The following is a 57,671-nucleotide window of genomic DNA, read 5'->3' as shown; positions in this document are numbered from 1 at the left end:
ACGGTGCCGGGGCGGTCTGATTCCGGGGCGGCGCGGGAACCGGCATGCTCAACGCGCCGTGCGCGGCAGACGGTGCAGGCATATTCAACGTGCCCTGCGCGGCGGACGATGCAGGCATGCTGAATGTGCCATGCGCGGCGGATGGTGCGGGCATGTTCAAGGTGCCGTGCGCGGCAGACGGGGCGGGCATGTTCAATGTGCCCTGCGCGGCGGATGGTGCGGGCATGTTCAACGCGCCGTGCGCGGCCGACGGTGCGGGCATGCTCAATGCGCCGTGCGCCGGGGGCTGGGCGGGATGACCGTTTCCGGCACCCGGCACGGTGGTCGAAACCGAGGAGCCATGGGCAACCGCGGAGGTCGCCACCGGAAGCGCCTGCGTGGCCGCTGCGACAGCCGAACCGTGACCGCCGGCCGAGCCCGGTGCGCCGGGGAATCCGTGCCCGCCGGCCGAAGCCGGTGAGCCGGTGGCAGCGGTCGGGGCAGGGAAGCCATTGGTGCCGGCCGAGCCGGGGAACCCGTGAGCGCCGGTCGAGGCCGGAAAGCCGGACGCTGACGCCTGGGAGCCGGTCGCTCCGGCCGGGGCGGGGAAGCCGTTGGCATAGGCGGGGGTGCTGGTGTCGTGCATCGCGGCCGACGGCGCAGGACTGGACGCTGCCGCCGGGCCGGGGAATCCGTGGCTGCCGGCCGAGCCCGGGGAGCCGGTAGCAGCGGTCGGCGTCGAAAGTCCGTGACCGCCAGCCGAGGCCGGGGCGGGGAAGCCGTTGGCGGCGGCCGGGGCGGGAGAGCCGTTGGCGGCGGCCGGGGCGGGAGAGCCGTTGGCAGCGGCCGGAGCAGGGAAGCCGCCAGCCGAGGCCGGGGCAGGGAAGCCGTTGGCGGCGGCAGGGGCGGGGAAGCCGTTGGCGGCGGCCGGGGTGGTGGGGACGTGCGCGCCGGCCGGGGTGGGAGACCCCGGCGTGCTGGCCGGAGCCGGGAAACCCGGCGCGGAAGCAGCGGCGCCCGGGGCGACCGGCTGGGTCGGGGCGCCCGATCGCAGGGTCGCGGCGGCGAGCGAGGTGTCGATCCTGGCGGTCGGGGTCGCGTTCCATGACGGCTGCGCGGGCGGCGACACCGGCTCCGAGTGCGGCGCGGCGCGGCGTGGCGTGTATCCACCCGCCTGCGCCCCGTTGAGCGGCTCGCTGACCGGCCCGGACGGCCCGACCGGGGTCACGGTGGGCGAAACAGCGCCACGGCTGCCCAGATCGTCCCTGAGGGCCGCTGATCCGGCGGCCTCCTCGGCAGCCCGTCGCCGGGCCGCCGCGGCCGCGGCGCTGATCTCGTCGTGGGCGGGCGGCGAGGCCGGCGGGTGGGGGTCGACGTTGGTGCCGGGGCCGGCGGGGGACGTGAGCGGCCCGCCGGGGACGCCGTCGGGTGCGGTGTCGGTGATCCGCGGGATGTACGCGGTCTGGGCGTCGCCGTCGGGCGCGCGGTGCCGGCCCGAGCCGGACGGGTTCGCGGGGTACTCCGGGGGAACCATCACCGGGCAGCCTGCGCCGATCGGAGGTCGGTCGATCCGTCGTACGCCTGCACTGTCACGTTCTTCTCCACCTTTTCCGTGTAACCGAGCCCGAAGTCGGTGACGGCCTCCCGGAACTGCCTGACTCCCTCTGACGAGTCCAACGCGCGATCAAGCGCTGTGGGTTCGCCGATCGCGGTGATCTTGAAAGGCGGTGAGAAGAACTGGCCGTGAAGGAGCAGCGTGTTGCCGACACAGCGTACCGCGCTCGTGGAGATCACACGGATATCCATGATTGTCATGGCTTCCGCGCCACCTGCCCACAACGCGTTCACCACGGCCTGCACGTCACCCTGGTGGACGACGAGATCGTCGTTGTCCGGGGCGTTGTCGCCGAAGTCGCTGCCGCGGCGGGGGGAGTCGTTGAGGGTCACCGTCATGCCGGGGCCCTGCAGATCGGAGAATCCGGCCGACTGGCGTAACACGTTGGCCTGGTCCTGGGCGGGTGGATCGAGCGCGGCCAGCCGGCTGGTCTGCTGGTCGACCTGGGCACGCAGGTCGGCGGCCTTCTTCTCGTTGGTGGCCAGCCGGTCCCGCTTCTCGGCGATCAGTTGAGTCAAACGCGGCCGGCGGTCGTCGCGCAGTGCCGTACCGTCAGCGGTGGTCGCCGACGTCGTGAAGAGCAGACCCGCCGCCAGCGCGATCAGCGGCACCCCCGCGGACCAGATCGATCTGCGGCGGTCACGCCGTGGCCGGAGGCCGCGTGCGACGCGCCGGAGCACGAGCCGCCAGGAGGCCCCACCGGCGTCGTTCTGAACGCCGCCAACCCCTCGAAAAGCCACCCAGCCCCCTCAAGAACAGACGCTCGGGGTATTTTCTCGCCCCGGCGGGTGCCTGTCTGCGTACCGCCTTGACTACGCTAGCGGTCGAACAGTATTCGCCACGGGCAGCATTCGGGAGTTCCGGAGCCGCTCAGCGGTGGGTTGTTCACCACTTGTTGCCCTCAGGAGATCGCCGTGCCCAAGTCAGTGGTTCGCAAGAAGAAGGTCTACACCCCGCCGTCGGACATCAACCCGGCGGTGAAGGGTGCGTCCAACAAGCCGAGTCCGGTCTGGGTGCCCGTCAGCGCGGTGGCCCTGATCGTCGTCGGCATCGCCTGGCTCGTCGTCTACTACCTGTCGTCACAGCAGTGGCCGGTCGCGAGCTGGGAGTACTGGAATCTGGCGGTCGGCTTCGGCTGCATGGTGGCGTCGCTGGGCCTGCTCTCTCGCTGGCGTTGAAACGCTGTTTCCCTTTCCGCCGCAGATACGTGAAAATCTCCGAAAGTTAGCGCACCCCTGCTCGTCCTGGGGTGCGCTTTCGGCGTGGGGCGCTTCCTCTTGACCGGTTGTCGCGCACCCTCTATTACTCGTGGGTAACATGGGCTGGCGCACCGCCGACCGAGGAGGCACCACATGGGCATCGCGCAGATAGTCGCCACCGTCTTGGCCGGGGCAATCACGGCGGTGGCCGTCTACCTGGCGGTCCGCGCCGTCATGACCATCACCGCGGTGATCCGGCAGGGTCAGCCCGATCCGGCCCGGTTCGCCGAGCCGGCGACGCGGACGAAAACCATGCTGGCGGAGACCGTCGGTCACACCAGGATGCTGAAGTGGTCCGCGATCGGTGCGGCGCACTGGTTCGTGATGTTCTCGTTCATCATCCTGTCGCTGCTGGTGCTGGAGGCCTACTTCGAGGTCGTGGCTCCGGCGATGGGCCTGCCGGTCATCGGCCACTGGACGATCTTCGGGCTGGTCACCGAGTGGTTCGGGATCCTGGGCACGATCGGCATCCTCTACCTGATCTTCGTGCGGCAGCGGAACAAGCCGGGCGTGGTCAAGAGGAGCCGGTTCCTGGGCTCGACCATGTGGCAGGCGTATTTCGTCGAGGCCGTCATCGTCGGGGTGCTGATCTTCGGCTTCCTGATCCGGGGCTTCAAGGTCGCCACCGACCACTTCGAGTACCCGCTGTGGGCCACCCCGGTGAGCCACGCGGTCGGCTCGATCCTCCCCGCCTGGGAGGACGGCGCCACCTGGATGGCGCTCATCAAGATCTGCATCTCGATGACCTGGCTGATCACCATCTCGCTGAACCCGACGATGGGTGTGGCCTGGCACCGATTCCTGGCGTTCTTCAACATCTACTTCAAGCGCAGCCCGGAGAAGCCGGCCGGCTCGGGTCTCGGCGCGCTGAAGCCGATGATGAGCGACGGCAAGCCCCTCGACTTCGAGGAGGCCGACCCGGAGAAGGACCTCTTCGGTGTCAACCAGATCGAGCAGTTCACCTGGAAGGGCCTGCTCGACTTCTCCACCTGCACCGAGTGCGGCCGCTGCCAGTCGCAGTGCCCGGCGTGGAACACTGCCAAGCCGCTGTCACCCAAACTCCTCGTGCTGTCGTTGCGCGATCACGCGTACGCCAAAGCCCCTTATCTCCTCGCCGGAGGCGGGAAAGATCTGATGGGCGAGGAGAAGGCCACCGAGGCCCAGCTCGCGCACATGGACGTCCTCGCCCTCGCCGAGGGCAACCGCCCGCTGATCGGCACCGCCGAGGACCAGGGCGTCATCGACCCGGACGTGCTCTGGTCCTGCACCACCTGCGGCGCGTGCGTCGAGCAGTGCCCGGTCGACATCGAGCACATCGACCACATCGTCGACATGCGCCGTTACCAGGTGCTGATCGAGTCGAGCTTCCCCTCCGAGGCCGGCGTGATGCTGCGCAACCTGGAGAACAAGGGCAACCCGTGGGGCGCCCCGCAGAACACCCGCGAGGACTGGACCAAGGGTCTCGACTTCGAGGTGCCGCGAGTCGGCGAGGTCGAGGACTTCGAATATCTGTTCTGGGTCGGGTGTGCCGGCGCGTTCGAGGACCGGGCGAAGAAGACCACCCGCGCGGTGGCCACACTGCTGCACGAGGCCGGCGTCAACTACGCGATCCTCGGCGAGGGCGAGACCTGCTCCGGCGACCCGGCCCGGCGGATCGGCAACGAGTTCATCTTCCAGATGCTCGCTCAGCAGAACGTCGAGACGCTGCAGGAGGCCAACGTCAAGAAGATCGTGGCCACCTGCCCGCACTGCTTCAACACCCTGGGCAACGAGTACGAGCAGCTCGGCCTCAAGGTCGAGGTGGTGCACCACACCCAGCTCCTGGCCCACCTGGTCAAGCAGGGCAAACTCACCCCGGTCCAGCCGATCGACGGTGACGTGACCTACCACGACCCCTGCTACCTGGGCCGGCACAACCGGGTCTTCGACGCGCCCCGGGAGGTGCTCGGTGAGGCCGCCAACCTGATCGAGATGCCGCGTAACCAGGAGCGTTCCTTCTGCTGCGGCGCCGGCGGCGCCCGCATGTGGATGGAGGAGCGGATCGGCAAGCGGATCAACGTGGAGCGGACCGAGGAGGCCCTGGCCACCGGCGCCAAGACGATCGCGGTCGGCTGCCCGTTCTGCTACACCATGATCGGCGACGGGGTCACCGGCAAGGGCAAGCAGGAAGAGGTCGAAGTGGTCGACGTGGCCACCGTCCTGCTCCGCTCGCTGAAACAGGAAGCCTGATCGTTCTCTCGTCCGTGGCCGGCAGCTCAGCTGCCGGCCACACCTGTTTACGCCGGACCGGTGACAGCACGGTTGGTGGCGAATGGCCCCGGTCCGGCACAATGAGGTCCGAGGTGAAGCGATCATGGACGGCCTGCTCCTGACCGCGGTGCTCCCGTTGGTGGCCTTTGCGCTGCTCACGGCGGGCAACGCGTTTTTCGTGGCGGCCGAGTTCGGGTTGGTGACCGTCGATCGTGCGGAGATCGACACCCGGGCCACCGCGGGCGATCGAGCGGCCGGCCGGGTCCGGACCGCCCTGCACGAGCTGTCCTTCCAGCTCTCCGGCGCACAGCTCGGCATCACGCTCACCGCGCTGCTCACCGGATACCTGGCCGAGCCGGCCCTCTCCGAGCTCTTCATCCCGCTGATCGAGCCGGTCGCCGGCGCCTCCACCGACACCGTCACACACGTGATCGCCCTGGTGGTGGCCACCCTGGTCTCGATGCTCTTCGGTGAGCTGGTGCCGAAGAACGCGGCACTCGCCCGGCCGATGGGCATCGCGCTGCGCACGGCGGCACCCCTGCGTACCTTCTCGATCGTCTTCAAATGGCTGATCGCCGCGCTCAACGGCACGGCGAACTGGCTGGTCCGGCGCCTCGGCATCGAGCCTCAGGAGGAGCTGGCCAGCGCCCGCTCCCCGGAGGAGCTCGGCCTGCTCGCCGCGATCAGCGCCTCGGCCGGCGCGCTGCCCGCCGAGACCGCCACCCTGCTGCGCCGGACCATCCGGTTCGGGGAGAAACGGGCGGCCAAGGCGATGACCCCGCGGGTCGACGTCGTCGGGCTCAAGACCACCGCGACCGTCGCGGACCTCATCACGGTGGCGCGTGAGACCGGTCACACCCGATTTCCGGTGTACGAGGTGACGCTCGACGTGGTCACCGGAGTGGTCGGCGTGAACGACGCTCTCGGCGTGCCACCCGAGCGACGGGCCGCGACCCGTGTCTCCACCCTCGCCCGGGAGCCGGTCTACGTGCCGGAGAGCCTCAACCTGGACAAGGTGCTCGAGGTGCTGCGGACGGCCGGCGCCGACCTGGCCATCGTGGTCGACGAGTACGGCGGCACCGACGGCGTCGTCACGATCGAGGACCTGGTCGAGGAGCTGGTGGGCGAGATCGCCGACGAGCACGACGCCGACCTCGACGAGACCGGCACACAGGAGCTGACCGCCCCCGGCGGGGAGAAGACGTTCCTGGTGGACGGGCTGCTCCGGGAGGACGAGGTGCACGAGCAGACCGGCTTCCGGCTGCCCGAGGGGCCCTACGAGACGCTGGCCGGCTTCCTGCTGGCCCGCCTCGGGCACATCCCGGTCGCCGGCGAGTCGCTGGAGGAGCACGGGTGGGAGTTCACCGTGATGGAGGTCGACCGGCACCGCATCGAGCAGGTGCGCGTGGTCGCCCCGCCGGAGCCGTCCGATGACTGAGCTGCTCTTCGTCGCGGTTCTGCTGATCGGAAACGGTCTCTTCGTAGGTGGCGAGTTCGCACTGATCGCGTCTCGGCGTACCGCGCTGGAGCCGTTGGCGGAGACCTCGCAGGCGGCCCGCTGGGCGCTGTCGGCGATGAGCCAGATCCCGCTGATGATCGCCGGCGCCCAGCTCGGCATCACCATCTGCACGCTGGTCCTCGGCGCGATCGCCGAGCCGACCGTCGCGCACCTGCTGGAGACGCCGTTCCATGCGATCGGCCTGCCGGACAACGCGGTGCACCCGATCGCCTTCGTGCTGGCGCTGATGATCGTGACGTTCCTGCACACGGTCGTCGGCGAGATGGTGCCGAAGAACATCACGCTGGCCGGTCCGGAGCGGTCCGCGCTCATCCTCGGCCCGTTCATGCTGGCCTTCTGCATCGCCACCAAACCGCTGCTCAACGCGATGCGCTGGGCCTCCCGCAACATCCTCAAGCTGTGGAAGATCGAGACCACCGACGCGGTCAAGACGGTCTTCACCGCCGAGGAGCTGGCCGGCATGGTCACCCAGGCCCGCAGCGAGGGGCTGCTCGGCTCCGAGCAGTACGCCCGGATCCACGCCGCGCTCGGCCTCAGCAACCGCACCGCCGCCGACACCCTGCTGCCCTGGTCACGGGTCACCACCGTGGCCGCCGACGTGTCGCCCGCGACGCTCGAAGCGGTCGCCACCCGCAGCGGCCGGTCCCGGTTTCCGGTGGTCCAGCGCGACACCCGGCGGGTGCTGGGATTCGTGCACGTCAAAGACATCCTGGGGTACGGCGGAGCCCAGCGCCGCCTCCCGGTGCCCGCCGAAGTGATCCGCCCGCTGGCGGTGGTGCCGCCGGACCGCAGCCTCGCCGATCTGCTGCTCACCATGCGCCGCGACCGCCTGCACATCGTGCTGGTCAGCGACGGGCGCCGGCCGCTCGGTGTGATCACTCTCGACGACGTGCTGCACGCGGTGATCGGCGAACCGTCCGGAGCAGCGCATTCGGCGTCACGGATGCGGTGATCTGCGTTACCCCGTTTCGGAGTCGGTAGTTCGGTCTACCGCTTTCGAGTGCTTTTCGGCGGTTTCGGTGCGCCCGTTCGCGACTTAGGCATCATTCCGGACAATTGGCGCATGCTTCACTTCCGGCGGCGCGTCGTACCGATCGGTGTCCTGTCTGCGGCTCTCGTCCTGGCCGGGGTGTCACTCATCCTCCAGCGCACCCCGTCCGTCGCCGGGCCGCCCGTCAGCTCCGTACCCAACACAGTCCCGGCCACCTCCGGTGCGCCACTCCCCACCGGGCCCACGCCCATGGCGTCCCGGGCGGTGCCCGGATTCCTCGACAACGTCAGCGCCTTCTCCGCCCCTGTCACACCCGGCCAGATCCGGATAGCCGCAGCGCCGTTCGAAGTCCGGTACGACTTCGACGGCGGTGTCGGCCGGCCCATCTCCGACCTCACCGGCAGGCACGAACTGCGGCCCCTCGGACAGAACGGGGGCGCGCTCCGGCTCGTACCCCAAGGATCCGGTCTTGCCGTCGCCTACCCGGACCGGTGCACCCTCCCCCGGGAACGGGACTGCCCCCGGGCCATCCTCGAAGGCTTGCGCGACGACAGCCTCAACCCCGGCCGCCGGGCGCTGCGTTACGGCGCATCCATCCGGATGACCCACGCCGACCTCGCCGACGGGGCCAACGTGCTCCAGAAGGGGTACTCGGTCGGTGGGACGAGCCAGTACAAACTCCAGGTCGACCATCGGCAGGGCCATCCCAGTTGTGTGGTCGCCGGCCCCCGCACCGGCATCTACCGGGCCGAACCCTGGCTCAACGTCGCCGACGGCAACTGGCACGACCTGGAGTGCCGCCGAACCCCCGAACGCCTGATCACCGTCGTCGACGGCGTCCCCCGGGCCTGGGTGCCGATCCCGTCCCAGCTCTCCATCGCCAACGCCGAGCCCCTTCGCATCGGCGGCAAGGGGCCGGCCCCGGGCAACGACCAGTTCGCGGGCGCAATAGACGACGTCTTCATCGCCATCGGCAGCTGAAGCCCCACCCGAGGCCCGCCCCTCCAGCCCACCGTCCCGTCCTGTTCCGATGTGCTGGAGGCCGCTCGGGGCCGGCTGAGGTTTCTTGTTCCGGGGTTCGTGATGCCGCTAACCGGACTGCCGGAGCGTGCGCTCGCCGCCCTGCGGGCGACCGGCGTGCTCGCCATCGTCGATGCGCTCGTGCGAGGAGGCGAGCGGTCTCGGTGACGTGGCCGCATTTGGCGAGCACCGTGACGCGGTGTCCGAGGGCTCGGCCCTCGGGCAGATATGCGAAGAGGCCCGGTTCGCGCTTTCCGCGAACACGGGCCTCCGCCTCTGAGCGGGTGACGGGAATCGAACCCGCACTGTCAGCTTGGGAAGCTGATGTTCTGCCATTGAACTACACCCGCAAGCTGCCCCACTGTACCTGATTATCCGAGTCGGCGGCGGCGCGGCCCCACGATTGGCGGGGGTGATCCGCGAGGCGATGACACGGCGGCGGCCGGCGTGGGCGGCCCGCGCGCGGGCGAGCGGTCGGGCTGGGCTGGGGCGACGGGCGGCATGCCTCCGGTGATGGGGTCGTCGCCGGTGTCGGCACGCGGTCGTGGGAAGGGTGCGTGGTCAGCTGGCGACGGCCAGCAGGTTGGGCTTCGGGTGGGGGGCGCGCCAGGTCTGGGCGTAAGCCGGCAGGAATGGGGTGGCGGCCAGCGGGAGGGCGCCGGCTGGGCCGTGGCGGCGGAGCATGGCCTTGTCGATCGTCAGCTCGAACAAGCGCCAGTCGACGTCGGGCGAAGCGTGCAACGTGCCGGCCAGGTGGGCGATGATCCGCGGGTCTCGGACCGGGACGGCTCTGCCGGTCAGGGTGGCCTCGTCGTCGTTGTCCTCCGGTGGGTAGGCGTGGAGGGCGTAACGTCCATCGCGTTCGAGGTCGCGGCGCTTCGGGGAGTCGACGATGAAGCAGTAGAGGCCGTCGACGGTGAAGACCGGGGAGACCGGGTGGACCCGTGGGCCGCCGTCGGGGCGGATGGTCGCCAGGTAGCCCATGCCGGGACCGTACTGCTGCAGGAGCGCACGGATGCCGTCGGCGAGCGCCGGCTCGGCGGCGGCGAAATCGGACCAGGAAGCCATGACCGCATCCTATCGAACATATGTTCGACCCGGCCACCGAACACGCCGATGGGTGGCTGATCCGGGTGACTTCAGGCTGGTCGGTATGGTGTGGCGATGCTGCTCTCCGACCGTGACCTCGTCTCCGAAATCAAGGCGGGTGGGCTCTCGCTCGAGCCGTTCGAGCCGTCGCTCATGCAGCCGTCCAGCGTCGACGTGCGGCTGGACCGGTTCTTCCGGGTGTTCAACAACCACCTCTACACCCACATCGACCCGGCCGAGCAGCAGGATGAGCTGACCGCCCCGGTGGAGGTGGAGGATGGTCAGCCGTTCGTGTTGCATCCGGGCGAGTTCGTGCTGGCGTCCACGCTCGAGGTGATCACCATCGGGCAGGACCTGGCGGCTCGGCTGGAGGGGAAGAGCAGTCTGGGGCGGCTCGGTCTGCTGACCCATTCGACGGCCGGGTTCATCGACCCCGGGTTCTCCGGGCACGTGACGCTGGAGCTCTCCAACGTGGCCAACCTGCCGATCAAGCTCTGGCCGGGGATGAAGATCGGACAGCTGTGCATCTTCCGGCTGTCCAGCCCGGCTGAGCACCCGTACGGTTCGGCCGTCTACGGGTCCCGTTATCAGGGGCAGCGCGGTCCGACGGCCAGCCGCTCGGCGCAGAATTTCCGGACGTGGCCGACCCATTGAGGCTGACCGGCGAGACGCGGACCCGCCCCGGTCGTCGGTGAGCACGTAGCCGTACCCCCGAAGGTTTTCAAGCCAGCCGCCGGACCGGCAACCCGCGCGCCGAAGCCGTGCCGAGGACCTGCTCGATCTGTGCCGGGCTCAGCCCGGCCGTCGGGACCGGCAGGAACCGTGCGCCGCGCAGCCGGAAGAGCAACTGCCCGGAGAGATGTTCGACGGATCGGACGGCCCGCCAGGCGTACGCGTGCCGCGCCTCCGCGTCGGAGCTGGCGACGCCGCCCTCGCTGATCTCGTAGGTGGTGAGCCGCCCGGCCCGCAGGCCGCGCGCGGTGTGGTTGAGCAGGATCACCGGCACGAGCACGGCGAGCGCCGCCCCGCCGGCCAGCAGGCCCGCGCTGAGATCGCCGGTGACTCCCAGCAGAAGTGCCGCGACCAGCAGGAACGCCCACCCGGTGAAGCGGGCGGCGAGCACCGGGCGACGGAGGCCGTGCCGGGTGGCGGCGGCGATCAGCGCCGGATCGGCAACCGCGGTGATCTGGATCTGCACTCCAGAAAAGTACCTTTTGCCCGGCGCGGATCGACACCGTCCAGGTGGCCGACGGGGGTTCTACGATTGGCGGCGTGTATCTCATGATTTCGACGTACCTGAAGCCGCTCGACGAGGTCGACGCGGCGCGTGCCGACCACCTGGCCTTCGTCGACGAGCTGGAGAAGACGGGCTACGCGGTCACCGCCGGCCGGATGGACCCGCCGACCGGCGGCATCATCCTGCTGGACGTGGACACCGAGGCCGAGGCGCACGAGGTGATGGCCACGGACCCGTATGTGGTTCGTGGCCTGGCCTCCTACGCGGCGACCGGCTGGCATCCGACCCGGGGCGTGCTCGCCGGTTACCAGCGCGCCCGATAGTCCAATTTGTTTACGGGTCGAGGTCCATTCCGGTCAGCAGACCTCTGATCGCCAACTCGGCGGAGACCTCGGGCGGGCACTCGTCGACGATCACCGCCGCGCCCAGGTATCGGGAGCCGAGCAGTTCGCGCAGGCCGCGAGCCTGAGCCCCGGTGGCCGCCCAGTCGTCGACGACGAGGACACGGTCGCCGGGGCCGATCAGTCTCTCCCGGACGCCGAGCCGCTGGACGTCGCCGCGATGGTCGGTGGGCACGTCGGCCCAGATCATCGGCTCGGCGATGGCGCGGCGTGCCCCGGCCCGGTACGCCTCGACGAACCCCACCCCCAGCGCGCGTGCCACCAGCGGCCCGACCATGAATCCGGTCACCTCCGGCGAGACCACGACGGTCGGCCGGTCGGCGCGGAACAGGTCGCCGAGGGCCGGCCCGAGTCCGTCCAGGATGCGCGGGTCACGCCACCATCCGGAGCGGTCGCTGACCATGTAGTCGTGGCCGGGGCCGAGGTCGGTCCAGCGGAAGGCGGATCGGAGAAGATCACGGAGATCGTCGGTCACGCAGACATCCTGTCACCGGCCGCCGTTCTCGTTGGACCGACCGAATGACCGCGGTACCTACGGTGGGTCAGAACCGACTCAGCCTACGGGTCAAGTTGATGCCCGACGACAGGTCGATCGGGCATGCTGTTCGGCGGAACCATGCCTACTTTCATGGCGGGACGACACCCGCTGAGCCCAGGGAACCGCGCCGGGATCGGTGCGGCCCTCGTGCTGCTCGCGATCGTGTCCGCCGTGGAGCTGGCCGAGGGCCCCTATCCGCGGCTCGTGGGGCTGCTCGCCGCCGTGCCGTTCGTGGCCGCGATCTTCGCCGTCTGGCAGTTGGTGCTGGGCGCCGGAGTGGTCGCCACCGCGGTCGGGGCGCTTTTCGTCGCGCTGACGCCCTCCGCGGCTGCCGCCGGGCTGCCGCCGGACCATGCGGCCATACAAAATCTGGAGCTGGCCGGGCTGGTCAATCTGATGGGCGTCGTGCTGGCCACCGGCGTGGCGGCCGGTGGGGCCACCATCCGGCAGCGGCAGGCCGACAAGATCGCGGAGCTGTTGCGGCTGGCGGCGGTGGCCCAGCAGGCGGTGCTCCGGCCGATCGGGCCGCAGGTGGGCGCGCTGGCCGTGGCCGGCCGGTACATCTCGGCGACCGCCGCGGCGGACATCGGAGGGGACCTCTGCGAGGCCCTCAACACGCCTTACGGCGTCCGGATCATCATCGGGGACGTACGCGGAAAGGGCCTCGACGCGGTACGCCTGGCGAGCATCGTGCTCGGGTCGTACCGGCATGTGGCGTACGAGCGTGCCGATCTGAAGTCGATGGTGCAGGACCTGGACCGGGCGGTGGCCCGCAGTGTCGGCGACGAGGACTTCGTGACCGCGGCCCTGGTCGAGGAGCGGGGCGGCACGCTGACGATCGTCAACTGTGGACATCCGGCGCCGCTGCTGCTCCGGCGCGGCCAGGTCATTCCCTTGGAGCCGCCCGCGCCGGCGCCGCCGCTCGGCTTCATGCCCGAGGTGAAGGCGCGGGTGGAGCGGCTGGAACCGGGTGACCGGTTGCTGCTGTTCACCGACGGTCTGGGTGAGGCCCGCCGGGATGGTGAGTTCTTCCCGACCGCCGACCGTGCGTGGCGCCTGCTGGGCCACGGCACGGTCGGGGACGGTCTGGCGTCGCTGGAGACGGCCCTGGTCGACTGGGTCCACGGGCGTCTCGAGGACGACATCGCACTGGTTCTGCTGGAGTACGCCGGTCCGGACGGCGACGCTGCCGTCTCGGTGCCCAGCTGGGAGGTCGGAGCCGCGGGCAGCTGACCTCAGGCCGCGCTGTCCTCGGGCTCGACCGGGGCGGCCGGTGAGGTCGGCGCGGGTGCCGGTGGTGCCTGCTCGGGCTGGCGATGCCGCCCGACGTAGTTGCGCGGCTGGTTGGCCTGACGCGGCTCCGGGATCAGGTTCTTGAGCGTGGCGAACATGGCGTCCCCCCTGTTCGTAGCTGTCTATCCCTTAGAACGAGCCTTACCGGGCTTCGATACGTGATCAGCGCGTCGAAGTAGGCAAATGGCCGAACGGCTGTATCGACGGCCACCCGATCGGGGACCTCCGCCCCACGAAACGACGGACATGCGCCCCTTCCCGCTGGGTTCGCCCAGAAATCCTGGCCGGGTTGTCGCTGGCTACCGATGAGTAATAGAGTGGGGGTTACTGACGGGTAACTCGCGTCCGGAGAGCGGGGCCAAGCACCATGACGCACTACAAGAGCAACCTTCGTGACCTCCAGTTCAACCTGTTCGAGGTCTTCGGAGCCGAGAAGTCGCTCGGCCAGGCGCCGTTCGACGAGTTCGACCTCGAGTCCGCACGTGACGTGCTCGTCGAGGTCGACCGGCTGGCCCGCGAGGATCTCGCCGCCAGCTACACCGACGCGGACCGCAACCCACCGGTCTTCGACCCCGCGACGAACACCGCGCCGCTGCCGGAGTCGTTCAAGAAGTCCTACGAGACGTTCATGGCGTCCGAGTTCTGGCGGCTCGACCTGCCGACCGGCCTCGGCGGCACCCCGGCGCCGCGCAGCCTCGTCTGGGCCGTCGCCGAGCAGATCCTCGGTGCCAACGCCCCGGTCTGGATGTATTCGTCCGGTCCGTCCTTCGCCCACGTCGTGTGGATCGAGGGCACCGACGAGCAGAAGGAGTGGGCCAAGCTCTTCGTCGAGAAGCAGTGGGGCTCCACCATGGTCCTCACCGAGCCCGACGCCGGCTCGGACGTCGGCGCCGGCCGTGCCCGCGCGATCCCGCAGCCGGACGGCTCGTGGCACATCGAGGGCGTCAAGCGTTTCATCACCTCGGGTGAGCACGACCTGAGCGACAACATCATCCACTACGTCCTGGCCCGCCCGGTGGGCGTCGAGGGCGTGGGTGGCCCCGGCACCAAGGGCCTGTCGCTCTTCATCGTGCCGAAATACCACTTCGACCCGGCCACCGGTGAGCTCGGCGAGCGCAACGGCGTCTACGCCACCAACGTCGAGCACAAGATGGGCCTCAAGGTCTCCAACACGTGCGAGATGACCTTCGGCGAGCACGGCACCCCGGCCAAGGGCTGGCTGCTCGGCGAGGTGCACCAGGGCATCCGGCAGATGTTCATGATCATCGAGAACGCCCGGATGATGGTCGGCACGAAGGCGATCGCGACCCTGTCGACCGGTTACCTCAACGCGCTGGAGTATGCGAAGAACCGCGTACAGGGCGCCGACCTGGTGCAGAACACCGACAAGGCCGCGCCGCGGGTCACCATCACCCACCACCCGGACGTACGCCGTTCGCTGATGCTCCAGAAGTCGTACGCCGAGGCCCTTCGCGCCCTGGTCATCTACACCGCGACCTGGCAGGACAAGGTCGCCATCGCGCAGGCCGCCGGCGACGAGAAGGCCGCGAAGATCGCCAGCCACGTCAACGACTTCCTGCTGCCGCTGGTCAAGGGCGTCGGCTCGGAGCGGGCGTACGAGTTGCTCGGCGCCGAGTCGCTGCAGACCTTCGGCGGTTCCGGCTTCCTCCAGGACTACCCGCTGGAGCAGTACGTCCGGGACGCGAAGATCGACACCCTCTACGAGGGCACCACCGCGATCCAGAGCCTCGACCTGATCTTCCGCAAGATCGTGAAGGACGGCGGGCGTACGCTCGGCACTGTCGCCGCCGAGATTCAGGGCTTCGTCGAGAGCGAGGCCGGCAACGGTCAGCTCAAGAACGAGCGGCTCGCCCTCGGCAAGGCGCTCGGCGAGATGCAGAACATCCTCGGTGTCACCCTGGGCTGGCTGCAGGCCGTGCAGAACGGTGAGGCCCGTGAGCTCTACAAGATCGGCCTGAGCTCCCGCCGCATTCTGCTGGCCCTCGGCGACGTGATCCTCGCGTGGCTGCTGCTGCGCCAGGCCGAGGTCGCGCTGATCGCGCTGAACGGCGAGGTCTCCGAGGCGGACAAGAAGTTCTACACCGGCAAGGTGGCCGCGGCCCGCTTCTTCGTCGCGGAGATCCTGCCGCGGATCGGCGCCGACCGCCGGATCATCGAGAACACCACCCTCGACCTGATGGATCTGGACGAGGACGCGTTCTGATCAGACTTTTCCCACTCTCCTGAAAAAAGACTCGGGCCCGGCGGACAACGACGTCCGCCGGGCCCGAGTCTTTTCGGCGTTACGCGAACGTATCGACGTGCCGTATGATCACCTTCGAATTCCAGAGTGGATCTTTCCGGCACGGGGGCCTGAATGCGTATCGTCTCGTCTTCCCTGGTCGCCGCCTTGATGGTGGGGCTGGCTGCGGCTCCGGCGTCGGCTGCGACAGAGGACCGGATCCTGCCGGGCCGTCTGGTCGTCGGGCTGACCCCGGCCGGCAGCGCCGACACCGTTCTCGCCCGCATCGGCGACCTCGCGCTCGGCAGCCGTCCGGTGCCCGGGCTGAACGCCATCGTCGTCGACGTTCCGGCGGACAGGCGTATCGAAGCGGGTGACCGGGCACGCGGCGCCGGCGTCCGGCACGTGCAGCCCGATGTGAAGGTCACCACCGGGGTGGTGCCGGGCGACGCCGCCAAGGCCGGGTCTCTGGAGACGAACCGGGTGGCCGGCGCGCGCACCTGGGGGCCGGGGCGTGCGGGTGTCCTCGTCGCGGTGGTCGGCACCGGCGTGAGCCCGGCCGCGGAGCTGCCGGCCGCCCGTATCCGGCCCGGCCGCGACTTCGTGGGCGGCGACGAAGACGCGGCGGACGAGGACGGCAACGGCACGGCGGTCGCCGCAGTCATCGCCGGGACCGGCGACAGCGGCGTCTGCGCTGACTGCGACATCCTTCCGGTCCGGGTGCAGGGCGGCGTCGCCGACGGGAACGCCGTGGACCTCGCCGCCGGCATCGTCTGGGCCGCCGACCAGGGCGCTCGGGTCATCGCCGTCACCGGGACCACCGACTTCCCCACCTACCTGTTGAAGGACGCGGTCGCGCACGCCGAGGCCAAGGGCGCGCTGATCGTGAACGGGTCCGGGAGCACCGGGATCGTGCAGCCCCAGCACCCGGGAAACTACGGTGACGTGCTCACGGTCAGCACGGTGGACGGCTCGGGGCGCAAGAGCAGCAACACCAATCGGAACAACGCCTTCTACATCGACGTCGCGGCCGCCGACAACCTGTACGTCGCGGGCCGCTACCTGGCCGGCTCGTCGGCATCGGCGGCCGTCGTGGCCGGCGTCGCCGGTCTGGCCTTCGCCGCGAAACCCGGCGTGTCCGCCGCCCAGGTGCGCGACGCGGTCATCCGGGGCGCTATCCCGAGCCCGGAGCAGTCCTACGACCCGCCGATCCTCGACGCGTCCTATGTGCTGAACGCGATCGGTGGCGCCGACACCACGGCCCCTGTCGTGTCGACCGGCTTCACCGACGGCCAGGCGCTCGGTGACTGGATCGAGGTGCGTCCGACGGTGACCGACGACCACGCGGTGGCGCGTGTCGAGGTGCTGGTGGACGGCATCCTCATCGGGGAACGGTCGCGGCCCTGGGACCAGCCCGTCTGGATCGACCCCTCGGTGGGCGGCGCCGGGTCGCGGACGATCACGGTCCGGGCTCATGACTACGCCGGCAACGTCGGCGAGAAGGCCACGACTGTGACCTTCGACACTTCCGCACCGGCGGTCACGATCGACTCGCCGAGTCCGGCGCCGTTCCTGCGTAACCCGGTAGACGTCGTCGCCACGGTGACCGGCGAGGCGACCCGGGTCTACGCCAACGGCATGCCGATGACCCGGCTGCCGGGCACCGACCGGTGGAAGGCGACGATCCAGGTGCGGAACAATGCCGGCCCGCTGTTCGGGGTGACCGCCTACGACGCGGCCGGCAATGGCGGCAGTGCGGCCTTCGAGGGCAGGGTGGACGACGCGGCGCCGACCGCCACCTCGATCAGCCCGGGATCGGGCGCCCGGATCCGCGGCACCGCGACGGTGACGATCTCCGGGGTGAAGGACGATGTCTCCGGGGTCGGGCAGGCCGAGCTCTGGGCCAACGGCCGGCTCGTCGGCCGGGACACCACGGCGCCGTACTCGGTGAAGGTGGCCACCGGGGCGTACTCCGGGAACGTCGATCTGGTCTGGAAGCTGACCGATGTGGCGGGCAACTCGCGGACCTACTCCCGCCGGGTGATCGCGGACAACGCCGGGCCGTCGGTGTCGATCAGCAAGGCGCCCGCCAACAAGGCGAAGATCAAGGGCACGACCAGGGTGTACGTGAAAGCGTCCGATCCCAGTGGCGTCGCGCGGGTGGAGCTGCTCGTGAACGGCAAGGTGGTGGCCCGGGACAGCACCGCCGGCTACGTGCTCGCCTTCAACGCGACCAAGCTGAAGAAGACGATGAAGGTCCAGGTCCGGGCGTACGACAAGCTCGGCAACGTGAAATACACGAGCACCCGGACCTGGTACCGGAAGTAGATCAGCCGCGGGCGGTGTGGGACCGGGTGAGGCGCATCGAGCCCGGTTCCACCGATGACCACGGCTTCTCGCCGGTGTGGACGGCCAGGCCGGAGGTCTTCATCTCGACGACGGTGCCGGTGTACTGGTCGTCCGGCAGCAACACGGCGGACACTTCGGACATCGTCGGGTTGTGGCCGATCACCAGGACCGTACGGACCGTGTCCGGCACCTCGTGCAGCAGATCGAAGACCTCGCCGCCGCGGCCCAGATAGAGCGATTCCGGGTAGTGCACCTCGGGCGCGGCCTGCCCGGACCGGCCCTGTGCCAGCGCGATCGCCGCATTCTGCCAGGTCTGCCGGGTGCGTTTGGCCGGCGAGCAGATCACCAGGTCGGGGTGCAGCCGCTCGTCGACGAGCCAGGCGCCGGCCGCGTCGGCGTCGAGGCCACCCCGGTCGGTGAGGGCGCGGTCGTAGTCGTCGAAGTCGCCGGGGGTCTCCGCCTTGGCGTGGCGCAGCAGGATGAGCGTCCGCGTGGTCATCGGTACAGCTTGCCTGATTGGGATTCGGCCTGTGCGGGTAAACGCCCGATCAACGCATTCATCACGGTCGAGCGGGCTCGCACGGCCGGGCGGACACCCGAGGAGGGTCCGATGGGCATCGGTGCAAGCATCTTCCTGCTCGCTCTGGGGGCGATCCTGGCGTTCGCCGTGGAGGCGGACATCAGCGGACTGGACATCGGCGTGATCGGCTGGATCCTGATGCTGGCCGGACTGGCCGGCCTGGTCATCACGCTGGCGTTCTGGAGCAACCGTCGCCGGACCGTGGTGACCCGCACGCAGCAGCCGGTCGCCGGCGCGGGTTACACCGAGGTTCGCGAAGTCCGTCGGGACGACGTCCCGCCGCCGCCTCCCCCGGCGTACTCCTGACGTACGACGGCCCGGACTTCTCCTCGAAGTCCGGGCCGGTTTCTCAGGCGTACAGAGCGAAGTAGACGGCGATGTGGTGGCAGATCGCCGCGACCAGCGTGCAGGCGTGGAAGAACTCGTGATGGCCGAATACGGTCGGCCACGGGTTGGGCCGGCGCAGCGCGTAGAACACCGCGCCGATCGTGTAGATGGCGCCGCCGACGAGCAGCAGCACCAGGCAGGTGACGCCGCCGACCTGCAGCACCTCGGGGATGATCGCGACCGCGACCCAGCCGAGGGCCACGTAGAGCGGCGCGCCCGCCCAGCGGGGCAGATGCGGCCAGATCATCTTCAGCGCGACACCGCCGAGGGCGCCGCCCCACACCAGGCTGAGCAGGACCACCTGCTGGGTGCCCTCGAGCAGCAGCACACAGAACGGCGTGTAGCTGCCGGCGATGAAGATGAAGATCATCGAGTGGTCGGCGCGCCGCATGATCTGGTAACCGCGCTCGCTCCACACCCTGCGGTGATAGAGCGCGCTGATGCCGAACAGGCCGCACACGGTGATGCTGTAGAGCAGACAGCTGAGGAACGGCGAGATGCCGGGGCGGCTCAGCGCTATCGAGCTGAGCACGATGCCGCACACGAGCGCGACGAAGAACGCGTACTGATGCAACCGGCCGCGTAGTCGCGGCTTGCCGAGGTCGGTCGGCTTCATCCGGAACGGGGCTGAGGTCGTCACGCGTTCTAGGTTACGGCACCGTAGGTTACTGGACGGTAGTGATGCCGGATACGGTTGACACCGCAGGATGATTTCCACATGAAGATACGACGGGTGGGAGCGGCCGGGCTACTGATCGAGTGCGATGACGCCGACCGGGTCGAGGACTGGCGGGCTGAGCTGTGGCGACGCCGCGAGACAGGTGAACTGCGAGCTACCGAGATCGTGCCCGGCGCCAGGACCGTCCTGATCGACGGAGTGCCCCCGGGCACCGCCGAACTGCTGCCGCTCTGGGAGCCGGCGCGCGGCGGAATTCAGTCCGAAGGGCCCCTCGTGGAGATCCCGACGGTCTTCGACGGTGAAGATCTCGAACCCGTCGCCGAACTCTGGGGTGTCTCCGCCGGAGAGGTCGTGCACCGTCTGGTCGAAACGCCCCTGCACGTCGCCTTCTCCGGCTTCGCACCCGGATTCGCCTATCTGCGAGGTCTCCCGGACGCCTGGGCGGTCCCCCGGCTCGCCGCTCCGCGGCCTCGCGTTCCGGCCGGCGCCGTCGCGCTGGCCGGCGGCTACGCGGGCATCTACCCCACGGCCTCCCCGGGCGGGTGGCGGCTCGTCGGCCACACCGATCAAAACCTCTTCGACGTACGGCGGAAGCAGCCCGCCCTCCTCACCCCCGGGACTCGTGTCCGGCTGGTGACGGCATGATCACCGTGCTGCGGGCCGGGCCGCTGACCACCGTGCAGGACCTCGGCCGGCCGGGATACGCGCACCTCGGCGTGCCCCGCTCCGGCGCCCTCGACGAACCGGCCCTGCGTCTCGCCAACCGCTTCGTCGGCAACCCCGACGACGCCGCCGCCCTGGAGACCACCCTGCTCGGCTGCGCGCTCCGCTTCGCCGAGGCGGCCCTCGTGGCCGTCACCGGAGCCGTCGCCCAGGTCGACGTGAACGGACGCCCCGCCGAACGCCCGCACGGGCACCAGCTCTTCGAGGTGCCGGCCGGCGGGATCGTCGACATCAAACGGGCCAGCCGTGGCGTGCGCTCCTACATCGCCGTGGCCGGGGGGATCGCCGTCGAGCCGGTGCTCGGCAGCCGGTCCACCGACACGCTCTCCGGGCTCGGGCCGGCCCGCCTCACCGACGGCGCCACACTGCCCGTCGGCATGCCCACCGGCGCCGCCCCACTCGTCGGCGAGGCCGCCCGGATCGGCGGGGAGCTGGTGCTCGGCATCCGGCTCGGGCCGCGCGACGACTGGTTCGCGGCACACGGGCTGTTCGGTTCCGCGTACCGGATCAGCCCGTTGAGCAACCGGGTCGGCGCGCGGCTCGCCGGCAACGCCCTGACCCGCGCGAAGGCCGGCGAATTGCCCTCCGAGGGCGTCACCCTCGGGGCCGTGCAGGTGCCGGCCGACGGACAGCCGATCGTCTTCCTCGCCGACCATCCGACGACCGGCGGTTATCCGGTGATCGGCGTGGTCGACGACGTCACACCCCTGGCGCAGGCGCGCCCCGGCACTACGGTGAGGTTCCGTGAACTCGATTGACCTGAACGCCGACCTGGGCGAGGGCTTCGGCGCCTGGCGCCTGGGCGACGACGACGCCCTGCTCGACGTGGTGACCTCGGCAAACGTGGCCTGCGGGTTCCACGCCGGCGATCCGTCCACGATGGCCACGGTCTGCCGGCGCGCCGTGGAGAAAGGCGTCGCGATCGGCGCGCAGGTCGGCTACCGGGACCTCGCCGGTTTCGGGCGGCGCCGGATCGACTACGCTCACGACGAGCTGCGCGACGACATCGTCTACCAGATCGGGGCGCTGGAGGCTTTCTGCCGGATCGCCGGCGACCGGGTGCGGTACGTGAAACCGCACGGCGCCCTCTACAACACCGCAGCGGTCGACGAACTGCAGGCCTCCGCCGTGGTGGCGGCCGTCGTCGCCTACGACACCAGCCTGCCGGTGCTCTGCCAGCCCGGCTCGGTGCTCGCCCGACGGGCCGCCGAGACCGGTCTGACCGTGGTCGGTGAGGGATTCGCCGACCGTGGCTACCTGCCGGACGGCCGGCTCGTGCCCCGGTCCCGGCCGGACGCGCTGGTGCACGACCCGGACGAGGTGGTCGCCCGGGTCGTGCGGATGGCGGTGGACGGCTCCGTCACGGCCGTCGACGGCTCCACCGTGGAGTGCCGCGTGCGGTCGATCTGCCTGCACGGCGACACCCCGGGAGCGGTGCGCCTGGCCCGGGCGGTCCGGGACGGGCTAGCCGGCCGCCTGACGGTTCAGGCCTTCTGAGCCAGCGCCACCCGGCCCGCTGTCGCTTCCCATGCCCCGTCAATGATGGGTTCACGCATCCAGGCCGCGCAGGATCAGCGGGAGCCGGTCCGGGCCGGCCGGGTCGATCACGATCGGCACACCCCAGTCCTGCCGGGTCAGGTGACACGCGCCGAATTCGGCGTCCACATCGCACGTCGCCGCCTGCGCCACGACCTGCAGAACACCCTTCGGAACATCCGGATTGAGTACGATTTTCCGTGACAGATCAGTAGTCGTGCCTTCTCCCGCCAGGAGCAATTCAGCGGGCGACGCCGACACCACCAGCCGTACCGGCGAACCGAACTGGCTGTCCAGCTTCTGCCCCGGCGCCGGAGTGAAGATCACGTCGAGGGTCACCTCACCCGGCGCCAGGTGCGACGGCGGCCGCTCGGTCTTGTGCCGCTCGCCGTCGACCCGCTTCACCACGCCCGGAGCCAGCCGGGTCAGCCGATGCGCGGCCGACTCCACCACGACCACCGTGCCATCCGCCAGCACCAGGACGTCGCTCGGCTCGGCCAGGCCCGCATCCACCGTGGACACCTCGCCCGACGCCGGATCGAAACGACGGACCGCGCCGTTGTACGTGTCCGCCACCAGCACCGAGCCGTCCGGCAGAGCCGCCACACCGAGCGGGTGCTGGAACAGCGCCTCGGCCGCCGGCCCGTCCACGTGACCGAAATCGAACAGACCCTGGCCGACCGCGGTGTGCATCACCCCGTCCTCGATCCAGCGCAGCGCCGACGTCTCACTGTCCGCGATCCACAGCCGCGTCCCCTCCGCGCTGACCGACAGCCCGGACGGCTGCGCCATCCACACATCCGGGATCGGGCCGTCCCGCAGCGCCTCCACGGTCGTGCCCGCGTACACACCGACCGTGCGCTTGATCGGGTCGAACCACCACAGCTGGTGGATGCCCGCCATCGCGACGACGACCTTCCCGTCGAACCACGCCAGGTCCCACGGCGAGGACAGGTCGGCGGCGAGCGCGTCGTGCGCGTGATCGTCGACCGCGGAGCGCCACGGCCGCCCCGACCCGGCCACCAGCGTCACCTCGCCCGTCGCGGTATTGAACCCGCGCAACTGGTGATGCACCGTGTCGGCGACCACCACGTCATAACCGGCCACCTCGGCGGCGTGCGGTGGCAGCAGCACCAGGCCCTGCGGCTCGCTGAACGGCTCACCCCGGACCCCACTGCCGATCCGGCGGACCAGGGTCTCGCCGTCCGGCGTCAACTCCACCAGCGAGTGCCGAGCCGAGTCGGAGACCAGCAGATTGCCGCTCGGCAGCTCGATCACCTTGCCGGGGAACCGCAGCAGGCCCTCCGGAGCGGGCGGCGGCACATACGGCCCGTCACCGCGGTGCAGGGTGCCCTTCGCCTGGTGCACGGTGATCAGCTCGTCGATCAGCCGGGACAGACCCTCGGCGTGGCCCTCGCCCGCCATCGACGCGACCAGGTAACCCTCCGGGTCCACCACGGCCAGGGTCGGCCACGCCTTCGCCGCATACTGCTGCCACACGTGCATGTCGCCGTCGTCGACGACCGGGTGGTGCACCCCATACCGCTCCACGGCCGCGGCCAGCGCCACCGGGTCACGCTCGTGCTCGAACTTCGGCGAGTGCACGCCGATCACGACGATCGCGTCACCGTACTTCTCTTCGATCGGCCGCAGCTCGTCCAGGACGTGCAGGCAATTAATGCAGCAGAAGGTCCAGAAATCCAATATTAGGATTTTTCCGCGCAGATCGGCCAGAGTGAGGGCCTTACCGCCGGTGTTGAGCCAACCGCGACCCTTGAGTTCGGGCGCACGCACGCGAAATTCCATCCCGCCATGGTGCCTCGCCCGGCCTCCCGACGCAGAACGGCCTCACCAACCGGTGAGGCCGTTCACGAAAACGTCGATCAGCCGTTCTTCTTCAGGCAGAGCACCTGGTCACCGTCATCCTTCGGGACCACGATGTACGGCTGGGACACGTCGCCGCACTGCTCCTTGACCGTCACGATCGACACCACCTGGAACGTGTCCGGCTCGGTGCAGGCCGCCACCACCGGAGTGGTGCCCTCCCGCCGGACACAGTCACCCTGGGCCACGCTGAAGTCGTCACCCGAGATCAGGTAGACCAGCCCGAAGACCAGGCTCAGCAGCAGCGCCGCACCCAGCACGACGGCCAGGGCCACCGGGATCGTACGGACGTTCACCTTCCCCGACGGAGCCGGAGCCGGCGCCGGCGGGTCGGCCTTGAACTGGTCGAACTTGCCCTGCTCGTCGGCCGGGCCGGGCCAGCTCGTGGTGTCCTCCGGACCGGGCGGGGTCACCGTGGCACGAGCCGCCGGGCTGCTCGGATACACCCCGCCGCCGGGCTGCTCACCCGGCATCGGAGGCAGAGCCGGAGCCGGGACGTACGGCGACGAGTTACCCCGGCCGGACACATCGGTGGTGTGCTCGTTGTACTGGTCCGGGAAGCCACCCGGCCCGGCGCCGCGACCGGCGACATCCGTGGTGAACTCGCTGTACGGCGGGCCGGACGGGTCGCCCGGAGCACCGAACTGACCCGGGAACTGCGGCGAACCCGGCATCGCCGGCCCACCCCCCGGGAACGGCGAGGCGCCCGCAGCGTCGGGACCCGGGAACTGGCCACCCCGCGCGTCACCACCCGGGAACTGCGGAGAGCCCGGCATCGCAAACGGCGAACCGCCACCCGGCGGCGTCTCCGGCGGAGCGACCCGTGCGCTGGCCGTGGCGCGGGCGGTGGCCCGGGCCGGCGACTGCGGGGCGACACCGGGAGCGCCCGGACCTCCCGGAGCGCTGAGGCTGGCCGCGCCGCCGTCGCCGGACGGTGGCTGGAAACGATCATCGTTGGAGGGTGTGCCCGAGAACGGGGCCGCAGCGCCGAACGCCGTCGACGGCGGCGGGAAACCGCCCGATGGCGACTCCTCCGCGGAGGACCCACGGTCGTCGGCGCCTCGCTGCGGAAGGCCGAACCCACCGGACGGCGGGCCGCCGAACGGCGACGTGGGAGCGGGCGGGAAGCCGCCGGAAGGGCTGTCCCCCTGCGGTGCTCCGTAGGTGTTGTCGCCCTGTGGCGTGCCGTAGGTGTTGTCGCCCTGCGGTGTGCCGTAGGGCGCGGAGGACGCCGACGGGAAACCGCCGGACGGGCCGTCTCCCCGCGGGGTGCCATAGGGGGAAGCCGAGCCGCTGGACGCGTTGTCGCCCTGCGGCCCACCGAACGGCGAGGTCGGTGCGGGCGGGAAGCCGCCCGACGGGCTGTCGCCCTGCGGGCCGCCGTACGGCGAGGTCGGTGCGGGCGGGAAGCTGCCGGACGGGCTGTCGCCCGCCGAGGAACGCCCACCGAGCGGCTCACCCGGACGGCCGGAACCGCCGAACTGCGTGGGGCCACCGAAACCATCACCCTGCTGGGACGGCCCACCGAAGGGGTCGCCCTGCTGCGAGGGACCACCTTGCTGGGACGGCCCACCGAAGGGGTCGCTCTGCTGAGACGGCGCCCCGAACGGGTCGTTCGACTGTGGAGAACCGCCCTGCTGCGACGGGCCGACGAAAGCATCGCCCTGCGGGGACGGCCTGCCGAACGGGTCGCCCGACTGCGGGGAACCGCCGAACGCGCCGCCCTGCTGCGGCGGCCCGCTGAGCGGGGCACCCTGCGGGGAGGAACTGCCGTAGGGGCCGCCGAACGGCGAGGTCGGGGCCGGGGCGAAACCACCGGACGGGCTCTCGTCGCGCTGCGGCAGACCGTTCGGCTGGCTCGGGGCGAACGGCGAAGCCGAATCACCCCCGCCGCGCTGAGGCAGAGCGCCGGGCTGTCCGCCGAACTGCGAGCCGCCGAAGCCACCGGACGGCGACGGGGAACCGCTGGACGGCGAGGTGCCGAAAGCGCCGGACGGGGACTCGTCGGTGGTCGAAGGCTCGTCGGAGTTGTCCGCCGGGGCGGCGGCCGGACGGCCGTAGACGCGGGCCTGCGGTGCCGCGTTGGACTGCGGGGGGAGCTCGGCGGCCTCGGCCGGGGTGACCCGGACGCCCGGGACCGACGCGCTGGCGGTGACCGGTCGGGCCGAGCCGACCGCGGGCTTCTTCGCCGGGTCACGAGGCTGCGGGACCGCGGCGCCGCCCTGCGGTTCGTCGGCCGAGGCGGACGGGGGCAGGGCGCCACCCGTGGAGAGCGCCGCACCGGGCACACGCTGCGGATACCCGGCGGCGGACAGCTGCGGTTCGCCACCGTCGCGCGGGGTGGCGGAGGCCTCCGGCGCGAACGGCTCGCGACGGTCACCCGAGGCGCCGAAAGCAGGCTTGTCACCGGGCGCCGGGAAGGCCCCGGAACCCCCGGACGAGGCCGGCCCGCCGAACGGCGAGTTGTCAGCGGGCGGCGGGAAGGCCCCGGACGAGGCCGGCCCGCCGAACGGCGAGTTGTCAGCGGGCGCCGGGACGGACCCACCGGGCGCGGAACCACCGAAACGCGAGTTGTCTCCGGCGGGGAAGGACCCGCTGGGGGAATTACCGAACGGCGAGTTGTCGGTGGCTGGGAAAGACCCGCTAGGGGCAGATCCGCCGGGGGAAGTGCTGCCGTGAGGGGAACCGCCAAGGGCAGCACCGCCGAAGGGCGAATTGTCCCCGGCCGGGAAGGATCCGTTCGGGGAGGGGCTACCGAAAGGCGAGTCGGCGGGCGGCGGGAAGGACCCACCGGGCGCGGGACTGCCGAACGGCGAGTTGTCTCCGGCGGGGAAGGATCCGCCGGGAGGGGTGCCGAACGGCGAGTTGTCGCCGGCCGGGAACGATCCACCAGCCGTGGAGACACCGAAGGGCGGATTGTCAGCCGGGGGCGGGAAGGAGCCGGCGGACCCGCCAGAACTGCTGGGGCCGCCTGGGCCACCGAGGCTACCGGGCGCACTCGAGCCGCCGGGCGCACCCGAGCTGCCGGACGTGCCTGGGCCGCCGGGGCTGCCGAACGGCTGGTTGTCGGCCGGGGACGAGAAACCGCTGAACGGCTGCTGCCCCCGAACCGGCAGGTCGAGGCTCGGCTGGCTGCCGGAGGGTGACTCGGTGCCGGGCCCGGCCGGGGCGCGCAGCGGGAAGCCGCCGCCCTCGCCGCGCCGGGACGGGAAGCTGGTGCTGGCCGGAGCGGGAGGAGCGCCGTCGGCGGGGGGCTCGGGGGTGCGGACGTTCTGCATCCAGCTGTTCTGCGCCGGGCCGGTGCTGAACGCGCCGGGCGCCGAGTTGTCCGGCAGGTCGGAGAGGCTGGCGCCGGGCACCCGGACCGGCTGGTCGCCGAAGGCGGAGAACGAACGGCCGAGGCCACCGTCCTCGGGCGCGGAGGCGCCGGGAGTCCGTGTGGGCAGCCCGCTCGGGGTGAGCCGGCCGCCGGATGCCTCCGGGCCGGACGCGGGCGGGGCTGCTGCGGCGTGCCCAGGCGGCGGCGGGAAACCGGCGCCGCCGGACTGCTGCGGGAGACCAGCGCCGCCGGACTGCTGCGGGAGACCAGCGCTGCTGGACTGCTGCGGGAGACCAGCGCCGCCGGATTGCTGCGGGAGACCGGCGCTGCTGGACTGCGGGTCGGAGCCCGGCGTGGCGCTGCCGGGCGGAGCCCAGCCGGCGTCGAGCGGCGCGGGAGCCGCGCCGGAGGCCGGGACGGACGCGGCGCCCGAGGCCGGAGCGGAGGGGGCCGAACCATACGGCGGCGGTGGCGTGCCAGGCTGCCCATACGGATCGGGCGACGGCGCGACCGAACCATACGGCGACGCCTCGGGCTGCGGCACACGGGCCGAGCCGTAGTTGGTGCCACCCTGGCCGGAGCCGGCGCCGAAGGTGGACACGGCGGGCACGACGAACGGCGAGCCGCCACCGGGCGCGGTGGTCGGCGGTGGTCCGTAGGAGTTGGGGAAGCCCTCAGCGGGTGGCTGGGCCGATGCCCGGCCGGCGATCCGCTGTGCGTCGGGGTCGGGCGGGAACCCGCCCGACGTGGGTCCGCCCGACGTGGCCTCGGCCGGCTGACCGGCGTGCTGCCCCTCGGACGTCATACGCGCCTCCTCATCGATGCGGCCGTGCCAGCTTTGCACGGACGCGACTCCACCGACGACCTTCCGCCAGGGGTCGTGCCAGCTTTCCGGCCTGGCCGTGCTGGGACCGCGGGCGTTGTCGCTGCCCGGGTGGCCCCGGTCTCCCTCGCCGACCGGCCGTGCCGGTTCGGGGACCGTGCCCACGGTACCGGGCGGGCGCGGCGGGAGGAATCCCGGTGTACGCCCCTTGGGGACCTCCTGCCGATCTTCGAGGCCGAGTCGAGACGCGACGAGGGAGTATCCGGGTGACGGGGAGCGCTGGGGACCTGATCCACGGACAAACGTGAAAGAAACCGGCCAGATCGCCGGATGGATGCGAAACAGCCCGCCCGGGTGATCCGGACGGGCTGCGACGTCGTGTGCGAGGAGGCGGACTGCCTCAGTTGGTCCAGCGGCGCTGGGCGATCACGGCGATCTCGTCGCGCATGGCCTGCGTGGGCGCCGACTGCATCGCGCGCTCGATGGCACGGTTCTGGCGGCTGATCATCCGGTGCCGGCGAATGCGGTCGATCATGTTCATTGCACTGCTCACTTCCCCCGCGGTGGCGGGTCTGGCTCTGACGAGCGTCGCCGGACCGCTTGTGGCGGACCCCCTCGGCGCGCGTCCCGTTGTCGACTCAAGTATCCGACGACAACGGGTCCGCGGCCAGGGAATTAGGGGGTGAGCTGGGTCATGTACCTAAGGATCGAAAGTCATCTGCCGGACGGAACCGAAGGTCCTTAGGTCCAACTCAGCAGAGTGGCCTCCGGGTCGGTCAGGAACGCACCCACGTCACGCAGGAACTTCGAGCCCAGCTCGCCATCGATGATCCGATGGTCGAAGGAGAGCCCGAGCGTGGTGACCTGGCGCACCTTGATCTTTCCCTTGTGCACCCACGGCGTCGGCCGGATCACACCGAAGGCCAGGATCGCCGACTCGCCCGGAGGCAGGATCGGCGTGCCGGTGTCGATGCCGAAGACGCCCACGTTCGTGATCGAGAGCGTGCCCCCGGCCATGTCCGACGGCGGCGTCTTCCCGGACTTGGCGACCTTCACCAGCGTGTCGAGGGCCACGGCGAGCTCCCGCAGGCTGAGACGGCCGGCGTCCTTGATGTTCGGGACGATCAGGCCGCGCTCGGTCGCCGCCGCGATCCCGAGGTTCACGTAGTCCTTGACCACGATCTCCCCGGTCTCGCCCGACCACGACGAGTTGACCATCGGGTGCCGTTTCGCCGCCAGGAGCACCGCCTTCGCCACCAGCAGCAGCGGCGACACCCGGGCGTCGGCGAACTCGGGCCGCGCCTTCAGCTTCTCCAGCGCCTTCATCGAACGGGTCACGTCCACCGTGAGGAACTCGGTGACGTGCGGCGCGGTGAACGCCGACGCGACCATGTTCGCCGCGGTCAGCTTCCGCACCCCCTTGATCGGGATGCGCTGCTCGCGGGAGCCGTCCGAGACCGAGGGCGCCGGGACGGTCTCGGTCCGCGTCCGAGACGTCGAAGCCGCCAGTTGTACGTCGTCCCGCGTCACCGACCCCAGCGGCCCCGTCCCGTTGACACCGGCGAGGTCCACGCCGAGATCACGGGCGAGCTTCCGGACCGGCGGCTTGGCGAGCACCGGCCCGGTCCGGACGGGCGGCGCCACGGGAGCCGGCTCCACCGGTGCGGCCACGACGACCGCGGCAGCCGCCGGAGGCGGGGTTGGCGTGGCCGCGGTTGTGGGAGCGGTGGCCGTACCGCTGCGGGGTCGTCTTTTCGCCGTCGTGGTCTTCGGGCCGTAACCGACAAGCACCGCTGTACGCCCGCCGGGCGCCGGTCCTCCGATGAGGCCGGCCTCGGTCTCGCCCTCGGGTGAGGTGCCGGCGGGCCCGGCGGTCGGGTCGGTGTCGATGGCGATGATCGGCCGGCCGACCTCGACCACCGCGCCGGCCTCGTGGAAGATCCGGGTGACGACGCCGCCCCATTTCGCCGGGATCTCGACGGCCGCCTTCGCGGTCTCCACCTCGACGATCGGCTGGTTGAGCTCGATGGTGTCGCCGACCTTGACCAGCCAGGCCAGGATCTCGCCCTCGGTCAGACCCTCGCCGAGGTCGGGCAGGTTGAACTCCTTGATCCGGGACATCGCGGTCACCAGCCGAAGGAGCGGTCGACGGCGTCCAGCACCCGGTCCAGGTCGGGGAGGTATTCCTCCTCGATCCGCGCGGCCGGGTAGGGGATGTCGTATCCGGTCACCCGTAGCACCGGCGCTTCGAGTGAGTAGAAGCACTCCTCGGTGATCCGGGCGGCGATCTCGGCGCCCAGGCCCACGTTGCCGGGCGCCTCGTGGACGACGACGGCGCGGCCGGTCCGGCGGACCGACTCGAAGATCACCGGGTAGTCGATCGGGGAGAGCGAGCGGACGTCGATCACCTCGAGTTCGCGGCCGTCCTCGGCGGCGGCGGAGGCGGCGTCGAGCGCCACCCGCACCATCGGGCCGTACGCGAGAAGCGTCGCGTCGCCTCCCGGCCGCACCACCCGTGCCGAGTGCAGCGGGAACGCCCCGCTGAGCGGCGCGTCCAGGTCGACCTCGCCCTTCTCCCAGTACCGCCGCTTCGGTTCGAAGAAGATCACCGGGTCGTCGGAGGCGATCGCCTGCTGGATCATCGTGTACGCGTCGACCGGGTTCGAGCAGGTCACGACCTTGAGACCGGGGGTGTGCGCGAAGTACGCCTCGGGCGACTCGGAGTGGTGCTCGACCGCGCCGATGCCGCCGCCGTAGGGGATCCGGATCGTGATCGGCAGCCGGAGCTTGCCCTTGGACCGGTAGTGCATCTTCGCCACCTGGGCGACGATCTGGTTGTACGCCGGGAAGACGAACCCGTCGAACTGGATCTCGCAGACCGGCCGGAACCCGCGGATGGCCAGGCCGACCGCGGTCCCGACGATGCCGGCCTCGGCCAGCGGCGTGTCGATGACCCGGTTCTCGCCGAAGTCCTTCTGCAGGCCGTCGGTGATCCGGAAGACGCCGCCGAGCTTGCCGACGTCCTCTCCCATGATCACGACCTTGGGGTCGTCCTCCAGTGCGCGGCGCAGGCCGTGGTTGAGAGCTTTGCCCAGGGTGATCATCAGTGCCCACTCCCCTCGAAGGACGCCTGGTACTCGGTGAACGCTGCACGCTGCGCGTCGACTTCCGGCGAACCGTGGGGATACACGTGATCAAAAAGTGCCACGGGTTCGGGGTCGGGCATCGCCAGCACCCGCTCCCGCAGGTCCAGCGCCTTCCGGTTGGCGTCCTCGTCGACCTGGGCGAAGAAGTCCTTCTTGGCGATCTTCTGCTTGGTCAGGAAGGCCCGCAACCGGCTGATCGGGTCCTTCGCCTTCCACGACTCGACCTCGCTGGAGATGCGGTAGCGGGTCGGGTCGTCCGAGCTGGTGTGCGCGCCCATCCGGTACGTGTACGCCTCGATCAGCGTCGGGCCCTGGCCGTTGCGAGCGTTGTCCAGCGCCGCCCGCGTCACCGCGTAGGTGGCCAGCACGTCGTTGCCGTCCACCCGGATGCCCGGGAAACCGTAGCCGCCGGCCCGCTGGTAGAGCGGGACACGGGTCTGCCGCTCCAGGGGCTCGGAGATCGCGTACTGGTTGTTCTGGCAGAAGAACACGATCGGGGAGTTGAACACCCCGGACCAGACGAACGCCTCGTTGACCTCGCCCTGACTGGTCGCGCCGTCACCGAAGTAGGCGATCACGGCCTCGCCGTCGGCCGAGCCGGTCCTGCCGTCCATGGTGACGCCCATGGCGTAGCCGGTGGCGTGCAGCGTCTGCGAGCCGATGACGATCGTGTACTGGTTGAACTTGAACTCGTTCGCGTCCCAGCCGCCCTGGTCCACGCCCCGGAACAGGCCGAACGGCATGATCGGGTCGATCCCGCGACAGTAGAGGACGCCGTGCTCGCGATAGGTGGGGAACGCCATGTCCTGCGGGCGCAGCGCCCGCCCGGAGCCCACCTGAGCCGCCTCCTGGCCCAGCAGGCTGGCCCAGATGCCCAGCTCACCCTGTCTCTGCAGGGCGACCGCCTCGCTGTCGAGGCGGCGGACGGTGACCAGATCCCGGTAGAGCTCGCGGAACTCCTCGTCGGTGAAGTCGACGGAATACGTCGTCCCGTCAGCGGTGGTGACGCTGTCGATGCGCTCGCCGTCGGGGGTCAGCAGTTGGACGAAGCCGCCGGGCGGGATGTCGGTCCCGGCCACGCTCTCGCCTTTCGCCATCCGTGTCTCCTGTTGTCTCGTGCGCCCGCGGCGGGTGTCTCCCGGCCACGCGGCTGAACCTCTCGGGTGCCGCGCCTGGCCCGGGTGTGGGTTGCCGCGCGGCGAACACCGGCTCACAGCCGGGACGGCCGCCGCGGCCCCGCTTGTCGGCGGATGGCGACAGCGACAGTGCCGTCGTCCCCATCCTGACAGAGAGAGTGACCACCGTTACAGGCTGCGTGGATCACGAATCCAGATTTCTTGCCTGGGCATTTGTCTTTTTTATACGGTTTTGTCTAGTCACTTCGGTACTAATACCCCTTTCATGCCGCTCCTTCCCGTCCGTGCCGTCGTTCATCCCCAATGACCGGAACGGATCCAAGTTGATCTTTTCGTTCCGGTCCCGTCCGGCGTTCGGATTCCATCTGCCCATCGATCCGCTCGTCGTCCGGCCCGTCCGTCGCCCGGCCCGTCCCCACTCGGTCCGGCCGCTGTTCGGTCCGGTCTGTCGTTCGATTTGCGTCTGGAGGAGCTTCGCGTGCCGCACCTGCCCGGAGACGACGACTTCGCGCGGCCCCTCAAAGTGCTGCGCAAGCGACTCAACGGGGTGTACCGCGAAGACCTGGGCTTCTCCGGCCCGACCCGGCGCTACGTGCTCGTCGTGGCGATGCTCGTCGGCCTCGCCTCGCTGCCCACCCTCGCCATCCTCACCACCGGGTCCAGCGAGATCACCGGAGACGATCGGCCCGGCGCCATGGACGTGCCGTTCCTGCCGCCACCCGAGACCGGACCGGTGCGTCCGGCACCGCTTCCGCCGGCTCCCGGCACGCCGTCCCCACCGATCAAGACCACTCAGGGGTACGGCGAAAGCCCGCTGCCGCCCTCCTCCCCGAGCGCCGTCACCACCCCGAGCGCCATGGCCGGCCCGATCCAGCCCCCGCAAACCGGCGGCCCCGCACCCTCCACCTCCCCGGGCCCCGCCGACGCCGCCTCTCCCCGCCCGGCCCGCATCTCTCCGCGCCGGCCCAGTGGGTCCCCCGGGTCGACCGGCACGTCTCCGGCCCGGCCCGGCGCCTCTGCCAATCGGCCCGGCGGCGCTTCTCCGGATCGGCCCGGCGCGTCTTCGGGTTCGACCGGTGACTCCGCGCATCGGGCCGGTGCTTCCTCGCGTCCGGTTGACGCCTCTCCCCGACCCTCTTCGCCGCCGGCGCGGGTGTCCGCCAGGCGTGATGCCGTAGAGCCTCCGCATGTCACGGCCGGTGCCGGCGGTCAGCCGGATGACCGGCCACGTGCCCGGCGGGGGATACCGCAGGACGCGCCGCCGCATGCGGGACGAGACGTACCGAATACGGGACGAGATGTGCCGCATGCGTCGCGGGGTCCACATCCGCCGAGGCGGAGTCCGATTCCGCAGGTGCCGGATCTCCCGCTCGTCCCGGAGGAGGACGCGCTTCCGGAGCCGGTCCTGCCCACCGACTTTCCCACCGTGCCTGATCTTCCGGACATTCCTGATGAATCGCGTTCACCGACTGACAATGATCGCGATAATTCCGGTAACTCTGATGAACCGCATAAACCGGATGAACCGGGGAAACCTGTCTGTGAGAAGGCCACCCCCGCGCATGAACGCTCCAGCCGGTGGCATTCCGGCCGCGCCGCCCAGCGCGCGTCCGGAGATCCGCCCCGGCACGACCGCTCCACCGTTCACGATCGCCGGTCCGCGGATCGGTCCCGACACAGCCGGAGGTCTGCAGTGGCCGAGCGCCCGTACAACATCCGTCCGTCCCGGATCCTCGAGCAGAGCCACACCGACGGCAACCTCAACATGGTCCGTCGCCTGCTCACCGACGCGAACTCGGAGGAGAGCCGGCTCTCGAACCGCCCCTACCGAGGCATGCACCGAGCCGAGCACACCAACTACCCGGACGAGCGAGCCGCCTCCTACGACCGCAGCACCCGAGTGGGCCGCCACCACGCCGACCCCAACCCCGACGCCCACTACATCAACCGCCGCTGACCCCGGTACGACCGTCACCGGTGTCTCACGACGGCTGAGACACCGGGAGAGCCATACCGGAACGACGGGGTGGTCGTCAGCGGCGGGTGGGGTCAGTCGTCTCGGTTGGCTTCCAGCCAGGCGTCGATGGCGGCGGTGTCGCTCGGGTCGACGCCCTCGGAGATGAGCTGCGCCACCGCCGCGGTCGCCGGGCTGCGCCGCTCGCCGGTCGTGTAGAGCCGGGCGAACTCCGGGATCAGCTCCTCGAGCGCCTCCTCGGTCTCCCGGACCGCGGCCGCCGGCAGGTTGCGCCGGCCCGTCGAATACGCCGACCAGGCCCGGACCACGCGGGGCATCATGGCGGCGTCGTCGAGGTCCAGCACGGCCCGCCGGTGCACCCAGTCGAGCAGGAACAGCCCGGCCACCGCGGGGCTCCAGCGCAACGGGTCACCGCCGGGCAGGCTCGCGGCGTGGTCGAGCACCAGGCTGAGGCAGAAATCCATGGACGCGACGTCGGCGGCGGCCCCGGCGCCGGCCGGCAACTCGTAGCGGGCCGCCTCGGGCGAGGCCAGGAAGTCACGGACCAGGTCGTTACCGGTCGGGCCAGCCGGCTCGGTGAGCGGCGGCGTCGTCACGGCCGGCAGCAGGGCCAGCCGGGCCGAGGCGAGCGCCCGGTCGGTGGCCAGTGACCCGTCCGACGGCAGGTCGCTCAGCTCGTCGGTGACCTGCAGGTGACGGCCCACCTCGTCGCGCAGCCGGCCGGGGTCCTCGCTGCGGAACCAGGTCAGCTCGTCGGCGTCGCAGATCTCCCGCACCTGGGCGAGCAGGGGCGTCGCCGAGGTCGCCACGAAGACGTCCTTGGTGATGCCGATGTTGTGGTCGACGAGGGCCACCACGGCGTGCTCCGGCCCGCCGTCGGAACTGTCCTCGTAGGCGAAGGTGACCAGGTAGGAGGTCTGGTCGCCATACACATCACCGTAGGCCCAGCAACCGGTGGGCCGGACCCGGCCGAGCTGCGTGGCCCACGACGGCGCCTGCGTGGCGTGGCCGACCTCGGCCGCGCCGTCGGCGTCGGGCACCAGGGTGGCGAAGACCTCGCGGATCGTCGCGGTGGCGGGGGTGTCCGGGTCGACGGTGGCGGTCAGGAACCGGCCCACGAAGTCGCGGACGGCTGCGGCCCGATCGTCGGCCGCGACCGCGTAGACGCTGCCGAGCAGAGCGGTGCCGAGCATCTCGGCATCGAGCGCGCAGCCCAGTTTGTTGACGTCACGGGCTGCTTGCAGCACGGCGTCGTAGACCGTCCGGGGTGCGGGCATGCCGCGAGCCTACGCCCGCGGCACCCACCGGACTACTCCGCTCGGACGATGCTGAGGGCTTCCCGTGCCTGGGCGTAGGCGTTCAGGACCTCACGCACCGGCGCCACCACGTACCCCCGGCCCACCTCGGTGACCGCGGCCCGCAGCCGCAGCTCGGCCCGGCGCCGGGCTCGACGTGCACCCGCCTCGATGACCGGCTTCAGCAGCAGCCACAGCAGCAGACCGCCGACCAGGCCGCTGAGCAGCAGCAGCGTGGGCAGCGGGACGACGCCGACGGTCGGGCCGTCGACCTCGGGCAGGCCGAGGGCGACCAGCGCGTACCCCAGGATCAGCCAGCTGAGGCCGGCCGTCGCGGTCGCCAGCAGCACCCACTGGAGGATGCCGACGCCCCGCCACCAGGCCGGTGGCTTCTCCAGGCCGAGGTCGGTCTGGGCCACCGCCCGGTCCAGCGCGTCCGGCAGGTCGGCCGCCTTGGAACGGGCCGCGCTGTTCAGCGCCGGCGACCACACCTCGGGCAACGGCGCCGCCGCGCGGGCCGCGACCGCGCGGACGGTCAGGCTCACCGCCGACTTCTGCGCGGCGTCGGCCTCCGGCACGGAGGTACGCGGTACGACATCCGTCGACACCGAGTCCGTCTTGACCGGCTCGGCGAGATGCAGCTTGCGCAGGGGATCCGGCCGCAGCCGACGCAGTCCCCGAACCAGCGGCCAGCCGGTCGCCGCCGCGGCCCGATGGCGGTACGCCGCAGCGGTGGAGTCGGCCACAGCCGGCACCCCGGCCGAGTCGGCGAGCGCGTCGCTCAGCTGCCGCACTGTCGCCCGGTCCACCTCGTCCTCGGCGGCCGGCGGCCCGATCATGGCGCCCAGCTCGTCACCGACCACGTCCAGGTCGGCGGCGAGCCGGCGCAGCGCGGCCTGCCGGTTGGCGACCGTGGACTCCAGCGCCGACCGCAGGTCGCTGAGCATGCCCGGCTGCTTGGCCGAGGTGGCGATCACCGGGGCGCCGGTGAGCCCGTCCTCTTCGAGGAGCCGGACCAGGTCGTTGCGGACCACCTCGGTGTCGCCGGGGGTGAGCCGGTCGGCCTGGTTGAGGACCACGATGGTGACGCCGGCGTGCGTGCTGAACTGGGACAGGTAGGCACGGTGCAGGACGCGGTCGCCGTACTTCTGCGGGTCGACCACCCAGACGATCTGGTCGACCAGGCCGAGCAGCCGGTCCACCTCGAGCTGGTGCGCGCGCTCGATCGAGTCGAAGTCGGGCAGGTCGAGCAGGATCAGCCCGCGCAGGGTGGCCTCGTCGTCGCCGTCCAGAGCGCTCTCCCGGACGAACCGCTGCCGGGGCAGCACCCCGATCCAGTCGAGCAGCCGGTTCGCCGGCTCCAGCGGGCCCCAGACCACGGCGTGCGCGGTGCCGGTGGTCGGCCGTCGCACCCCGACCGGCGACAGCTTGAACCGGGCCAGCGCGTTGAACAGGCTGGACTTGCCGCTGCCGGTGCTGCCGGCGAGCGCCACCACGGTGTGCTCCAGAGAGAGGGTGAGCCGGCCGCTGGCCCGTTCGACCAGCGTGTGCGCGGCCACCAGCTCACCGTCCGGCAGGTACGGGTCGGCGACCCGCAGGAATCGGGCCAGCGCCTCCAGCCGCCGGGCCAGCGACTCCGCGTCGACGGACTCGTCGCGCGTCTTCTGTACCAAGTTCATGACCCGGACCCGGTCAAAGCGAATTCCTTCCTGGCGTTCTCCACCTCGGCGGCGGTCTGGCGCAGAAGCGTGCCATGCGTCGTTTCGAGGCGTGCCGTCGAGGTCCGCTCGGTGAAACGGGCGGCCTCGGCGGCGAGCAGTTTCTCCACCCGGTCGAGCAGTTCGGTCCGGGCCCGGCCGGCGAGGTTGCGGATGGCCTGGTCGCCGAAGACGGCTTCGAGCACCTTCTGGGCGGCGACCGCGCTGCCGGCCCCGGCTGCCACCTCCAGCCCGGTCGGGATGAAAGCGGTGGCGGTGAAGACCGCGATCATGACGGCGAGCCCGGCCCCGTTCACCGCGTAGGCGGCGCCCCGGGCCACGGCGCGCTTGTCCGACGCCTCGGTGCGGACCAGTTCGAGCACCCACTGCTGCCAGTCGCGGATCAGGCGGTCGGCGCGTTCCGGCAGGTCGGCGGAGGCGTGCTGCAGGTTCGGCGCGAGCAGGGCGGCGCCGGCCGGGTGGGCCTGCCAGGCGGCGTACGCCTGCTCGGCCGCGTCCGTCGCCACTCCCCGCAACAGGGTGACCAGCTGGGACTCGAGCGCCACCCGCAGGTTCTGCGCCGGGGTGGTCCGGCCGCTGAGCGCCGCGAACAGCCGGTCACGCAGGTGGCCGACCCGGGACTCCAGATTGCGGACCAGATCGCCGGTCCCCACGTACTCCTGCCAGCGGGCCAGCACCTCGCCCCGGAGCAGCCGGCCGTCGCGCAGGCCCTCCTCGATGACGTGGTGAGCGTTGCGGTAGGCCGACTCGACCCGCTCGTCCAGCGCGTGTGCGGTCCGGACCTGCTCGTCGGCGGCCTCGGCGAGCCCGTTGAGCGCGGGGGTCAGGGCGCCGAGCGCACCGTCCAGGGTTTGCCGGACCACCGTGCCGCGGGCGCCGGCGTCGTGTGCCAGCTGGGCGAACCAGATCCGCATCGGGCCGATCGCCGCGTCCGGGAGCAGGCCGCGCTGATCCAATTCGGTCTCGGGCAGGACGAAGAGCGGCGCCGAGCCGAGGTCGTTGGCGGTCAGCATCTCGCCCAGGTGCGCGGCGATCTCGGCGGCCGCGTCGACCGGCACCCGGTCCAGGACCAGGGCGATCACCGTGCCGCGCAGGCGTGCCGTGGTGAGCAGCTCCCACGGGACGGCGTCGGCGTACCGGGCGGCGGTGGTGACGAAGAGCCACAGATCGGCGGCGGCCAGCAGCTGGGCCGCGAGCTTCCGGTTCTCGTCCACCACCGAGTCGACGTCCGGTGCGTCCAGCAGGGCCAGTCCGGGACCGATCGTCGGGGTGGCCACCACCTGCAGGGCGTCGTGCGCGGTGCTGGGCTGCCCGGTACGGGTCAGGCCGGGCAGCAACCCGCCGCGCCCGAACCACTGCACGTCGTCGGGGTGGGTAACCAGCACCGGCGATCTGGTGGTCGGCCGCAGCACGCCGGCCGTGCTCACCGGCGCCTGGACCAGGCTGTTGACCAGCGTCGACTTGCCCGCGCCGGTGGACCCGCCGACGACCACCAGGAGCGGGGCGTCGAGGCGGGCCAGCCGGGGGAGCAGATAGTCGTCGAGCTGGGCGGTCAGGGCCGAGCCGACTCGCCGTGCCTCCTCCGCGGAGGGAAGAACCAGGGGGTACGAGACCGCGCCGAGCGCCGCCCGTAAGCGGCTCAGGGCCGTCGCCAATCGGCCGACCGCCGGAGGGGCTTCGACCGGTTCAGGGCGGTTTCCGTGGTTTTCCGGACGGATCGGGCTCGCCCCCGTACGCTCTGGTGGGCCACCTGTGGCCACGCTGACCTGGTCCTTCTCACTGGGCTGGGCGGGGACGGCGGACAGGGCCGACGGACCGACCGCGTCTCCGTGCGTCGTCACCGGTAAAGCGTGCACGATCGATGCATCCAGGACAACAGGGTCCCGGTATGCCGTGACCTGACAGGTATGTGCCGGTGCTCCTGGTGTCACCGGCTTGCGCCCGAGGGGCTCAACTTCGATTTGACGATGTGCGTCGCCGTGGCATCATTGAGTCTGTTCCACTCAACCTTCGTACGCGAACCCAAGCTGTGAAAAGCGAGGAACACCATGGCACGTGCGGTCGGCATCGACCTCGGCACCACGAACTCCTGCGTCAGCGTTCTGGAAGGAGGCGAGCCCACCGTCATCGCCAACGCGGAGGGCTCCCGGACGACTCCGTCGATCGTCGCCTTCGCCCGCAACGGCGAGGTGCTCGTCGGTGAGGTCGCCAAGCGTCAGGCGGTGACGAACCCCGACCGGACCATCCGCTCGGTCAAGCGGGAGATCGGCACCAACTGGTCGATGGACATCGACGGTAAGCAGTACACCCCGCAGGAGATCTCCGCGCGGGTGCTGATGAAGCTCAAGCGTGACGCCGAGGCGTACCTGGGCGAGCAGATCACCGACGCGGTGATCACCGTTCCGGCGTACTTCAACGACGCGCAGCGCACCGCCACCAAGGAGGCGGGCGAGATCGCGGGCCTCAACGTCCTGCGGATCGTGAACGAGCCGACCGCCGCCGCTCTGGCGTACGGTCTGGACAAGGGCTCCAAGGAGCAGACCGTCCTGGTCTTCGACCTCGGCGGCGGCACCTTCGACGTCTCGCTGCTCGAGCTGGGCGACGGCGTCATCGAGGTCAAGTCGACCTCCGGCGACAACCACCTGGGCGGCGACGACTGGGACCAGCGGATCATCGACCACCTGGTGAAGAGCTTCCGTGGCGAGCACGGCATCGACCTCTCCCAGGACAAGATGGCGCTGCAGCGTCTGCGCGAGGCGGCCGAGAAGGCCAAGATCGAGCTGTCCGCCGCGACGACGACCAGCATCAACCTGCCCTACATCACCGCGGGGGCGAACGGCCCGCTGCACCTGGACACGTCGCTGAGCCGCGCCGAGTTCCAGCGGATGACGCAGGACCTGCTGGACCGCTGCAAGGGTCCGTTCGAGGCGGCCATCAAGGACGCCGACGTCAAGCTCTCCGACATCGACCACGTCATCCTGGTCGGCGGCTCGACCCGTATGCCGGCCGTCACCGAGCTGGTGCAGAGCCTGATCGGCCGCGAGCCGAACAAGGGCGTCAACCCGGACGAGGTCGTGGCCGTCGGCGCCGCGCTCCAGGCCGGTGTGCTCAAGGGCGAGGTCAAGGACGTCCTGCTCCTCGACGTCACCCCGCTGTCCCTCGGCATCGAGACCAAGGGCGGCATCATGCACAAGCTGGTGGAGCGCAACACCACCATCCCGGCGCACCGCTCCGAGGTCTACACCACGGCTGACGACAACCAGCCCTCCGTGCTGATCCAGGTCTACCAGGGCGAGCGCGAGATGGCGGCGAACAACAAGAAGCTCGGCACCTTCGAGCTCAGCGGCATCGCCCCGGCGCCCCGCGGCGTCCCGCAGATCGAGGTCTCCTTCGACATCGACGCGAACGGCATCGTGCACGTGTCCGCCAAGGACCTGGGCACGGGCAAGGAGCAGAAGATGACGATCACCGGTGGCTCCGCGCTGCCGAAGGACGACATCGAGCGCATGATGCGCGACGCGCAGGAGCACGCGGACGACGACAAGAAGCGCCGGGAGGACGCGGAGACCCGCAACCTGGCCGAGCAGCTCCAGTGGCAGACCGAGAAGTTCCTGGCGGAGAGCGGCGACAAGCTCCCCGAGGACAGCAAGAACAAGATCGGCGAGGCGCTCGGCGAGCTGCGTGGCGCCCTCGGCGGCACCGACATCGAGAAGATCAAGTCGGCCCACGAGCGGCTGTCGCAGGTCTCCCAGGAGGCCGGCTCGCTGCTCTACTCGCAGGGTGAGGCCCCGCAGGCCGCCGCGGGTGGCGCCCCGGGCGCGGGCGCCGGTTCGACCGGCCCGGCGGCCGGTGGTGACGACGTGGTCGACGCCGAGATCGTGGAGGACGACAAGAAGTGAGTGCCAAGGACGACGAGATCGACGGTCCGGCGGCCGAGCGGGACGTCATCCAGGACGAGGTCGACTCGGCGGCCGAGGCGACCTCCGCTGAGGAGCCGGCGAAGAAGAAGTCGCCGAAGCCGGCCGGCGCCCACCGCGCCCGCGAGGAGGACGAGGACGTGGCGCCGGCCGCCGAGGAGGCGGCCAAGCCCGGTCTCGGCGCCGAGCTGGAGGCGTTGCGCGGCGAGCTGGAGGAGCGGACCCACGACCTGCAGCGGGTGTCGGCGGAGTACGCCAACTACCGCAAGCGGGTCGACCGTGACCGGGGCGCCGCGGCCGAGCAGACCACCGGCAAGGTCCTCACCGACCTGCTTCCGGTCCTGGACGACATCGACCGGGCCCGTGAGCACGGTGACCTGGTCGGGCCGTTCGCCTCGGTGGCGGAGCAGCTCACCGCGGTGACCGGCAAGCTCGGCCTGGTGGCCTTCGGGGAGAAGGGCGACCCCTTCGACCCGAACCGGCACGAGGCGGTCGCGCACCAGACGTCCGCGGACGTCGACGAGCCGACCTGCGTCGAGGTGATGCGCCGGGGTTACACACTGGGCGAGCGGCTGCTGCGCCCGGCTCTGGTCGCCGTCGCCGATCCGGAGTGAAATCAGTGACTGTGTCCCGCCCGCCGGTCTCCGGTGGGCGGGACGTCGCCGAAAAGTCGAGGAGGTGGACTGAATGAGCTCGAAGGACTGGCTCGAGAAGGACTTCTACGCCGTGCTCGGCGTGAACCGGTCCGCCTCCCCCGACGAGATCAAGAAGGCGTACCGGAAACTCGCCCGCGATCTGCACCCCGACCGCAATCCGGACAACAAGGAGGCGGAGGAGAAGTTCAAGGCCGCTTCCGAGGCGTACGACGTACTCGCCGACGACAAGAAGCGCAAAGAGTACGACGAGATGCGCTCGCTGTTCGGCTCGGGCGCGTTCCGGCGTGGGGCGCGGGGCGGCGGCGGCACCCAGTTCGACCCGTCCGACCTGTTCGGCGGCTTCTCCGGCGGCGCCGGTGGGCCGGGCGCCGACCGGCGGTTCGGGGGCAGCGGTTTCTCCGACATCTTCAGCTCGATCTTCTCCGGCGGGCAGCCGGGCGCGGGTCCGGCGGCGGCACGGCGTGGTCCGCAGCGCGGGCGTGACGTGGAGACCGAGGTGACCCTCGACTTCGCCCAGGCGGTTCGGGGCACGACGCTGCCGTTGACCTTGCGTACGCCCGGGGCCTGCGACACCTGCCACGGCAGCGGCGCCAAGCCGGGCACCACTCCCCGGTCCTGTCCGAAGTGCCACGGCACCGGCCTGATCTCCAGCAACCAGGGTTCGTTCAGCTTCTCCGAGCCGTGCCGTGACTGTCAGGGCTCGGGCAGCATCGTGGACGAGAAGTGCCCGGAGTGCCGGGGCAGTGGCGGGGTCACCAAGACCCGCACGATCAACGTCCGGTTCCCGGCGGGGGTGGCCGACGGCCAGCGGATCCGGCTCAGCGGCCGGGGCGAGCCGGGTGACCGCGGTGGCCCGGCCGGCGACCTGTATGTGCAGGTCAAGGTGCGGCCCGACGACCTGTTCGGGCGCAGCGGCGACGACCTGACGCTCACGGTTCCGATCAGTTTCGCCGAGGCGGTGCTGGGCGCCGACCTGAAGGTGCCCACCCTGGACGGTCCGGTCACCCTGCGGGTGCCACCGGGCACGCCGGGCGGCCGGAAACTGCGGGCCCGCGGCAAGGGCGTGGTTCGCAAGGAGGGCCAGGCCGGCGACCTGATCGTCACCGTGGACGTGCAGATCCCGGCGGGAGTGACCGGCGAGGCCCGGGATCTCCTGGAGAAGTTCACGAAGTTGACCCCGCCGCCGGCGCGGGATCGGATCGAGGCCCGCTTGCGCCGGGCTGCCGGTTAGGACCCTCCCGGGAGGTGGCACATGTATGAAGAGATCAGCATCTCGATGGAACAGGCCTCCGACGCGAAGGTTTTGATCATCTCGGTGGCCGCACGGCTCGCCGGGATGCACCCGCAGACCCTCCGGCAGTACGACCGGCTCGGGCTGGTGCAGCCGGGCCGGGCCGGTGGTGGCGGCCGGCGCTACAGCGAGCGTGATGTGGCGTTGCTCCGTGAGGTGCAGCGGCTGAGCCAGGAGGACGGCGTCAACCTGGCCGGCATCAAGCGCATCATCGGGCTGGAGCAGCTGGTCAGCGACCTGCAGCACCGGGTGGCCGAGCTGGAGCAGGAGCTCGAGTCGGCGTACACCCGGATGGCTCAGGTGGAGGCGATGACCAATCCGTACGGGAGCCGTGATCTGGTCCGCCAGCAGAGGCCCTCGACGGCTCTGGTGGTGTGGCGCCCACGGCGCTCTCCGGACAAATGAGTGACGGCGGCCCCCTCGGGAGCCGCCGTCACTGCTTGTAGTAGTTGTGTGAATACTCTCCGCACTCAGCGGCGGTTGAACAGGCCCAGCCGGCGCGGGTAACGCACCAGGCCGCCCTCCATCCAGTCGTGGTGGTCGAAGAGCTCCGGCCGGGTCATCAGGACCCGGCAGTTGTGCGCCCAGATCTGCATCGGCTCGTCGCCGACCTCCTCCGCGCGCTCCACGTACTTCTTGAGCCGGCGCTTGCGCTGCCCGCTCGCGTTCTGCCGCAGACCGTCCGCGGCGTAGATGTACATGCAGTGCTGCGCGAATCGCCGGGCCGGGCACTGCCGGTCCATGGCCAGCTCGAACAGCGTCGGGCCGAGCACGTCGCCGGAGATCAGCAGATCCCAGTCCTTCGGCATGGTGCTCAGCGGAACCGACTCAGGGTTGTATGCCCAGGTCTGCAACTCGTCGGGTCGAGGGTCGACCGGGTTGCCGAAACCGAGGAATGTAGCTTCACGCACGCTCACGTCGCCGCCTCACTCAACCGTCCGCATACGGCAAGCGTCACTCGCCGGCCATAGTGGCGAACGTCCCAATACTCAGAGTCGTCGCCGCGCAACGGTAGCGTGCGAAGTCGACCGACGGAAGTGTCAAGGCTTCACATTCAGATACTGGACAGTAACTTTGGGCTTCCTGAATGGAGACGCAGGTCACTCCATGGATGGCAGGGGCTTTTGAGCTGCCCGCTGAGCCGCCATCCGCTTCCTGATGATCTCCTTGAACCAGGCGTAGTCGGGCAGCCGGGCCAGCAGCGGACCGGTCACCACGGTGATCAGCACATACGCCGTGGCCAGCGGGGCGAGCCGGGAATCCACCCCGTAGGCGACCGCGAGACCGGCGATGACGACGGAGAACTCACCACGTGGCATCAGCGCCAGCCCGGCCCGGACCCGGCCGGGCAGCGCGATCCCCGCCCGACGGGCCGCCAGGTAGCCGGTCAGCACCTTCGTCAGCATGGTCAGCACGGCCAGCCCGAGCGCCGGCAGCAGCACCGGCGGGATGTCGGCGGGGTTGGTGGAGAGTCCGAAAAAGACGAAGAACACCGCGGCGAAGAGGTCCCGCAGCGGGGTGAGCATCTGGGTGGCGTGGTGCGCCACCGGGCCGGAGATCGCGATGCCGACCAGGAACGCCCCGACCGCCTCGGAGACCTTCAGCTCACCGGCCACCCCGGCGATGAACAGCGTCAGCCCGAGCACGCTCAGCAGCAGGGCCTCGGGATCCTTTACCGACATGAACCGGCTGATCTCCCCGCCGTACCGAATCGCCACGACGAGGACCGCGACCACCGTGACCACCGCGACGCTCAGCGTGCTGAGGCCGCTCGCCAGACCGAGACCGGCCAGCACGGCGGTGACCACCGGCAGGTAGAAGGCCATCGCCAGGTCCTCGATGACCAGCACCGAGAGGATCACCGGGGTCTCCCGGTTACCGACCCGGCCCAGGTCGCCGAGCACCTTCGCGATCACGCCGGACGACGACACCCAGGTGATGCCGGCCAGCACCAGTGCGGCCTTCCAGTCCCAGCCGAGCAGCAGCGCGAACGCGGCGCCGGGCAGGGCGTTGAGCAGCATGTCGATCAGGCCGGCCGGGGCTGCCGAGCGCAGGTTGCCGACCAGCTCGTCGGCCGAATACTCCAGGCCCAGCATCACCAGCAGCAGGACCACGCCGATCTGGGCGCCGACCGCGGTGAACTCCGTGCTGGCCCGGAGCGAGACCAGGCCGCCCTGGCCGAACGCGAGGCCGGCCAGCAGATAGAGCGGGATCGGGGAGAGACCGAAGCGACGGCCCAGGCGCCCGAGCATCCCGAGGCCGAACAGCAGCGCGCCGATCTCGATGAGCAGGATCGTCGTGTGGTGCTCCACCGCGCTCAGCCGTCGTCGTCGCCGGCCAGGATGGCGGTGACACCGTCCAGGCCGTGCCGGGTGCCGACCGCCACCACCACGTCGTTCGCCTCGAAGCGGAACTCCGGGCCCGGGGAGGCGATCACCTCCCGGTCGCGGAGCACGGCCACGATCGAGGACGTCGTACGGCTACGCGCCTGGGTGTCACCGAGGCGCCGGCCCACGAACGGGGAGCCGGCCGGGAGCGCGATCTGCTCGGTCAGCAGGCCGGCCGCCTGCTGGCGCAGACCGGCGAGCTGACCCAGCATCAGCGACGCGCCGAGCACGTCGGCCAGGGCCTCCGCCTCGTCGTCGGTGAGCGGGATCGACGCCAGGCTGGAGTCGGGGTCGTCCACGTCGTACAGCACGAGATCGCGCCGCCCGTTGCGATGCGACACCACCCCGACCGTCCGGCCCGATGAGGTCACCAGGTCATGGCGGACGCCGATTCCCGGCAGCGGAGTCTGTTCCACCCGTACGCGCACGATCTCACAGTAGTGGGGTGAAAGATCCTTCGCTCGACACCGGGAATCCTGCGATGATCCTCTCGTTACGACGCTACGGGATCGTATCCTCGCCCGAGTTTCTCTCGCCACCTCCTGGGGCGAGAAGGTCACCTACGCCTCGGAGGGCGCGGTCGTCGTGCTGCCCGGAGCGGTCGGCGGCGCGGCGCGCCCGAACGGGTACTTCTTCTCCGGGGCAGACTTTCCGGGTGGCGCCTCGGCCGAGTCGAACTTCGGCACCGGCCTGCCCTCCTGAGCGGAGAACGGATCGCTGATCAGCCCGGATCGGCGGCGGTTGCGTCCGTTGTCACCCGGGCTTCTCCGTCCTCGCCCGCGCGTGGCCGGACAGTCACGAGCAGGATCAGGCCGAGGACTGACAACACCAGGTTCAGGCTGTACGCCAGACGGAAGCCGTACTCCTGGGCCAGCCCGAAGAGCGGGGCCGACAGGATCTGGCCGAGCGGGAACGTGTTGGAGAACATCGTCGACGCGCGGCCCGGGAAACGGGGCATCATGTCCTGGAAGTAGGAGATGCCCAGGCCGGAGGCGGCGGCGATCAGGATCGCGTTGAGGATCTGGGCGGCGGCCAGCATCCAGACCGACGACGCCGCGGTCGCCAGGGCCTGGTAGGCGACACCGCAGACGGCCCCGAACAGGATGATCCGGCGTAGCGGCATCCGGGTGGAGAGTTTGCCGAAGCCCAGCATCAGCGGGATCTCCAGCGCGGCGCAGATGCCGAGAATCAGGCCGGCGTCGCCCACCGAGCCGCCCAGCTCGGTGCTGAGATACAGCGGCATCGCCTGGACGCCGAGCACCATGGAGGTCTGGAGCAGCACGAACCCGGCGAGGATCGGGTAGACCTGCCACGGCGCCCGGGTCGAGACGGTCTCACCCTCCCGGGGCGCGGCCGGCGCCTCGACCTCGGGCAGCCATCGTGCCGCGAGCAGGGCTGCCACCAGGTACAACACGGCCGCCGCGCCGTAGACGTACTGGAAGTCGCCGGCCTCCAGCAGGAACGCCGCCAGGGACGGGCCGCCGACCCAGGCGATCGAGAAGACGGTGCGCAGCGTGCTGATGCCCATGGCGGCCCGGCTGGGATCGTCCTGCTGGAGCACCTGTCGTGCGTACGCGAAGGATTGGGGGAAGAGGGATCCGGCGATCGCCGTGGCCGTCGCGGTGAGCGCGAGAAGCACCCAGAAGTCGCGGACCACCGCGGTGAGACCGCTTCCGGCGCAGCCGGCGAGCGCGGCGACGATCAGGATCGTGCGCCGCATCGGCCGCCGGTCCGAGATCCGGCCGATCGCCCAGGACATGGCCACGCCCGAGAGTGAGGCGGTCACCAGGAAGAAGGTGACCTGGACCGGACTGGCCCGGACGGCGGTGCTGAGGAAGAGGCCGAGGAACGGGCCGACCACCGCCGTGGCGATGCCGACGGTGAGGAAGACCAGGCCGAGAGGGAGGAGCCGGCGGGACAGTGACACGACTCCCGACGTTACGGGTTCTTTCCGATTCAAGACCCTGCCCGGTGGTGACTGTCACCGTGGTTCCGTCGCGCTAGAGTTGAGTGGCACACGCTCAAGTCTGCCGGTGCATTCAGGGGAGCTGATGAACACCGAACGTTTGACCACCAAGAGCCGCGAAGTGATCACCGGTGCCGTCGCCGACGCCGGCCGCCGCGGCCACGCCACGGTCGAGCCGTGGCACATGCTGCAGTCGCTGCTCGACACCGGCGGCTCCACGGCCACCGCGCTGCTGCGGGCGGTCGGGGCCAACCCGGCCGAGATCCGCCGGGCCGCGGTCCGGGCGATCGAGCAGCTGCCCTCCGCCCGGGGGGCCAGCACCGTCGAGCCCAGCCTGTCCCGCGAGTTCGTCAACGCGATCGGCTCGGCCGACCTCATCGCCAAGCCGCTCGGCGACGAGTATGTGTCGACTGAGCACCTGCTGGCCGGTCTGGCCCGGGTGGGCGGCGCGGTCTCCCAGGTCCTCAAGGACGCGGGCGCCACCGAGGAGGCGCTGGTCGGCGCGTTCCCGCAGGTCCGTGGCGGGGAGCGCCGGGTCACCACGGCCGATCCGGAGCAGACCTACAAATCGCTCGAGAAGTACGGCGTCGACCTGACCGCCCTGGCCCGCGAGGGCAAGATCGACCCGGTGATCGGCCGGGACGCGGAGATCCGCCGGGTCGTGCAGGTGCTCTCCCGGCGTACCAAGAACAACCCGGTCCTGATCGGCGAGCCGGGTGTCGGCAAGACCGCGATCGTGGAGGGCCTCGCCCAGCGCATCGTCGCCGGTGACGTGCCCGAGTCGCTGCGCGACAAGAAGCTGGTCTCGCTGGACCTCGGCGCGATGGTCGCCGGCGCGCAGTATCGGGGGCAGTTCGAGGAGCGCCTGAAGAGCGTGCTCGAGGAGATCCGCGGGTCCAACGGGCAGGTCGTCACGTTCCTCGACGAGCTGCACACGGTCGTCGGCGCCGGCAAGGGCGAGGGCTCGATGGACGCCGGCAACATGCTCAAGCCGATGCTGGCCCGCGGTGAGCTGCGCATGGTCGGCGCCACGACGCTCGACGAGTATCGGGAGCACATCGAGAAGGATCCGGCCCTGGAGCGCCGGTTCCAGCCCGTCGTGGTCGGTGAGCCGACGGTCGAGGACACCATCGGCATCCTGCGCGGCCTCAAGGGCCGTTACGAGGCCCACCACCGGGTTCAGATCACCGACGCGGCCCTGGTCGCCGCGGCCAGTCTCTCCGACCGCTACATCAGCGACCGGTTCCTGCCGGACAAGGCGATCGACCTGATCGACGAGGCCGCCTCCCGGCTGCGGATGGAGATCGACTCCCGGCCGGTCGCGCTGGACCAGTTGCATCGCCAGGTGGACCGGATGCGGGTGGAGCGCCTGGCGCTGGAGAAGGAGACCGATCCGGCGTCGATGGCCCGGCTGGAGCGGCTGATCGCCGACCTCGCCGACCGGGAGGAGGAGCTGACCGCTCTCACCGCCCGCTGGGAGCGCGAGCGCGGCGGGCTCAACCGGGTCGGTGAGCTGAAGAAGGAGCTCGACGAGGCGCGGGCCGCGCAGGAGCGGGCCCAGCGTGACGGCGAGCTGCTGGAGGCCTCCCGCCTGCTCTACGAGGTGATCCCCACCTTGGAGCGGGAGATCCAGCGGGCCGCCGAGTCCGAGGAGGAGGAGAACACCGAGCCTCCGATGGTCAAGGAGGAGGTCGGCGCCGACGACATCGCCGAGGTGGTCTCCTCGTGGACCGGCATCCCGGCCGGCCGGATGATGGAGGGCGAGACCGCCAAGCTGCTGCGCATGGAGGACTCGCTGGCCGGCAAGGTGATCGGGCAGCGCGAGGCGATCGAGGCGGTCGCCGGTGCGGTGCGCCGGGCCCGGGCCGGGATCGCCGACCCGGATCGGCCGACCGGCAGCTTCCTCTTCCTCGGCCCGACCGGTGTCGGCAAGACCGAGCTGGTCAAGGCGCTCGCCGGGTTCCTCTTCGACGACGAGCGCGCGATGGTTCGCATCGACATGAGTGAGTATGCGGAGAAGCACTCAGTGGCCCGGCTGGTCGGTGCTCCGCCCGGCTACGTGGGCTACGAGGAGGGCGGTCAGCTGACCGAGGCGGTGCGGCGCCGGCCGTACAGTGTGGTCCTGCTGGACGAGGTGGAGAAGGCCCATCCGGACGTCTTCGACCTGCTGCTGCAGGTGCTCGACGACGGGCGGCTCACCGACGGCCAGGGGCGTACGGTCGACTTCCGCAACGCGATCCTGGTGCTCACGTCGAACCTCGGCTCCGCCAACTCCGATTTCACGATGAGCGACGAGGAGCGCCACGACGAGGTGCTGGCCGCGGTCCGGGCGCACTTCAAGCCGGAGTTCCTGAACAGGCTGGACGACATCGTGGTCTTCCACGCCCTCACCAAGAGCGATCTGACCCGGATCGTCGACATCCAGCTGGCCCGTCTGCGGGACCGGCTCGCCGAGCGGCGCCTCACCCTGGAGGTGACCCAGGGCGCCGTCGACTGGCTGGGCGAGCACGGGTATGACCCGATCTACGGCGCCCGCCCGCTGCGCCGGCTGATCCAGTCCTCGATCGGTGACCTGCTGGCGAAGGCGCTGCTGGCCGGCCGGGTCCGGGACGGCTCCACGGTGCTCATCGACCTGAGCGACGCGAAGGACGGCCTCACGATCAGGTGACGGGTACGGAAAAGGGCCCCGGGTCTCTGCCCGGGGCCCTTTTCTCAGCTGTCGGCCGACCGTCGCCGGTAGGCCTGTGTCATCAGTACGTCCGTGATGGCGTGCTCGCCCTCTGCGGACCAGATCCGTATGCCGTTGCGATGGAGTTGATACCGGACGTCTTTGAATCGTGTCCGGGTGTCGTCATGGTGAACGATGTCCAGGGTGTCGGCGTGGGGCATGGGACTCACCGGTCCTTGTCAGGTCTGGGGCGGCCGCGGTGTGGTCACGCGGCCTGCGCAATCGGAGTGGCGCCGTCAGCCGGTCTGCCTCGGCCCCGGGGGTGTGTGCGCGGGGCGGGCGACTCGTGCGGGCACGGCGTGCCGCTGGAGCCTTCTGCTTCCAGGTGGACGCCACGTCATCGAAGTCTAGGGGGCGTGTCCAAGCGTGTCGCCCCCCGAATGAGCGAACGTTTTGCGGTCATTTGGGGCCATCGTTGCCTGATGTTGCCACATCGTCGCGAACGGTGCGGCCCGGTCGCGCGATGTGGCCCGCGACAAGTACCGTGAATTGATCTATTGGAGGGCAGCGTGACCGTACCGGCATATCCGGTTCCGAACCCGGCGGCGCCGAGTCGCCCGGTGTCGGTGACCGTCTCATCGATTCTTCTGTATCTAGTCGTGGCCATGCAGGTCCTGAACGCGGTCGTGCTGCTGTCGACGATGGGTGTCGCCGTCGACGCCTATCGGGATGCCCTCACGATCGAAGACCCGCAACTCGCCGAAGCGGCGCCGTTCATGCAGTTCGTTCTGATCTTCATGGTGGTGATCTATCTCCTGATCGGCGGCGGCGTCGCCGTCCTGGCGATCCTGAACAGCCAGGGCAAGAACGCATCGCGGATCGTCACCTGGGTCTTCGCCGGCCTGGGCCTCTGCTGCAACGTCCTCAGCCTGGGCGGCGGCGCGGCCGGTGGCATCGCGGCCGGCGGCACCGGGGAGACCGGGGTCAACACCACCCAGCTCGAGCAGCGGATCGCCGACGCGATGCCGGGCTGGTATGAGCCGGTGCTGATGATCTCGGCTCTGGTGACCGTGCTCGCCCTGCTCGGCGCGATCATCCTGCTGGCGGTGCCGTCCTCGAACGCGTGGTTCCGCAAGCCGGCGTGGAACGCGGGGATGCCCTACCCCGGATACCCGGGACAGCCGGGGTATCCGGGTCAGCCGGGATACCCCGGTCAGCCCGGCTATCCGGCCCAGCCGGGGTATCCGGGTCAGCCCGGCTACCCGGGTCAGCCGGGGTATCCGCAGTCGCCCTACGGCCAGCCGGGGTATCCGCAGGCGCCGTACGGTCAGCCGGGCTACCCGCCACCGCCCAGCCACTTCGGATCGCCGCAGCAGTACGGCCAGCCGGGTGAGCCGGCGCCGGGCCTGCCGGCGTACCCGGGCGCTGGCGAGCCGACCACCCCGCCGCCCTACCCGGGCCCCACCGGCTCGCCGGCCGCGCCGCAGCAGCCCGATCCCTGGGCCCCGCCGCCGTCCTCCGACCCGTGGGGGACGCCGCCGGTGCCGCCCGCCCCGTCCGATCCGCCGCCGTCCGATCCGCCGTCGTCCGGCGGGGACTCGTCCCCGCCGCGGCCGCCCGCCGACCCGGCCTGATCGCTTTCGGACCGGCTCGCCCTTCACCGGGTGGGCCGGTCCGCTCACTTCCGGGGGCTGTACGCGATAGGTTCTTGCCAGCCGAACCTCGCGGGAGCATCGATGTCCTACGCCGTTCCGACACCGCTCGTCACCGCGCCGCCGCCCGCTCGCCGGCCGGTCCCCGTCGCCACGGCGGTGGCCCTGCTCTGGGCCATGGCCGCGGCCGGACTCACCTATGCGATCGGCATGGTTGCCGTGACACCGGGCGTGGTGGGCCGGTTCCGTGACGCCGCCGCCGGTTCCGACGCCGCCGACGGGTTCGTCGCCGTGCTGTGGCTGGTCGCGGTGCTCGCCCTGGTGCTGAGCCTGCTGGTGACCGCCCTGTTCGTGGTGCTGGGCATCGCGCTGCGCCGGGGCAGCCGGCTGGGCCGTGGGGTCACGCTCGGAGTGGCCGCGCTCGGCGTGCTGACCGGCTGCGGGACGCTGGCCATCCTGGCCGCTCAGCGGGCCGGTGACGCCGCGCCGGGGACGCTGAGCGCGGCGCTGAACTCGGCGTACCCCGATGGGTGGATCGTGCTCAACGTGATCGTGGCCTCCGCCCAGGTGCTCGCCTACCTCGTGGTGGGCGTCCTGGTCCTGGTGTCGCCGAGAGAGTTCTTCGGCCATTCCGCGTCACCCGAGTGGGCAAACCCACAAACGAAGCCTTTTGTTACCGGCGGGTCCGAACCCGATCAGTTCTCGGGTCCGGCCGTCGCGCCGAAGTCCACGTCGAACCTGGAAGACGAGTTCTGGTCACGACCGCACGAGTGAGCGGTTCCGTATCGACGACTGTGGGTCACTCGAACGGGTACTGTCGGTTTCTGTCACTGTCACTCGATCGGCTGTCCGGATAGATCGAGATCGGCCGGACGGTGGGTGTTTTCGCCCGGACGGACAAACGTGATTTGGTCGGTTCACAGACTCTTCACAGCGCGACCACCAGGTGATCCTGGGGGTTGCGCGGGTACCGTACCGGCGGTAACTGCTTTGAGCAGCATCTATGCTCCGAGGAAGGAGCGAGATCAGATGGCCGATCGGTAAACCTTGTTTACAGATGCCCCCAAAGCCCCGCGTCAATAGTTCCGTTCCGCCCTGCCGGGGCGAAAGATTCCGGTTTTCGTACAGCCAGTACGCTCGATGTCATGAGAGCACGGCACGACCTGGGTAAATTCATCACTGAATTGTCCGTCGCGCAGCGTGGCGTCGTGCTTTCATCGGGTCGTGGGGGTGTGGACGAACTGGTGATCGCGCAGTGTGGCGTGATGGTCTCGACGCGTTCAGTGCCGAGTCATCGTCGAGGATCTGTGTGGCGAACAAATCGACGAATTGACAATGTGGCCGGCCTCACTCCGAGGGCGGGGATCGAGACCTCGACACGGATGGGTAGCGACCAGATGGCGGCTGAGGCGTTGCAGGAGGCAGAGACCGAAGTCGTAGTCGCGCGAACGGTCGACCCGGATGAGGGTGTCCGGTCGACCGACTCGGCGATCGATGTCGGCCTTACGGCCTGAAAGTTAGCCGGTTCGTTCCTGCTCACATGCAGGAGAATCGATGCAGTTGGTGGAAGGATGGAGATCGTGGGAACTGCGTTGGCGGAAATGACCATGCCTCAGATCTCGCCGCTTGCCGGCGAGCCTATTGAACGCGCTGACGCTGAGCGCCTGGCGGGAGTGCTCAAGGCGCTCGCCGACCCGGCTCGGCTACGGCTGTTGAGCCTCATTCAGTCCGCTACGGACGGCGAGGCGTGCGTCTGCGACCTGACGGCTCCTCTGGGCCTCTCGCAGCCGACCGTGAGTCACCACCTGCGGATCCTGACCGAGGCGGGTCTGCTGGAGCGGGAGAAGCGGGGTGTTTGGGCGTACTACCGGCTGGTGCCGACGGCCATCGCCACCATCGCCGACCTGCTGACTCCGCCGCGGAAGCGGGCCACCAAGAAGGCCCGCTGAAGTCGTAATCACGACTTCGGGAACGCGGTAATGCCTGGCGTCATTGACTATGGGGGCGTGACGCCAGGCGGAGGACCCCGGCCCACGGACGGGCCGGCGGACCTGAGGAGGAACGGGTGAACTACGTCCCCGGTGACCTGCGTGACCAGCTCGCGCACGTGGGTTACGACGTGGTGCAGGCGGGCCTCGTGTGTGGATCGGGCGGCAATCTGTCCGCCCGCATTCCCGACGAGGACGCCATCTGGGTGACAGCGAGTGGCACGTGGCTGGAACGGCTCAGCCGCAAGGACTTCACCGCGGTGCGCATCTCCGACGGGGCCCCCGCCACCGTCGGCGCCGCCCCGCCGTCACGGACCGAGCCGACCAGCGAGTTGGCTCTGCATCTGGCGCTCTACCGGGCCAGGCCGGATGTCAACGCCGTGGTGCACCTGCACCCGCAGACGGCCCTGCTGCTGGACGCGCTCGGCGAGCACATCCGGATCGTGACCACCGATCACGCGTACTACCTGCGGCGGGTCTCGACAGTGCCGTTCCGGTTGCCGGGCGGCACCGAGCTGGCCGCACTGACCGCCGCGATGGCCGCCGACGGCACCGACTGCCTGGTGCTCAGCCAGCACGGGTGCGTGGTGATGGGCGACTCCGTGGAGCTCGCGCACAAGCGGGCCCGCAACCTGGAGGAGGCCGCGTCGCTCACCTACCGGGCGCTGACGGCCGGCCGGTTGGAGAATCTGCGGGAGTGCCCGGAGGAGTTCCTCGACCGGCTCTCCGGAAACAGCGCCGTCTCGGTGTGACGAAGCCACGAAAAAGGCCGGCCCGATGGGCCGGCCTTTTCGCTCAGTAGTTCCGCGGCGGGTAGTCCTGCGGAGGCTGCGGCGGGTACTGCTGCTGCGGCGGGTAGCTCTGCGGGGTCGGGTGGTGCCCCTGCTGCGGATAGGCCGGCTGCTGCGGATCCTGGTACTGCGGGGGCTGCTGACCGTACCCCTGCTGACCGTACCCCTGCTGGCCGTATCCCTGCTGGCCATACCCCTGCTGACCGTAGTCCGGCTGGCCGTATCCCTGCTGGCCGTACTGCGGGGGCTGCTGACCGTACCCCTGCTGCTGGTCTTGGTCGTTGTCGAAGTGCTCGTGGAACTCCTCGCGGGCGGCGTCGGCCAGACCCGCGACGCTGGCCGCGGCCACCACACCGATCGCGGCGGCCGGGTCCGGGTTGTGCAGGCCCTTCTTCTTGGCCTTCCGCTCGCGGAGGATCTCGATCAGGATCGGGAGCACCGAGATCAGCACGATCAGCACGACCACCGGCAGGATGTAGCGGTCGATCTTGTCGCCGATGGCGTTGTAGATCTGTTCCGCCAGCAGGTAGCCGATCAGGATGATGCCGTCGGTCCAGAGGATCGCGCCGACGATGTTCCACAGGAGGAACTGCCTCGCGGGCATGCCGAGGGTGCCGGCGACCGGGTTGAGGAAGGTCCGCACGATCGGGATGAACCGGGCCAGCACCACCGCCTTGGCCGGCCCGAACTTCTCGAAGTAGTACTCGGCCTTCTCGACATACTCCTTCTTGAAGAGCCGCGAGTCGGGCTTGTCGAACATCCGCCGCCCATACTTCGCACCGAGCCAGTGGCCCAGCTGCGCGCCGATGATGGCGCAGATGGGCGCGCCGATCAGCAACGCGACGATGGACAGCTGAGCGCCCTCGCCGAAGATCGAGTTGGCGACCTCGGAGGCGGCCACACCCGCCAGGAACAGCAGGGAGTCACCGGGGAAGAAGAAGCCGACCAGCAGGCCGGTCTCCGCGAAGAGGATGGCCAGCACACCCGGGAGCCCGAAGGCGCCGAGCAGGTCCTTCGGGTCCAGCGGGTTCAGGGCGAGCTGCTCCGCGAGCACATGGATGTCCACGAGGAGCCAGGGTACCGGCCTGGCCAAGGCCGGTACCTGTATGAATGCTGTGCACTCCAAGAAGTAACCCAGCGGTCACAGTCGGGGGTCGACCGGCTCCGACTCGGCGGCCAGGATCGCGAAGACCAGCTCGTGCACCCGCCAGGCCGGGGCGCCCTCGGCCAGCCGGTCCAGCGCCGCCAGCCCGAGCCCGTGCTCACGCAGCGCCAGCGAGCGCTTCCGGCCGAGGTTGCGCTGCCGCAGGCGGTCCAGCTGCTCCGGACGGGTGTATTCCGGGCCGTAGATGATCCGCAGGTATTCACGGCCACGGCACTTCACACCCGGCTGCACGAGACGGCCCTTCCCGTCGACCGCCGCGAGCCCGGCCCATGGCTTCACCACCATGCCCTCACCACCCGCCCCGGTCAGGGTCAGCCACCACTCGGTCGCGGCCGCCTCCGACGCCGGATCGGCCAGGTCCACGACCATCCGGCGGGTCGGCGTGAAGATCTCCGGGTCGGCTGCGACCAGCCGATCGGCCAGCGCGAGATGCCAGTCGTGATCCTTCTTGGCGTACGAGACACCCGCGCCGGCCAGGAACACGAACGGGGCGAGCGTGACTCCCGCGAGGCCGTCCGTCGGCTTCACGTACGACCGGTAGGCCGCCGAGTAGCCGTCGATCTCGGCCGCCCGCAGCTCCAGCCGGTCTCGCAACGTGCCCACGTCGAGACCGCGCCCGGCCACCCGCTCCAGCACCGACAGCGCCGCCGGCAGGGCGGACCGGCCGGCCGCACCGACCCCGGCGTAGTGGTCCCGGATCAGGCTGCCCGCCTTGGCCGACCACGGCAGCAACTCGGCGTCGAGGAGCAGCCAGTCGGTCTCCAGTTCGGCGAGGATCGGCGTGACAGCGGCACGAACCCGCGCGAGCAGCGGCTCGTCCAGCTCGGGACCGAAGAACGGCCGGCCGGTACGGGTCCAGATCGCGTCCCCGGCGCCGGACGTGGAGACACGCACCACGGCCCGCGAGCCCATGTGCTTTTCCTCACACACGACCCGGTCCACCCCGGCCGACCGCAGATCGGCGAAGGCGGACGACGGGTGCTCCAGGTAACCCTCCACGGTCGAGCTGGTGCACGGGGCCATCGTCGGCGGGAGCCAGACCAGGGTCTCCGGGTCGACCGAGAACCGGCCCATCACCTCCAGCGCGGCGGCGGCGTTCTCGGCGGGCACGGTCGTCTGGCCGTACCCGTAATCGATGTGCCGTCGTCCGATGACGTCCGCGATGTCGAGACCCTGCTCGGGCTTCGCCGCGACCGCGGCGAACGGCCGCACCGGCGCGTAGTACTCCTTCGCCGCCGGCACCGCGACGATCTCCCGGGACGGCCAGCGCAGCGCGGTCAGCGCGCCACCGAAAACGCAGCCGGTGTCCAGGCAGATGGTGTTGTTGATCCACTCCGGCTGCGGGGTGGGCACGTGCCCGTAGACCACGGCCGCCGAACCGCGGTAGTCGCGCGCCCACGGGTAGCGGACCGGCAGACCGTACTCGTCGGTCTCGCCGGTGGTCTCGCCGTAGAGCGCGAAGCTGCGCACCCGGCCGGAGGCCCGCCCGTGGTACGCCTCCTTCAGCCCGGCGTGCGCCACCACGAGCTTGCCGTCGTCGAGCACGTAGTGGCTGACCAGGCCGTCGATGAAGGTCCGCACCTCGGCGACGAACGCCGGATCCTCCGCCTCCAGCTGCTCCAGCGTCTCCGGCAGGCCGTGGGTGAGCTGCACGTTGCGCCCGTTGAGCTTGCGGGCCAGCTTCTGCTCGTGGTTGCCCGGCACACAGATCGCGTTGCCGGCCGCCACCATGCCCATGACCAGGCGCAGCACACCCGGCGAGTCCGGCCCCCGGTCGACCAGGTCACCGACGAAGACGGCCTTGCGCCCCTCGGGGTGCACGGCGTCCACCGGCCGGTCCCGCTCGTCGCGGATCAGCGCCCAGCCGAGCTTGGTCAGCAGCGCCTCCAGCTCGGCACGGCAGCCGTGGATGTCACCGACGATGTCGAACGGCCCGTGCTCGTCCTTCCGGTCGTTGAAGAGCTTCTCGTAGCGGATCTCGGCCGCCGCGATCTCGTCGACCCCGCGCAGCACATGGATCTTGCGGAAGCCCTCCTTGGCCAGCTGGTTGAGGGAGCGCCGCAGGTCACGGTGCATCCGGGTGAGGACCTGGCGGCCGAACGTACGGTCCTCGCGCGCCTCGGTCCGCTCCCACGCCACCGACTCCGGCACGTCCAGCACGATCGCCACCGGCAGCACGTCGTGCTCACGCGCCACCTTGACCAGGC

Annotated in this window: 49 protein-coding genes and 1 tRNA gene (2 of these 50 only partly in view); 25 read left to right on the top strand and 25 right to left on the bottom strand. The window is 70.5% G+C overall.

The annotated features are described in order from the left end of the window. Both BM290_RS50345 and BM290_RS37720 read right to left on the bottom strand, forming a co-directional pair. Nucleotides 1–1,513: the 5' portion of a class E sortase gene (locus tag BM290_RS50345; RefSeq protein ID WP_239143891.1), read on the bottom strand. 1,463 nt of this gene lie to the left of the window's left edge; only the first 1,513 of its 2,976 coding nucleotides appear in the window; its start codon is at nt 1,511–1,513; the stop codon falls past the left edge of the window. Further along, on the bottom strand, nt 1,513–2,334 hold the full coding sequence (locus BM290_RS37720) for a DUF881 domain-containing protein (protein ID WP_373871111.1): 822 nt from the start codon (nt 2,332–2,334) through the stop codon (nt 1,513–1,515). Before BM290_RS37720 ends, BM290_RS50345 begins: the two co-directional genes overlap by 1 nt. Nucleotides 2,335–2,508: 174 nt before the next feature. Here BM290_RS37720 and BM290_RS37715 point away from each other — a divergent pair, with 174 nt between their 5' ends. From BM290_RS37715 to BM290_RS37695, 5 genes are all read left to right on the top strand, one after another. Continuing rightward, nucleotides 2,509–2,772 (top strand): cell division protein CrgA, encoded by a 264-nt coding sequence (locus BM290_RS37715; RefSeq protein WP_093620746.1) that lies wholly within the window; start codon nt 2,509–2,511, stop codon nt 2,770–2,772. Nucleotides 2,773–2,946: 174 nt separating this feature from the next. Further along, entirely contained in the window at nt 2,947–5,082 is a 2,136-nt protein-coding gene (locus BM290_RS37710) for a (Fe-S)-binding protein (RefSeq protein ID WP_093620745.1), read from the top strand. 124 nt (nt 5,083–5,206) lie between these two features. Continuing rightward, on the top strand, nt 5,207–6,541 hold the full coding sequence (locus BM290_RS37705; protein WP_093620827.1) for a hemolysin family protein: 1,335 nt from the start codon (nt 5,207–5,209) through the stop codon (nt 6,539–6,541). Further along, nucleotides 6,534–7,574 carry a hemolysin family protein gene (locus tag BM290_RS37700; RefSeq protein WP_093620744.1) on the top strand — a complete coding sequence of 347 codons (1,041 nt, stop codon included), beginning with the start codon at nt 6,534–6,536 and terminating at the stop codon, nt 7,572–7,574. Before BM290_RS37705 ends, BM290_RS37700 begins: the two co-directional genes overlap by 8 nt. Nucleotides 7,575–7,685: 111 nt before the next feature. Continuing rightward, complete coding sequence (locus BM290_RS37695; protein WP_093620743.1) at nt 7,686–8,594, top strand: LamG-like jellyroll fold domain-containing protein; 909 nt, start codon at nt 7,686–7,688, stop codon at nt 8,592–8,594. Between the two features lie 318 nt (nt 8,595–8,912). On the opposite strand, the gene BM290_RS37690 is transcribed toward BM290_RS37695, so the two are convergent. Together BM290_RS37690 and BM290_RS37685 are read right to left on the bottom strand one after the other, a co-directional pair. Then, a tRNA-Gly gene (locus tag BM290_RS37690) sits at nt 8,913–8,983 on the bottom strand. A 211-nt stretch (nt 8,984–9,194) separates the two neighbouring features. After that, nucleotides 9,195–9,701, bottom strand: coding sequence for a pyridoxamine 5'-phosphate oxidase family protein (locus tag BM290_RS37685; protein ID WP_093620742.1), 507 nt, complete (start codon nt 9,699–9,701; stop codon nt 9,195–9,197). A 96-nt stretch (nt 9,702–9,797) separates the two neighbouring features. Between BM290_RS37685 and dcd the strand changes: the two genes are divergently transcribed. Continuing rightward, the gene (gene dcd / locus BM290_RS37680) at nt 9,798–10,376 is read left to right on the top strand and encodes a dCTP deaminase (RefSeq protein ID WP_093620826.1); all 579 of its coding nucleotides are present in this window, start codon (nt 9,798–9,800) and stop codon (nt 10,374–10,376) included. A 67-nt stretch (nt 10,377–10,443) separates the two neighbouring features. Here the strand turns inward: dcd and BM290_RS37675 are convergent, their stop codons facing one another. Next, nucleotides 10,444–10,920: a YcxB family protein gene (locus BM290_RS37675; protein WP_093620741.1), complete on the bottom strand. Its 477-nt coding sequence runs from the start codon at nt 10,918–10,920 to the stop codon at nt 10,444–10,446. 83 nt (nt 10,921–11,003) lie between these two features. Here BM290_RS37675 and BM290_RS37670 point away from each other — a divergent pair, with 83 nt between their 5' ends. Continuing rightward, nucleotides 11,004–11,282: a YciI family protein gene (locus BM290_RS37670; RefSeq protein ID WP_093620825.1), complete on the top strand. Its 279-nt coding sequence runs from the start codon at nt 11,004–11,006 to the stop codon at nt 11,280–11,282. 10 nt (nt 11,283–11,292) lie between these two features. On the opposite strand, the gene BM290_RS37665 is transcribed toward BM290_RS37670, so the two are convergent. Beyond that, nucleotides 11,293–11,835 carry a phosphoribosyltransferase gene (locus tag BM290_RS37665; RefSeq protein WP_093620740.1) on the bottom strand — a complete coding sequence of 181 codons (543 nt, stop codon included), beginning with the start codon at nt 11,833–11,835 and terminating at the stop codon, nt 11,293–11,295. Nucleotides 11,836–11,958: 123 nt separating this feature from the next. Between BM290_RS37665 and BM290_RS37660 the strand changes: the two genes are divergently transcribed. Beyond that, a complete protein-coding gene (locus BM290_RS37660) occupies nt 11,959–13,131 on the top strand; it encodes a PP2C family protein-serine/threonine phosphatase (RefSeq protein ID WP_093620739.1) in 1,173 nt (390 codons plus the stop codon). Between the two features lie 2 nt (nt 13,132–13,133). Here the strand turns inward: BM290_RS37660 and BM290_RS48775 are convergent, their stop codons facing one another. Beyond that, a complete protein-coding gene (locus BM290_RS48775; RefSeq protein ID WP_177320062.1) occupies nt 13,134–13,289 on the bottom strand; it encodes a hypothetical protein in 156 nt (51 codons plus the stop codon). 269 nt (nt 13,290–13,558) lie between these two features. On the opposite strand from BM290_RS48775, the gene BM290_RS37655 reads away from it, so the two are divergent. Both BM290_RS37655 and BM290_RS37650 read left to right on the top strand, forming a co-directional pair. Beyond that, nucleotides 13,559–15,415, top strand: a complete 1,857-nt coding sequence (locus BM290_RS37655; RefSeq protein WP_093620738.1) for an acyl-CoA dehydrogenase — start codon at nt 13,559–13,561, stop codon at nt 15,413–15,415. A 153-nt stretch (nt 15,416–15,568) separates the two neighbouring features. Beyond that, on the top strand, nt 15,569–17,761 hold the full coding sequence (locus tag BM290_RS37650; protein WP_093620737.1) for an Ig-like domain-containing protein: 2,193 nt from the start codon (nt 15,569–15,571) through the stop codon (nt 17,759–17,761). A 1-nt stretch (nt 17,762) separates the two neighbouring features. Here BM290_RS37650 and BM290_RS37645 read toward each other — a convergent pair whose 3' ends face one another. Continuing rightward, nucleotides 17,763–18,281 carry a SixA phosphatase family protein gene (locus tag BM290_RS37645; protein WP_093620736.1) on the bottom strand — a complete coding sequence of 173 codons (519 nt, stop codon included), beginning with the start codon at nt 18,279–18,281 and terminating at the stop codon, nt 17,763–17,765. Between the two features lie 111 nt (nt 18,282–18,392). Between BM290_RS37645 and BM290_RS37640 the strand changes: the two genes are divergently transcribed. Further along, complete coding sequence (locus BM290_RS37640; protein ID WP_093620735.1) at nt 18,393–18,668, top strand: DUF6458 family protein; 276 nt, start codon at nt 18,393–18,395, stop codon at nt 18,666–18,668. A 43-nt stretch (nt 18,669–18,711) separates the two neighbouring features. Here the strand turns inward: BM290_RS37640 and trhA are convergent, their stop codons facing one another. Continuing rightward, the gene (trhA, locus tag BM290_RS37635) at nt 18,712–19,389 is read right to left on the bottom strand and encodes a PAQR family membrane homeostasis protein TrhA (protein WP_093620734.1); all 678 of its coding nucleotides are present in this window, start codon (nt 19,387–19,389) and stop codon (nt 18,712–18,714) included. Nucleotides 19,390–19,467: 78 nt separating this feature from the next. Here trhA and BM290_RS37630 point away from each other — a divergent pair, with 78 nt between their 5' ends. Genes BM290_RS37630 through BM290_RS37620 form a run of 3 tightly spaced genes read left to right on the top strand, consistent with a single transcriptional unit; the run spans nt 19,468 to nt 21,648 of the window. Further along, entirely contained in the window at nt 19,468–20,073 is a 606-nt protein-coding gene (locus BM290_RS37630; protein WP_093620733.1) for a 5-oxoprolinase subunit B family protein, read from the top strand. Next, nucleotides 20,070–20,909 carry a 5-oxoprolinase subunit C family protein gene (locus BM290_RS37625; protein ID WP_093620732.1) on the top strand — a complete coding sequence of 280 codons (840 nt, stop codon included), beginning with the start codon at nt 20,070–20,072 and terminating at the stop codon, nt 20,907–20,909. The genes BM290_RS37630 and BM290_RS37625 overlap by 4 nt, the downstream gene beginning before the upstream one ends. Then, complete coding sequence (locus BM290_RS37620; protein ID WP_093620824.1) at nt 20,905–21,648, top strand: LamB/YcsF family protein; 744 nt, start codon at nt 20,905–20,907, stop codon at nt 21,646–21,648. The genes BM290_RS37625 and BM290_RS37620 overlap by 5 nt, the downstream gene beginning before the upstream one ends. A gap of 51 nt (nt 21,649–21,699) precedes the next feature. On the opposite strand, the gene BM290_RS37615 is transcribed toward BM290_RS37620, so the two are convergent. The 6 genes from BM290_RS37615 to pdhA all read right to left on the bottom strand — a co-directional run bounded on the left by BM290_RS37615 (nt 21,700) and on the right by pdhA (nt 31,956). Next, on the bottom strand, nt 21,700–23,493 hold the full coding sequence (locus BM290_RS37615; RefSeq protein WP_093620731.1) for an NHL domain-containing thioredoxin family protein: 1,794 nt from the start codon (nt 23,491–23,493) through the stop codon (nt 21,700–21,702). A 77-nt stretch (nt 23,494–23,570) separates the two neighbouring features. Then, the gene (locus tag BM290_RS37610) at nt 23,571–27,695 is read right to left on the bottom strand and encodes an LppU/SCO3897 family protein (protein WP_093620730.1); all 4,125 of its coding nucleotides are present in this window, start codon (nt 27,693–27,695) and stop codon (nt 23,571–23,573) included. Nucleotides 27,696–28,113: 418 nt separating this feature from the next. Continuing rightward, a complete protein-coding gene (locus BM290_RS48770) occupies nt 28,114–28,254 on the bottom strand; it encodes a hypothetical protein (RefSeq protein WP_177320061.1) in 141 nt (46 codons plus the stop codon). A 200-nt stretch (nt 28,255–28,454) separates the two neighbouring features. Further along, nucleotides 28,455–29,834: a dihydrolipoamide acetyltransferase family protein gene (locus BM290_RS37605; RefSeq protein ID WP_093620823.1), complete on the bottom strand. Its 1,380-nt coding sequence runs from the start codon at nt 29,832–29,834 to the stop codon at nt 28,455–28,457. Between the two features lie 5 nt (nt 29,835–29,839). Further along, nucleotides 29,840–30,817, bottom strand: coding sequence for an alpha-ketoacid dehydrogenase subunit beta (locus BM290_RS37600; RefSeq protein ID WP_093620729.1), 978 nt, complete (start codon nt 30,815–30,817; stop codon nt 29,840–29,842). Then, the gene (gene pdhA, locus BM290_RS37595; protein WP_093620728.1) at nt 30,817–31,956 is read right to left on the bottom strand and encodes a pyruvate dehydrogenase (acetyl-transferring) E1 component subunit alpha; all 1,140 of its coding nucleotides are present in this window, start codon (nt 31,954–31,956) and stop codon (nt 30,817–30,819) included. Before pdhA ends, BM290_RS37600 begins: the two co-directional genes overlap by 1 nt. Before the next feature lie 1,732 nt (nt 31,957–33,688). Here pdhA and BM290_RS37585 point away from each other — a divergent pair. Beyond that, nucleotides 33,689–33,952 carry a hypothetical protein gene (locus BM290_RS37585; protein WP_093620726.1) on the top strand — a complete coding sequence of 88 codons (264 nt, stop codon included), beginning with the start codon at nt 33,689–33,691 and terminating at the stop codon, nt 33,950–33,952. 92 nt (nt 33,953–34,044) lie between these two features. On the opposite strand, the gene BM290_RS37580 is transcribed toward BM290_RS37585, so the two are convergent. Genes BM290_RS37580 through BM290_RS37570 form a run of 3 tightly spaced genes read right to left on the bottom strand, consistent with a single transcriptional unit; the run spans nt 34,045 to nt 38,824 of the window. Then, complete coding sequence (locus tag BM290_RS37580) at nt 34,045–35,247, bottom strand: hypothetical protein (RefSeq protein WP_093620725.1); 1,203 nt, start codon at nt 35,245–35,247, stop codon at nt 34,045–34,047. Between the two features lie 32 nt (nt 35,248–35,279). Further along, the gene (locus tag BM290_RS37575) at nt 35,280–36,944 is read right to left on the bottom strand and encodes a GTPase (protein ID WP_093620724.1); all 1,665 of its coding nucleotides are present in this window, start codon (nt 36,942–36,944) and stop codon (nt 35,280–35,282) included. Then, nucleotides 36,941–38,824, bottom strand: a complete 1,884-nt coding sequence (locus BM290_RS37570) for an ABC transporter (protein ID WP_373871113.1) — start codon at nt 38,822–38,824, stop codon at nt 36,941–36,943. Before BM290_RS37570 ends, BM290_RS37575 begins: the two co-directional genes overlap by 4 nt. A gap of 207 nt (nt 38,825–39,031) precedes the next feature. On the opposite strand from BM290_RS37570, the gene dnaK reads away from it, so the two are divergent. The 4 genes from dnaK (at nt 39,032) to BM290_RS37550 (ending at nt 43,252) form a co-directional block, all read left to right on the top strand. Further along, complete coding sequence (dnaK, locus tag BM290_RS37565; protein WP_093620723.1) at nt 39,032–40,882, top strand: molecular chaperone DnaK; 1,851 nt, start codon at nt 39,032–39,034, stop codon at nt 40,880–40,882. After that, on the top strand, nt 40,879–41,514 hold the full coding sequence (gene grpE, locus BM290_RS37560; RefSeq protein WP_093620722.1) for a nucleotide exchange factor GrpE: 636 nt from the start codon (nt 40,879–40,881) through the stop codon (nt 41,512–41,514). The genes dnaK and grpE overlap by 4 nt, the downstream gene beginning before the upstream one ends. A 73-nt stretch (nt 41,515–41,587) precedes the next feature. Continuing rightward, complete coding sequence (gene dnaJ / locus BM290_RS37555; protein ID WP_093620721.1) at nt 41,588–42,787, top strand: molecular chaperone DnaJ; 1,200 nt, start codon at nt 41,588–41,590, stop codon at nt 42,785–42,787. Between the two features lie 21 nt (nt 42,788–42,808). Continuing rightward, nucleotides 42,809–43,252, top strand: a complete 444-nt coding sequence (locus BM290_RS37550) for a heat shock protein transcriptional repressor HspR (protein WP_093620720.1) — start codon at nt 42,809–42,811, stop codon at nt 43,250–43,252. A 65-nt stretch (nt 43,253–43,317) separates the two neighbouring features. Here the strand turns inward: BM290_RS37550 and BM290_RS37545 are convergent, their stop codons facing one another. From BM290_RS37545 to BM290_RS37530, 5 genes are all read right to left on the bottom strand, one after another. Beyond that, entirely contained in the window at nt 43,318–43,764 is a 447-nt protein-coding gene (locus BM290_RS37545; protein WP_093620719.1) for a hypothetical protein, read from the bottom strand. Between the two features lie 183 nt (nt 43,765–43,947). Next, nucleotides 43,948–45,099 carry a cation:proton antiporter gene (locus tag BM290_RS37540; RefSeq protein WP_239143897.1) on the bottom strand — a complete coding sequence of 384 codons (1,152 nt, stop codon included), beginning with the start codon at nt 45,097–45,099 and terminating at the stop codon, nt 43,948–43,950. Nucleotides 45,100–45,164: 65 nt separating this feature from the next. Continuing rightward, nucleotides 45,165–45,662, bottom strand: a complete 498-nt coding sequence (locus tag BM290_RS37535) for a cation:proton antiporter regulatory subunit (RefSeq protein ID WP_093620717.1) — start codon at nt 45,660–45,662, stop codon at nt 45,165–45,167. Nucleotides 45,663–45,794: 132 nt separating this feature from the next. After that, entirely contained in the window at nt 45,795–45,920 is a 126-nt protein-coding gene (locus BM290_RS50860) for a hypothetical protein (RefSeq protein WP_275413313.1), read from the bottom strand. Between the two features lie 35 nt (nt 45,921–45,955). Beyond that, nucleotides 45,956–47,161: a sugar efflux transporter gene (locus BM290_RS37530; RefSeq protein WP_093620716.1), complete on the bottom strand. Its 1,206-nt coding sequence runs from the start codon at nt 47,159–47,161 to the stop codon at nt 45,956–45,958. A 124-nt stretch (nt 47,162–47,285) separates the two neighbouring features. Here BM290_RS37530 and clpB point away from each other — a divergent pair, with 124 nt between their 5' ends. The 6 genes from clpB to BM290_RS37505 all read left to right on the top strand — a co-directional run bounded on the left by clpB (nt 47,286) and on the right by BM290_RS37505 (nt 54,260). Further along, nucleotides 47,286–49,868 (top strand): ATP-dependent chaperone ClpB, encoded by a 2,583-nt coding sequence (clpB, locus tag BM290_RS37525; protein ID WP_093620715.1) that lies wholly within the window; start codon nt 47,286–47,288, stop codon nt 49,866–49,868. Nucleotides 49,869–50,533: 665 nt separating this feature from the next. Next, nucleotides 50,534–51,502 carry a hypothetical protein gene (locus BM290_RS50855; RefSeq protein ID WP_177320060.1) on the top strand — a complete coding sequence of 323 codons (969 nt, stop codon included), beginning with the start codon at nt 50,534–50,536 and terminating at the stop codon, nt 51,500–51,502. Nucleotides 51,503–51,604: 102 nt separating this feature from the next. Further along, entirely contained in the window at nt 51,605–52,294 is a 690-nt protein-coding gene (locus tag BM290_RS37515; protein WP_093620714.1) for a hypothetical protein, read from the top strand. 371 nt (nt 52,295–52,665) lie between these two features. Beyond that, entirely contained in the window at nt 52,666–53,034 is a 369-nt protein-coding gene (locus BM290_RS47705; RefSeq protein ID WP_143134068.1) for a hypothetical protein, read from the top strand. Nucleotides 53,035–53,091: 57 nt separating this feature from the next. Then, nucleotides 53,092–53,469, top strand: coding sequence for an ArsR/SmtB family transcription factor (locus BM290_RS37510; RefSeq protein WP_014440216.1), 378 nt, complete (start codon nt 53,092–53,094; stop codon nt 53,467–53,469). Nucleotides 53,470–53,585: 116 nt separating this feature from the next. Further along, nucleotides 53,586–54,260 (top strand): class II aldolase/adducin family protein, encoded by a 675-nt coding sequence (locus BM290_RS37505; protein ID WP_093620713.1) that lies wholly within the window; start codon nt 53,586–53,588, stop codon nt 54,258–54,260. 43 nt (nt 54,261–54,303) lie between these two features. Here BM290_RS37505 and BM290_RS37500 read toward each other — a convergent pair whose 3' ends face one another. After that, nucleotides 54,304–55,365, bottom strand: a complete 1,062-nt coding sequence (locus BM290_RS37500) for a DedA family protein (RefSeq protein ID WP_093620712.1) — start codon at nt 55,363–55,365, stop codon at nt 54,304–54,306. A gap of 75 nt (nt 55,366–55,440) precedes the next feature. After that, nucleotides 55,441–57,671, bottom strand: the 3' portion of a protein-coding gene (locus tag BM290_RS37495) for a polynucleotide kinase-phosphatase (protein WP_093620711.1). It continues 265 nt past the right edge of the window; 2,231 of the gene's 2,496 nt are visible here — the last part of the coding sequence; the start codon falls outside the window, past its right edge — the gene reads right to left on this strand; its stop codon occupies nt 55,441–55,443.

Origin of the sequence: Actinoplanes philippinensis, assembly GCF_900113015.1 — a bacterium.
GTDB classification, from domain to species: Bacteria; Actinomycetota; Actinomycetes; order Mycobacteriales; family Micromonosporaceae; genus Actinoplanes; species Actinoplanes philippinensis.
This window is presented reverse-complemented; position numbering and strand designations above follow the sequence as displayed.

Coding starts and splice junctions, on each gene's coding strand:
- BM290_RS48770 (WP_177320061.1), bottom strand. CDS start 28,254: ATGAACATGATCGACCGCATTCGCCGGCACCGGATGATCAGCCGCCAG.
- BM290_RS37610 (WP_093620730.1), bottom strand. CDS start 27,695: ATGACGTCCGAGGGGCAGCACGCCGGTCAGCCGGCCGAGGCCACGTCG.
- BM290_RS37640 (WP_093620735.1), top strand. CDS start 18,393: ATGGGCATCGGTGCAAGCATCTTCCTGCTCGCTCTGGGGGCGATCCTG.
- BM290_RS37605 (WP_093620823.1), bottom strand. CDS start 29,834: ATGTCCCGGATCAAGGAGTTCAACCTGCCCGACCTCGGCGAGGGTCTG.
- BM290_RS37650 (WP_093620737.1), top strand. CDS start 15,569: ATGCGTATCGTCTCGTCTTCCCTGGTCGCCGCCTTGATGGTGGGGCTG.
- BM290_RS37550 (WP_093620720.1), top strand. CDS start 42,809: ATGTATGAAGAGATCAGCATCTCGATGGAACAGGCCTCCGACGCGAAG.
- dnaJ (WP_093620721.1), top strand. CDS start 41,588: ATGAGCTCGAAGGACTGGCTCGAGAAGGACTTCTACGCCGTGCTCGGC.
- dnaK (WP_093620723.1), top strand. CDS start 39,032: ATGGCACGTGCGGTCGGCATCGACCTCGGCACCACGAACTCCTGCGTC.
- BM290_RS48775 (WP_177320062.1), bottom strand. CDS start 13,289: ATGTTCGCCACGCTCAAGAACCTGATCCCGGAGCCGCGTCAGGCCAAC.
- BM290_RS37695 (WP_093620743.1), top strand. CDS start 7,686: ATGCTTCACTTCCGGCGGCGCGTCGTACCGATCGGTGTCCTGTCTGCG.
- BM290_RS37615 (WP_093620731.1), bottom strand. CDS start 23,493: ATGGAATTTCGCGTGCGTGCGCCCGAACTCAAGGGTCGCGGTTGGCTC.
- BM290_RS37515 (WP_093620714.1), top strand. CDS start 51,605: ATGTCCTACGCCGTTCCGACACCGCTCGTCACCGCGCCGCCGCCCGCT.
- BM290_RS37700 (WP_093620744.1), top strand. CDS start 6,534: ATGACTGAGCTGCTCTTCGTCGCGGTTCTGCTGATCGGAAACGGTCTC.
- BM290_RS37540 (WP_239143897.1), bottom strand. CDS start 45,099: ATGCTCGGGCGCCTGGGCCGTCGCTTCGGTCTCTCCCCGATCCCGCTC.
- BM290_RS37630 (WP_093620733.1), top strand. CDS start 19,468: ATGAAGATACGACGGGTGGGAGCGGCCGGGCTACTGATCGAGTGCGAT.
- BM290_RS37645 (WP_093620736.1), bottom strand. CDS start 18,281: ATGACCACGCGGACGCTCATCCTGCTGCGCCACGCCAAGGCGGAGACC.
- BM290_RS37670 (WP_093620825.1), top strand. CDS start 11,004: ATGATTTCGACGTACCTGAAGCCGCTCGACGAGGTCGACGCGGCGCGT.
- dcd (WP_093620826.1), top strand. CDS start 9,798: ATGCTGCTCTCCGACCGTGACCTCGTCTCCGAAATCAAGGCGGGTGGG.
- BM290_RS37660 (WP_093620739.1), top strand. CDS start 11,959: ATGCTGTTCGGCGGAACCATGCCTACTTTCATGGCGGGACGACACCCG.
- clpB (WP_093620715.1), top strand. CDS start 47,286: ATGAACACCGAACGTTTGACCACCAAGAGCCGCGAAGTGATCACCGGT.
- BM290_RS37625 (WP_093620732.1), top strand. CDS start 20,070: ATGATCACCGTGCTGCGGGCCGGGCCGCTGACCACCGTGCAGGACCTC.
- BM290_RS50855 (WP_177320060.1), top strand. CDS start 50,534: ATGCAGGTCCTGAACGCGGTCGTGCTGCTGTCGACGATGGGTGTCGCC.
- BM290_RS37575 (WP_093620724.1), bottom strand. CDS start 36,944: ATGAACTTGGTACAGAAGACGCGCGACGAGTCCGTCGACGCGGAGTCG.
- BM290_RS37510 (WP_014440216.1), top strand. CDS start 53,092: ATGGAGATCGTGGGAACTGCGTTGGCGGAAATGACCATGCCTCAGATC.
- BM290_RS47705 (WP_143134068.1), top strand. CDS start 52,666: ATGAGAGCACGGCACGACCTGGGTAAATTCATCACTGAATTGTCCGTC.
- BM290_RS37685 (WP_093620742.1), bottom strand. CDS start 9,701: ATGGCTTCCTGGTCCGATTTCGCCGCCGCCGAGCCGGCGCTCGCCGAC.
- BM290_RS37580 (WP_093620725.1), bottom strand. CDS start 35,247: ATGCCCGCACCCCGGACGGTCTACGACGCCGTGCTGCAAGCAGCCCGT.
- pdhA (WP_093620728.1), bottom strand. CDS start 31,956: ATGGCGAAAGGCGAGAGCGTGGCCGGGACCGACATCCCGCCCGGCGGC.
- BM290_RS37705 (WP_093620827.1), top strand. CDS start 5,207: ATGGACGGCCTGCTCCTGACCGCGGTGCTCCCGTTGGTGGCCTTTGCG.
- BM290_RS37710 (WP_093620745.1), top strand. CDS start 2,947: ATGGGCATCGCGCAGATAGTCGCCACCGTCTTGGCCGGGGCAATCACG.
- BM290_RS37655 (WP_093620738.1), top strand. CDS start 13,559: ATGACGCACTACAAGAGCAACCTTCGTGACCTCCAGTTCAACCTGTTC.
- BM290_RS37600 (WP_093620729.1), bottom strand. CDS start 30,817: ATGATCACCCTGGGCAAAGCTCTCAACCACGGCCTGCGCCGCGCACTG.